The 57,671-nt window shown below is 43.1% G+C and carries 53 protein-coding genes and 4 pseudogenes (2 of these 57 running past the window's edge); 45 read left to right on the plus strand and 12 right to left on the minus strand.

Annotated features, from left to right (window positions below; translation table 11 throughout):
- The 3 genes in view from yidA to PRIP_RS07165 are tightly spaced (at most 10 nt apart) and all read left to right on the plus strand, a layout consistent with a single transcriptional unit that may run on beyond the window.
- A protein-coding gene (yidA, locus tag PRIP_RS07155; protein WP_036100384.1) for a sugar-phosphatase crosses the window boundary here: on the plus strand, window positions 1-516 show its 3' portion. Its footprint begins 297 nt before the window's first position; the window shows 516 of its 813 coding nt (coding positions 298-813); the start codon falls outside the window, past its left edge; its stop codon occupies window positions 514-516.
- Window positions 517-524: 8 nt separating this feature from the next.
- Window positions 525-752, plus strand: coding sequence for a (4Fe-4S)-binding protein (locus PRIP_RS07160; RefSeq protein WP_036100386.1), 228 nt, complete (start codon window positions 525-527; stop codon window positions 750-752).
- 10 nt (window positions 753-762) lie between these two features.
- Window positions 763-1,041 (plus strand): GNAT family N-acetyltransferase, encoded by a 279-nt coding sequence (locus PRIP_RS07165; protein ID WP_311773290.1) that lies wholly within the window; start codon window positions 763-765, stop codon window positions 1,039-1,041.
- A 115-nt stretch (window positions 1,042-1,156) separates the two neighbouring features.
- On the opposite strand, the gene PRIP_RS07170 is transcribed toward PRIP_RS07165, so the two are convergent.
- Genes PRIP_RS07170 through PRIP_RS07195 form a run of 6 tightly spaced genes read right to left on the minus strand, consistent with a single transcriptional unit; the run spans window position 1,157 to window position 5,956 of the window.
- A complete protein-coding gene (locus PRIP_RS07170; RefSeq protein WP_036100387.1) occupies window positions 1,157-1,672 on the minus strand; it encodes a D-lyxose/D-mannose family sugar isomerase in 516 nt (171 codons plus the stop codon).
- 16 nt (window positions 1,673-1,688) lie between these two features.
- Window positions 1,689-2,786 (minus strand): PTS fructose transporter subunit IIC, encoded by a 1,098-nt coding sequence (locus tag PRIP_RS07175; RefSeq protein WP_036100389.1) that lies wholly within the window; start codon window positions 2,784-2,786, stop codon window positions 1,689-1,691.
- Window positions 2,787-2,808: 22 nt separating this feature from the next.
- Complete coding sequence (locus tag PRIP_RS07180; RefSeq protein WP_036100391.1) at window positions 2,809-3,117, minus strand: PTS fructose transporter subunit IIB; 309 nt, start codon at window positions 3,115-3,117, stop codon at window positions 2,809-2,811.
- Between the two features lie 19 nt (window positions 3,118-3,136).
- The gene (locus tag PRIP_RS07185; protein ID WP_036100393.1) at window positions 3,137-3,982 is read right to left on the minus strand and encodes a ketose-bisphosphate aldolase; all 846 of its coding nucleotides are present in this window, start codon (window positions 3,980-3,982) and stop codon (window positions 3,137-3,139) included.
- 36 nt (window positions 3,983-4,018) lie between these two features.
- Window positions 4,019-4,480 (minus strand): PTS sugar transporter subunit IIA, encoded by a 462-nt coding sequence (locus PRIP_RS07190; protein WP_036100395.1) that lies wholly within the window; start codon window positions 4,478-4,480, stop codon window positions 4,019-4,021.
- On the minus strand, window positions 4,481-5,956 hold the full coding sequence (locus PRIP_RS07195) for a BglG family transcription antiterminator (RefSeq protein ID WP_036100397.1): 1,476 nt from the start codon (window positions 5,954-5,956) through the stop codon (window positions 4,481-4,483).
- Window positions 5,957-6,188: 232 nt separating this feature from the next.
- Between PRIP_RS07195 and PRIP_RS07200 the strand changes: the two genes are divergently transcribed.
- Window positions 6,189-7,625 (plus strand): glycoside hydrolase family 1 protein, encoded by a 1,437-nt coding sequence (locus tag PRIP_RS07200; RefSeq protein ID WP_036100399.1) that lies wholly within the window; start codon window positions 6,189-6,191, stop codon window positions 7,623-7,625.
- 112 nt (window positions 7,626-7,737) lie between these two features.
- On the opposite strand, the gene PRIP_RS07205 is transcribed toward PRIP_RS07200, so the two are convergent.
- The gene (locus PRIP_RS07205; RefSeq protein WP_338151586.1) at window positions 7,738-8,196 is read right to left on the minus strand and encodes a VanZ family protein; all 459 of its coding nucleotides are present in this window, start codon (window positions 8,194-8,196) and stop codon (window positions 7,738-7,740) included.
- 537 nt (window positions 8,197-8,733) lie between these two features.
- Between PRIP_RS07205 and PRIP_RS07210 the strand changes: the two genes are divergently transcribed.
- The 3 genes from PRIP_RS07210 to PRIP_RS07220 all read left to right on the plus strand — a co-directional run bounded on the left by PRIP_RS07210 (window position 8,734) and on the right by PRIP_RS07220 (window position 11,838).
- Window positions 8,734-9,807 carry a chitinase gene (locus PRIP_RS07210; RefSeq protein ID WP_036100400.1) on the plus strand — a complete coding sequence of 358 codons (1,074 nt, stop codon included), beginning with the start codon at window positions 8,734-8,736 and terminating at the stop codon, window positions 9,805-9,807.
- A gap of 153 nt (window positions 9,808-9,960) precedes the next feature.
- Window positions 9,961-10,485 (plus strand): HdeD family acid-resistance protein, encoded by a 525-nt coding sequence (locus PRIP_RS07215; RefSeq protein ID WP_036100402.1) that lies wholly within the window; start codon window positions 9,961-9,963, stop codon window positions 10,483-10,485.
- A gap of 138 nt (window positions 10,486-10,623) precedes the next feature.
- On the plus strand, window positions 10,624-11,838 hold the full coding sequence (locus tag PRIP_RS07220; RefSeq protein ID WP_036100403.1) for an amidohydrolase: 1,215 nt from the start codon (window positions 10,624-10,626) through the stop codon (window positions 11,836-11,838).
- A 47-nt stretch (window positions 11,839-11,885) separates the two neighbouring features.
- Here PRIP_RS07220 and PRIP_RS07225 read toward each other — a convergent pair whose 3' ends face one another.
- Window positions 11,886-12,446 (minus strand): LOG family protein, encoded by a 561-nt coding sequence (locus tag PRIP_RS07225; RefSeq protein ID WP_036100405.1) that lies wholly within the window; start codon window positions 12,444-12,446, stop codon window positions 11,886-11,888.
- A gap of 78 nt (window positions 12,447-12,524) precedes the next feature.
- Between PRIP_RS07225 and PRIP_RS07230 the strand changes: the two genes are divergently transcribed.
- The 8 genes from PRIP_RS07230 (at window position 12,525) to PRIP_RS07265 (ending at window position 21,753) form a co-directional block, all read left to right on the plus strand.
- Window positions 12,525-13,316 (plus strand): ChbG/HpnK family deacetylase, encoded by a 792-nt coding sequence (locus PRIP_RS07230; RefSeq protein ID WP_036100406.1) that lies wholly within the window; start codon window positions 12,525-12,527, stop codon window positions 13,314-13,316.
- Between the two features lie 13 nt (window positions 13,317-13,329).
- Entirely contained in the window at window positions 13,330-13,743 is a 414-nt protein-coding gene (gene crcB, locus PRIP_RS07235) for a fluoride efflux transporter CrcB (protein ID WP_036100407.1), read from the plus strand.
- On the plus strand, window positions 13,743-14,108 hold the full coding sequence (gene crcB, locus PRIP_RS07240; RefSeq protein ID WP_036100408.1) for a fluoride efflux transporter CrcB: 366 nt from the start codon (window positions 13,743-13,745) through the stop codon (window positions 14,106-14,108). The genes crcB (PRIP_RS07235) and crcB (PRIP_RS07240) overlap by 1 nt, the downstream gene beginning before the upstream one ends.
- Before the next feature lie 175 nt (window positions 14,109-14,283).
- Window positions 14,284-15,048, plus strand: coding sequence for a hypothetical protein (locus PRIP_RS07245; protein WP_036100409.1), 765 nt, complete (start codon window positions 14,284-14,286; stop codon window positions 15,046-15,048).
- A 439-nt stretch (window positions 15,049-15,487) separates the two neighbouring features.
- A complete protein-coding gene (locus PRIP_RS07250) occupies window positions 15,488-16,327 on the plus strand; it encodes an LCP family protein (protein WP_052008786.1) in 840 nt (279 codons plus the stop codon).
- Between the two features lie 29 nt (window positions 16,328-16,356).
- Window positions 16,357-17,193, plus strand: a complete 837-nt coding sequence (locus PRIP_RS07255) for a polysaccharide deacetylase family protein (protein WP_052008787.1) — start codon at window positions 16,357-16,359, stop codon at window positions 17,191-17,193.
- Between the two features lie 182 nt (window positions 17,194-17,375).
- Window positions 17,376-20,861 (plus strand): pectate lyase-like adhesive domain-containing protein, encoded by a 3,486-nt coding sequence (locus PRIP_RS07260; RefSeq protein WP_036100411.1) that lies wholly within the window; start codon window positions 17,376-17,378, stop codon window positions 20,859-20,861.
- Between the two features lie 94 nt (window positions 20,862-20,955).
- On the plus strand, window positions 20,956-21,753 hold the full coding sequence (locus tag PRIP_RS07265; protein ID WP_420912111.1) for a C39 family peptidase: 798 nt from the start codon (window positions 20,956-20,958) through the stop codon (window positions 21,751-21,753).
- Window positions 21,754-21,808: 55 nt separating this feature from the next.
- Here the strand turns inward: PRIP_RS07265 and PRIP_RS07270 are convergent, their stop codons facing one another.
- The gene (locus PRIP_RS07270; protein WP_036100413.1) at window positions 21,809-22,690 is read right to left on the minus strand and encodes an Ig-like domain-containing protein; all 882 of its coding nucleotides are present in this window, start codon (window positions 22,688-22,690) and stop codon (window positions 21,809-21,811) included.
- A 135-nt stretch (window positions 22,691-22,825) separates the two neighbouring features.
- Window positions 22,826-24,031: an RtcB family protein gene (locus PRIP_RS07275; protein ID WP_036100415.1), complete on the minus strand. Its 1,206-nt coding sequence runs from the start codon at window positions 24,029-24,031 to the stop codon at window positions 22,826-22,828.
- A 101-nt stretch (window positions 24,032-24,132) separates the two neighbouring features.
- On the opposite strand from PRIP_RS07275, the gene PRIP_RS07280 reads away from it, so the two are divergent.
- The 26 genes and pseudogenes from PRIP_RS07280 (at window position 24,133) to cysK (ending at window position 52,792) form a co-directional block, all read left to right on the plus strand.
- Window positions 24,133-25,377: a WYL domain-containing protein gene (locus tag PRIP_RS07280; protein WP_036100417.1), complete on the plus strand. Its 1,245-nt coding sequence runs from the start codon at window positions 24,133-24,135 to the stop codon at window positions 25,375-25,377.
- Window positions 25,364-25,828, plus strand: a complete 465-nt coding sequence (locus PRIP_RS17145; protein ID WP_036100418.1) for a hypothetical protein — start codon at window positions 25,364-25,366, stop codon at window positions 25,826-25,828. The genes PRIP_RS07280 and PRIP_RS17145 overlap by 14 nt, the downstream gene beginning before the upstream one ends.
- Window position 25,829: 1 nt before the next feature.
- A complete protein-coding gene (locus PRIP_RS07290) occupies window positions 25,830-26,303 on the plus strand; it encodes a hypothetical protein (RefSeq protein ID WP_036100420.1) in 474 nt (157 codons plus the stop codon).
- Window positions 26,304-26,343: 40 nt separating this feature from the next.
- Window positions 26,344-27,885, plus strand: a complete 1,542-nt coding sequence (locus PRIP_RS07295) for a phosphohexomutase domain-containing protein (protein ID WP_052008803.1) — start codon at window positions 26,344-26,346, stop codon at window positions 27,883-27,885.
- Between the two features lie 22 nt (window positions 27,886-27,907).
- On the plus strand, window positions 27,908-28,669 hold the full coding sequence (locus PRIP_RS07300) for a tyrosine-protein phosphatase (protein ID WP_036100423.1): 762 nt from the start codon (window positions 27,908-27,910) through the stop codon (window positions 28,667-28,669).
- 229 nt (window positions 28,670-28,898) lie between these two features.
- Complete coding sequence (locus PRIP_RS07305; protein ID WP_036100425.1) at window positions 28,899-29,354, plus strand: ASCH domain-containing protein; 456 nt, start codon at window positions 28,899-28,901, stop codon at window positions 29,352-29,354.
- A 168-nt stretch (window positions 29,355-29,522) separates the two neighbouring features.
- On the plus strand, window positions 29,523-30,083 hold the full coding sequence (gene pth, locus PRIP_RS07310) for an aminoacyl-tRNA hydrolase (RefSeq protein ID WP_036100426.1): 561 nt from the start codon (window positions 29,523-29,525) through the stop codon (window positions 30,081-30,083).
- 64 nt (window positions 30,084-30,147) lie between these two features.
- Window positions 30,148-33,690: a transcription-repair coupling factor gene (gene mfd, locus PRIP_RS07315; RefSeq protein WP_036100427.1), complete on the plus strand. Its 3,543-nt coding sequence runs from the start codon at window positions 30,148-30,150 to the stop codon at window positions 33,688-33,690.
- A 19-nt stretch (window positions 33,691-33,709) separates the two neighbouring features.
- Window positions 33,710-35,282, plus strand: a pseudogene (locus PRIP_RS07320) (putative polysaccharide biosynthesis protein).
- A 75-nt stretch (window positions 35,283-35,357) separates the two neighbouring features.
- Window positions 35,358-35,621, plus strand: coding sequence for an RNA-binding S4 domain-containing protein (locus tag PRIP_RS07325; RefSeq protein WP_277619746.1), 264 nt, complete (start codon window positions 35,358-35,360; stop codon window positions 35,619-35,621).
- Between the two features lie 69 nt (window positions 35,622-35,690).
- The gene (locus PRIP_RS07330; protein WP_036100428.1) at window positions 35,691-36,404 is read left to right on the plus strand and encodes a sirohydrochlorin chelatase; all 714 of its coding nucleotides are present in this window, start codon (window positions 35,691-35,693) and stop codon (window positions 36,402-36,404) included.
- On the plus strand, window positions 36,401-36,838 hold the full coding sequence (locus PRIP_RS07335) for a precorrin-2 dehydrogenase/sirohydrochlorin ferrochelatase family protein (protein WP_036100430.1): 438 nt from the start codon (window positions 36,401-36,403) through the stop codon (window positions 36,836-36,838). Before PRIP_RS07330 ends, PRIP_RS07335 begins: the two co-directional genes overlap by 4 nt.
- 344 nt (window positions 36,839-37,182) lie before the next feature.
- Window positions 37,183-39,584: pseudogene (nirB, locus tag PRIP_RS07340) on the plus strand (nitrite reductase large subunit NirB).
- Window positions 39,585-39,591: 7 nt separating this feature from the next.
- Complete coding sequence (gene nirD / locus PRIP_RS07345) at window positions 39,592-39,900, plus strand: nitrite reductase small subunit NirD (protein ID WP_052008788.1); 309 nt, start codon at window positions 39,592-39,594, stop codon at window positions 39,898-39,900.
- Window positions 39,897-40,928 carry a uroporphyrinogen-III C-methyltransferase gene (cobA, locus tag PRIP_RS07350; RefSeq protein WP_241434107.1) on the plus strand — a complete coding sequence of 344 codons (1,032 nt, stop codon included), beginning with the start codon at window positions 39,897-39,899 and terminating at the stop codon, window positions 40,926-40,928. Before nirD ends, cobA begins: the two co-directional genes overlap by 4 nt.
- Window positions 40,929-40,954: 26 nt before the next feature.
- Window positions 40,955-41,398 carry a GAF domain-containing protein gene (locus PRIP_RS07355; protein ID WP_036100434.1) on the plus strand — a complete coding sequence of 148 codons (444 nt, stop codon included), beginning with the start codon at window positions 40,955-40,957 and terminating at the stop codon, window positions 41,396-41,398.
- A gap of 5 nt (window positions 41,399-41,403) precedes the next feature.
- The gene (locus PRIP_RS07360; RefSeq protein WP_052008789.1) at window positions 41,404-42,441 is read left to right on the plus strand and encodes a sensor histidine kinase; all 1,038 of its coding nucleotides are present in this window, start codon (window positions 41,404-41,406) and stop codon (window positions 42,439-42,441) included.
- A complete protein-coding gene (locus tag PRIP_RS07365) occupies window positions 42,434-43,084 on the plus strand; it encodes a response regulator (RefSeq protein ID WP_036100438.1) in 651 nt (216 codons plus the stop codon). Before PRIP_RS07360 ends, PRIP_RS07365 begins: the two co-directional genes overlap by 8 nt.
- 59 nt (window positions 43,085-43,143) lie before the next feature.
- A pseudogene (locus PRIP_RS07370) lies at window positions 43,144-43,880 on the plus strand (DUF2238 domain-containing protein).
- Window positions 43,881-44,227: 347 nt separating this feature from the next.
- On the plus strand, window positions 44,228-44,623 hold the full coding sequence (locus tag PRIP_RS07375; protein WP_036100440.1) for an FtsB family cell division protein: 396 nt from the start codon (window positions 44,228-44,230) through the stop codon (window positions 44,621-44,623).
- A gap of 91 nt (window positions 44,624-44,714) precedes the next feature.
- Complete coding sequence (locus PRIP_RS07380; protein ID WP_036084987.1) at window positions 44,715-45,155, plus strand: S1 domain-containing RNA-binding protein; 441 nt, start codon at window positions 44,715-44,717, stop codon at window positions 45,153-45,155.
- Window positions 45,156-45,266: 111 nt separating this feature from the next.
- The gene (gene hpt, locus PRIP_RS07385) at window positions 45,267-47,204 is read left to right on the plus strand and encodes a hypoxanthine phosphoribosyltransferase (protein WP_036100441.1); all 1,938 of its coding nucleotides are present in this window, start codon (window positions 45,267-45,269) and stop codon (window positions 47,202-47,204) included.
- Between the two features lie 337 nt (window positions 47,205-47,541).
- Window positions 47,542-49,651: pseudogene (gene ftsH, locus PRIP_RS07390) on the plus strand (ATP-dependent zinc metalloprotease FtsH).
- A 443-nt stretch (window positions 49,652-50,094) separates the two neighbouring features.
- Entirely contained in the window at window positions 50,095-50,859 is a 765-nt protein-coding gene (locus PRIP_RS07400) for a type III pantothenate kinase (RefSeq protein WP_036100444.1), read from the plus strand.
- A 22-nt stretch (window positions 50,860-50,881) separates the two neighbouring features.
- Entirely contained in the window at window positions 50,882-51,766 is an 885-nt protein-coding gene (gene hslO / locus PRIP_RS07405; RefSeq protein WP_036100446.1) for an Hsp33 family molecular chaperone HslO, read from the plus strand.
- A 102-nt stretch (window positions 51,767-51,868) separates the two neighbouring features.
- Window positions 51,869-52,792 (plus strand): cysteine synthase A, encoded by a 924-nt coding sequence (gene cysK / locus PRIP_RS07410; protein ID WP_036100448.1) that lies wholly within the window; start codon window positions 51,869-51,871, stop codon window positions 52,790-52,792.
- 341 nt (window positions 52,793-53,133) lie between these two features.
- Here the strand turns inward: cysK and PRIP_RS07415 are convergent, their stop codons facing one another.
- Both PRIP_RS07415 and PRIP_RS07420 read right to left on the minus strand, forming a co-directional pair.
- The gene (locus PRIP_RS07415; RefSeq protein WP_036100450.1) at window positions 53,134-53,865 is read right to left on the minus strand and encodes an anti-sigma factor; all 732 of its coding nucleotides are present in this window, start codon (window positions 53,863-53,865) and stop codon (window positions 53,134-53,136) included.
- A complete protein-coding gene (locus tag PRIP_RS07420; RefSeq protein ID WP_036100453.1) occupies window positions 53,846-54,424 on the minus strand; it encodes an RNA polymerase sigma factor in 579 nt (192 codons plus the stop codon). Before PRIP_RS07420 ends, PRIP_RS07415 begins: the two co-directional genes overlap by 20 nt.
- 186 nt (window positions 54,425-54,610) lie before the next feature.
- Here PRIP_RS07420 and PRIP_RS07425 point away from each other — a divergent pair, with 186 nt between their 5' ends.
- The 4 genes from PRIP_RS07425 to folP all read left to right on the plus strand — a co-directional run.
- The gene (locus tag PRIP_RS07425; RefSeq protein WP_036100455.1) at window positions 54,611-55,954 is read left to right on the plus strand and encodes a hypothetical protein; all 1,344 of its coding nucleotides are present in this window, start codon (window positions 54,611-54,613) and stop codon (window positions 55,952-55,954) included.
- A gap of 18 nt (window positions 55,955-55,972) precedes the next feature.
- Entirely contained in the window at window positions 55,973-56,503 is a 531-nt protein-coding gene (locus PRIP_RS16235; protein WP_052008790.1) for a class F sortase, read from the plus strand.
- A 43-nt stretch (window positions 56,504-56,546) separates the two neighbouring features.
- Complete coding sequence (locus tag PRIP_RS16240; RefSeq protein WP_052008791.1) at window positions 56,547-56,903, plus strand: hypothetical protein; 357 nt, start codon at window positions 56,547-56,549, stop codon at window positions 56,901-56,903.
- Between the two features lie 586 nt (window positions 56,904-57,489).
- Window positions 57,490-57,671 carry the 5' end (the start) of a dihydropteroate synthase gene (folP, locus tag PRIP_RS07440; RefSeq protein ID WP_036100585.1) on the plus strand. Its footprint extends 604 nt past the window's final position, so only the first 182 of its 786 coding nucleotides appear in the window; the start codon lies at window positions 57,490-57,492; the stop codon falls past the right edge of the window.

Raw genomic sequence — 57,671 nt, forward strand, 5'->3', positions numbered from 1 at the left:
CGTGAAATTGGGTTGCATATGCATTATAATGATGTAAATAATTTGTACACACCGAATCGTGATATTGGTAAATACACAGTTTATGAAGCACATATGACGAATACACCACTATTTTATGTGCCGGTAGAAGAAATTCCGAAAGATGTGATGGCATCGAAAGTCATGTTCATTGATGAAACAGAAATCCTAGAACCAGCCATTGCCAAAATTCCAACTGCTTTTGGTGAAAAATACAATTTAGTTCGTAGCTCACCGTATTTCTTGGAAGTTTTGAATCCAGAGGCTAGTAAAGGTAGCGCTGTGGAACGTTTAGCGAAGAAACTTGGCATTCAACAAAGTGAAGTTATGTGCATCGGAGACCAAGAGAACGATTCAACAATGATTGAATACGCAGGTGTTGGCGTTGCAATGGATAATGCGATTGATAAAATTAAAGATATGTCCGATTTTATCACATTATCCAACAATGAAAGTGGCGTTGCGCATGCTATCAATAAATATGTTTTGGAAGGATAGGTGACAAGATGAGTGATTGGATAGAGAAGGGTTACCGTGAGTATCGGGGTAAGGAAATCAATGTTTATTTTAATACGACTATTTGCGCGCATGCGGCAGAATGTGTAAAAGGTGACCCAGCTGTATTTGATACGAGTCGTAAACCGTGGATAGTTCCAGATAATGCATCACCAGAAAAAGTAAAAGAAGTCATTCATCGCTGTCCAAGTGGCGCACTTAAGTATCAAGTGAAATAGGAGGTTGTTGATGATGGAATTTGTTAAAGGTGAGAATCGTTTTTTCAAAGAAGATGAGAACGGGAAGTTAATTGCAGAAGTAACGTGGGTTCCGAGTGGGGACTCGCTTGTTATTTTAGACCATACATTTGTAGATGAGAGCCTTCGTGGTCAAGGCATCGCGTCTGAACTTGTTGAAAAAGTAGCTGATACAATGCGAGCTGAAGGTAAGAAAATTGTTGCGACTTGTCCATTTGCTAAAGCTGAGTTCGAGCGCAAACCAGAGAAATATGATGATATTAAAGCATAGTATTTCCCGGGAAATAAATATAGAAAAGGCGAAGTAACTTTGTACTTCGCCTTTTTGCTGTAGAGATTCGTGTGTTGCTAGGCGATTTTGCTCTATCTTGAGTTTTGTCCCAATCTCAAGACCTTATGATGTTTGGATCTGTAAAAATATCGCTGGCATCATCACTAGGTGAGGAGAATTCAGAAATAATAGCACCTTCTTCTCCAGCTTGGAACCAGTGTTTTATGTTGGGATCGATGGTGTATTGGGCGCCGGGATGGAGTATGATTTCGTGTTTTGCAGTGTAGAAAGCTTCCTTTCCAGCAGGGATTTTGCTCGAAATACCGACTTCTTTTTCTGGGCCCTCTACATACAGGTATACTTTTCCTTTGCGGCAGCGGAATGTTTCTTGTTTACCAGGCTGACCGTTTCTGTCTGGATGGTGATGTTCTGGGCATGTTTGGCCTGGTAGGAGCACCATTTCTTTGGCACAGTAGCGATTATTATTGATATAGACGATGAGATTTAGGGCTTCGATTTCGATGTTATTTAAGCCGAAATCCGCATAATCAATATTTGCTAATTCATCTTTCGTTAGTGCGATTTGCGAGTCTAGGAAGAATTGTTGCACGCGTTTTTTATAGGTGTTCATGAATTTTTACCTCCGTTTAGCTTATTTTAAGGTCATCCCATGAAATATCGGCTTCTTCTTTTTCCTCGATGACAACTTCTGCATTTGGATCTACGCGTTTTTTCAGGATGAGGATGGAAACAGCGGTTGCGAATGAGCCTATAAGTAATGCGGCGACGAAAGCCCATGGGTGAGTCATTGTTGGGATGGCAAACATTCCGGATGCGGGAATGTGGCTATCGGCGCCCCATAGCATGCTTAAGCCTCCACCGATTGCACCGCCGATACCTGTGGCGATAATGTTGCGCACCAAATCATTTAACACGATTGGGAAGCAACCTTCTGTAATTTGGCAAACGCCCATTGGGAATGCGGTTTTTAATGTCTCAATTTCTTGACGGTTGAAAATGTTTTTCTTCACAATTTTTCCAATGAAAAATGCCATTGTGAGGCCGAACGGTGTTACCATTGAAGCTAGAATTAGCACGGTGATTGGTTCGTAAATACCTTCTGAGAACAGAGCAAAAACGAATGCGAACACGACTTTGTTAATCGCACCGCCATAGTCAATCGAGGATAGAATGCCAATAATTGCCCCATAAATAAAGAGTGAAGAGGTGTTCAGATTGCCTAGATAATCAGTAATCAGGCCAGTAAACCAGTTGATTGGGGTACCGACGATGTAATACATGATTAATCCGGCGATGAAGGAACTTAGAAATGGAATGACAAGTGTTGGCATTAAGCCTTGCATCCAGCTGGGTACTTTAATGTAGATAGTAATGAGGACAACGACGATTCCAGCAATGTAGCCACCTGCAAGCCCGCCTAGAAATCCTGCGCCAATCCCGCTTGCGACCATTCCGACAATGAGGCCTGGCGCGATTCCTGGTTTATCTGCAATAGAGTAGGCAATAGCGGTAGATACAATCATTGGTAGGAGTTGTAAGCCGTAGCCGCCCATCGTGGTCATCGTATCAGCAAATGAAAAACCATCTTTAAAATGCACGATTACAGAGCCACCAGTCATGTTTCCAATAGCTAATAAGAAACCAGATGCTACAACAATGGGTAAAAAGAAAGAAATAGCTGTCATTAAGTGTTTTTTAAATCCTAAGTTTTTCAACACTTCCATCAAAATTACCTCCTATTTTGATTTAAACTTTTAGTTCTTCTAGTTTTTCGACGAGTTTGGTTGGGGATTTGACGACAAGCCCGGTTGGGACTTCAATTACTTTTTTGCCAGTGAAGCGGTCACGGCCACTAATTTTGATATCTGCGGCAATGACTACGACGTCTGCTTCTTGGATTTCCTTGTCGGTAAGTGCGTTTTGGGTTCCTGAGAGGCCTTGTGTTTCGATAATGACTTCATGACCTCTTGAGACACCAGCTTTAATCAGCTTTTCCTTGGCAATATATGTATGCGCAATTCCTGCTGTACAAGCTGCAATTCCAACGATTTTCATAGTGAATGGCTCCTTTCGTCTAATAAAATTTGATTTTATCGTTTGATTGGAAAAGGTGTATTTTTTCGATGGCGACTTTCTTTGTTTCTTCCATGCAAGGCGGGAATAGGACGTTTGGTTCGCGAATTTCATCGTTGCCTTCGTTTAAAATAGCGCGCAGTTTGTTTGCAAATACGATTTTTATATCGCTGGAAATATTGATTTTGTTAATACCCATGGTTACTGCTTTTTTGATTTCGGTATCGGGGTTGCTGGAGCCGCCATGTAGAACGAGCGGGATGTCAACGCGACTTGCGATATCTTCTAAAATGTCTAGGCGCAATTTTGGATCCATGTTTTTTGGATAGATGCCATGTGCTGTTCCGATTGCAACGGCTAGACTATCTACTTCTGTGCGGGTGATGAAATCTTGAGCTACTTCTGGATCGGTGTAAATGATTTCGGATACGCCTCCTTCGACGGTATTCCCTGTGTCGCCGATAGTTCCGAGTTCTGCCTCGACGGAAACACCTACTGGATGAGCTGCTGCGACGACTTTCTGCGTGATGACGATGTTTTCTTCGTATGGTAAGTGGGAGGCATCAATCATCACGGACGTGAAACCTAATTGGATAGCATGGATGACTTGTTCATAACTGGCGCCGTGGTCTAAATGGATGCAGACTGGAACTTTGCTATGGTTCGCTAGGAATTTGACTTGGTCGACAAAACTGTCTGTTAGAAAATTGAGTTCATCTGGGTGAATCGCAATCATTACTGGTGACTGTGTTTCTTCGCATGCTTCCATGACTGCATTTAATAATTGGCCAGAGCCTGCATTAAAGGCTGGTACTGCAAAACCGTGTTTGTTAGCTACTCCGAGAATTTTTTTTTTCCGCTGATTAACATAATAATCTCTCCTTTAAGATTTAGTGATTAATGTATACAAATCATCTATCGTTTGCACCTGTTTAATGCTTGCGATAAACGTTTCGTCCGCTAGTAAAATGGCGATTTTTTGAAGCAGTAAAATATGAGTGGTATTGGCATCGGTATCTCTTACTGCGAATAAAATAACCACCTCCACGCCATCTCCATCTAATGTTTCCCACTCAATTTCGTGTTGTAGTGTGGCGATAGCAACGGTGGTCTCCTTCACGGCTTTAGATTTACCGTGGGGGATTGCAATGCCTTCACCGATACCAGTTTCCCCCTCGGTTTCACGCAAGTAGACATCATCTAAAAACATCTTCTTATTCGTTATAAAACCTTCTTTTTGTAGCCGTTCGCCGAGTTCTTCTAAGATTTCTGCTTTACTTGTTGCTGTTGAGTTAATTTGTAGTAAGTTTTTATGAACAATGGTTTCTAGTTCAAGCATTTCCATTTAATCCATCTCCTTTAGAAAGTAATCAATTGTCTTTATGTCTTTTTCTGTTAATAGTGGTCCGATATTTAAAATAGGTATTTTACCGATCTGTAATGGAACCCGAATAGTTGAAAAAATCAAATCGATGTTTTCTGTGATAAAAGCATGATTTTTTCGGACCTGTCTCTGACTCATTGTGGCAACTATGTTTAGGTCTGGGTAGTGTTTTTCGACGCGAATTTTTAAGAGTTCGGAAGTTCCGACGCCAGTTGAGCAGACAAGTAGCAAGTTTTTACGCTCTTTTTGTTTGATTTTGTATTTTTCGAAGTAAAGTGTAATGTAGCCCATTTCGGAATTGTTGATTTTCTTTTCGAATGCGAGTTCTTTGTTGATTTTGATGGAGGCTGCTTGTACTTTCAAATAGGTTTCTTGATAGGTTGATATGACTTCATCCAGCATGTTGTTTTCGATGCTAATACCTAGGCGTAGGCGACTGAGCATAGGCAGAATATGCTGATTTAGGTCTTCATACAGCGATTTTTGGGAAGGTAGCATGCTAATATCGCTAACCCCGAAAAATTCGACGATATATTTTGTTGTAATTTCCTGCGCCAGCTTTTTGTCGATATGACTGCTTTCTCGTTTTTGAACATTAATGGAATACAGATTTTGAAAAAGAAAATAAGTTTCCAGTTCATTTAATGGTGTCCCAAGATAGGTCGTAACGTTTTTAATGATTTTTTCTGCGACTTCTTTCATTTCTAGGTTGTTGTTCATGATTTGTTTTTCGTCGTGTTCCAGTGGATCTTGACTTTCTAGGTAGTGCACTTTACCGTCTCGGTAGCGCTTAATCAACATGAAAATATGGGTGTACAAGGAGACATCGTACGGATAATTAATGTACTCGTCCATTTTTTCTTCGATAACGGCGATTTGACTGTCAATAAAATGTTTGTCAATAGCGTTGATTTCGATAGTTAATTCACCAAGACTGTTGCTTTTATTTATTTGGAGTAGTAGGCTGTTGATTGCTTTACGAATGGCAATTTCTTTACCGCTGAGCCAAATGAAATCTTGATTGTAATGTAGTTTTAAGTCGAATTGGCTGACAATCTCGCTAAGCTTTTTCATTTGTCGTACTTTGGAACTCTCGCTTAAGTAGTCATGGTTGGACAGATTTTTGCGAACGGCTTTTTTTGGGTGCTTGAAAAGTAGTGACAGTACTTCATCGCATAAACCGTGTTCCTCCTTTAGTGGAATAACCGAATAAATATCTTTATTTAGGAAAAAATCGTTCAGTTTATAGCCTTTTCCGATTTCAGAGTCAACAAGAGATATCTGATAATCTTTCAAGGAAACTTCATTTATTCGCTTAACAATCCGGTAAATCGTTTTGGAGGAAACGTATAATTTCTTAGATAAATATTTCGCGGAAAGAAACTCTTCAAAATTCAAGTGATTGATTAAAAGATTTTCTTTAGAGCTAAATATCAAGTTCCTCACCTCTTGCATATAGTATATAGGAATTGTATTCGCTTACATTATCAATCTCTGTCCATAGATATGGACAATATGTAGCGCCGACAAATCCTTATCATTTATTATAGAAGAACGAACACATGAAAAACCATAGCAGTTAGAAAAAATGCGACTTCTTGCTTTCAATTTAAAAGATTATACTTTAAAATAAAGAGGTAAAGAGTTTACCTAATTGGAGGTTTTAATAATGGAACATAAACAAGATCAAGCTTTTCCGAAAGATTTCTTGTGGGGATCTGCATCAGCGGCCTATCAAATTGAAGGTGCTTGGGATGCGGACGGTAAAGGTCCATCTGTTTGGGATAATTTTGTAAAAATTCCTGGAACGACGTATGAAGGTACGAATGGTGATGTGGCGGTAGATCATTACAATCGTTATAAAGAAGACGTGAAATTGATGGCGGATGCGGGACTGAAAGCATACCGTTTTTCGATTGCTTGGAGTCGTATTTTCCCGACTGGTAAAGGGGAAGTAAACGAGGCGGGGTTACAGTTTTATGATAACTTGATTGATGAGTTATTGAAATATGGCATCGAGCCTCTTGTAACGCTGTATCATTGGGATATTCCACAAGCGTTGATGGACGAGTATGGTGGTTGGGAGTCGCGTAAAGTGATTGAAGACTTCACGAACTATTCCGTGGCCTTGTTCAAGCGTTATGGTGACCGCGTGAAGTATTGGGTTTCCCTAAATGAACAGAACATCTTCGTGTCATTAGGTTATTCGATGGCGCTACACCCACCGAAAGTAACGGATGACAAGCGTATGTATCAAGTAAACCATATTGCGAATTTGGCGAATGCGAGTGTTATCAATGCGTTCCACGAAATCGTAAAAGACGGAAAAATTGGACCAAGTTTTGCGTACACGCCGTTTTATCCAGTGGATACTGATCCGAAAAACGTGCTTGCTGCGGAGAACGCGGAAGATTTGAACAGCCATTTCTGGATGGATATTTATGCATGGGGCGTATACCCTAAAGCAGTTTGGCGCTATTTGGAGGAAAACGACTTGGCACCGACTGTGGAGCCAGGCGACATGGAACTTCTAGCCTCTGCAAAACCAGATTTCATGGGCTTGAACTACTACCAATCAGCAACAGCGGCGCATAACCCATTAGACGGCGTTGGTCAAAGCAACACATTCAACACGACTGGTAAAAAAGGAACTTCTGAAGAAACAGGGATTCCTGGCTTGTATAAAAAAGTGAAAAACCCATATGTGAAAACAACGGATTGGGATTGGACAATCGACCCTGACGGCCTACACATTGCGCTTCGTCGTATTGATAGCCGTTACCAATTACCAATTTTGATTACGGAAAACGGCTTGGGAGCTTTTGATAAATTAGAAGATGGCGAAGTACATGATGCGTACCGGATTGACTATTTGAGCTCACATGTGGGCGCGATTCAAGCAGCAATCAATGATGGCGTAGACATGCTTGGCTACTGTACTTGGTCGTTCACAGATCTATTAAGCTGGTTAAACGGCTACCAAAAACGTTACGGTTTCGTCTATGTAGATCGTGATATTTCGGACGACGCACCAATGACGCGGATTCCGAAAGATAGTTTTTATTGGTATAAGAAAGTGATTGAGACAAACGGGAAAGAGTTATAAAATGAGAAGAGCGTAAGTCCTTTGGTGAGAAAGGTTTACGCTCTTTTGTATGTGAAAAATAACTTAGGGCTTGTACTATTTCAGGAGCGCTCTGTTATCTTTATTCGTTTTTTTATTGTAACCTAAGCTTGAGAGAACCAATAATTGCTCGAGCGTACTTAGATAGTAATGCGCCAATTAGAAATCCAGCGACATTCAGTAATAAGTCATCCACATCAAAAATTTTATTAGGAAACTGTGTGATGAAATCAATGAGCAATTGTAGTGTTTCGATTGAGAGGGAGATAATAATGGGTGTGATGATATTAAACATGAGTGAACGTTGTTTCTTGATATTTAAATAAATCGCGAATGGTAGTAATAAAACGAGATTTCCAAACAATTGTATTACATAAACGGGTACATCTAGGTTTTGCAAGTAAAACAAAATGGACGTTAGGGGGCTTAATTGAAAATATGTAGCATTAGAAACATCTAAGTCATCAAAAAGACGTATCGGCAATAATGTATATTTTACCAACATCATTAGGTATAAAGTAAAAGTTGCCTGAACAAAAAAATCAATAGAAATAACACGTTTTTTTTCTTATCTTGCTGATTATAAATAGTACCACGAGCATAATCATGTAGAGTAAGACTAACGCAACACCGGATGGGTCAATGACTATCATACAAGAATCCACCTTTTTCATTTTAGTTTATAAAATCTGTATGTTAATAGGACAATAAGCCTGCATAAATAATAGTATACATGGAAAATGATGATTTGCAAACAAAGGAATGGCACTGAACGCGTCTGGCTTCTTTTTATTCTGAATTCATATCAAATAAACCAACAATCATGTAGTTTACTGAAAAGCCGAATTTAGAAATACCTCTTTGTCTAAAAAAAGCCCAATTTTATTTTTGTTATAATCTAAACACAATGGATAGTCTTGAAAGCGTTGACAATTGCGGTTAATTATCTGGATTGGTCTATACACATGACATTTTGAACCAATTTTTTTCGAGGTTTTGCATTGTTTTAGCAGGGTATTTGCTTAATGTCAGTAATTTTGGCAAAAGTAGAGCGCTTGGTGAAAGCGTAAACAATGAGGGGGATTTACGAATGGTTGAATGGAAGAACACGAAAAAATGGGTAGCAGGTGGAGTTTTAACGGCAGCGGTGGCACTGGGTGTGTCTTTAACGGGAGGTACACAGGCTCAAGCAGTGGTCGATGATGCGTCAGCAATGCCTAGCATTCAAGGAAAACAAGTTCTAGTTGGTTATTGGCACAGTTGGAAATCCACGGGTAAAGATGGTTACAAACAAGGTACTTCGGCAGATATCGCGCTAAAAGATGTTAATTCGGCTTACAATGTTGTTCCGGTTTCTTTCATGAAGGGTGACGGCGTAAATCGAATCCCAACGTTCAAACCAGTCGGACTTACAGATAGTGAGTTTCGCGCGCAAGTGGCAGCTTTAAATAAACAGGGACGCAGTGTTGTGCTAGCGCTTGGTGGTGCTGATGGTCACGTACAACTGCAAACTGGCGATGAGCAGGCTTTTGCAAACGAAATTATTCGCCAAGTGGAAACGTACGGTTTTGACGGGCTGGATATTGACCTTGAGCAAACGGCGATTACGGCTGGCAACAACCAAACAGTGATTCCTGCAGCTCTAAAAATTGTGAAGAATCACTATGCGGCGGAAGGCAAGAACTTCCTAATCACAATGGCTCCGGAGTTCCCATATTTGAAACCAGGTGCGGCGTATCAAAGCTATATCACGTCACTAACTGGTTACTATGACTATATCGCGCCTCAATTTTATAACCAAGGTGGCGACGGTGTTTGGGTGGACGAAACGAACCAATGGATCGCCCAAAACAATGATGCATTGAAAAAAGAATTCCTGTATTACATGGCGGATTCGCTTATTCACGGTACGCGGGGTTATCTTCAAATTCCTGCGGATAAATTAGTGATTGGCTTGCCATCGAACAATGATGCGGCAGCAACTGGCTATGTCATCAATCCACAAAACGTATACGACGCATTCAATATGCTAAAAACGGCGGGAACTCCGCTTAAAGGCATCATGACATGGTCAGCAAACTGGGATGCAGGTAAAAACAGCGCTGGTGTAAGTTATAATAATGCATTCGCCAACGCATATGGCCCATTCTTAGGAACTAAATAATTGTGCAAAACCAAGTGGTCAGTGGCTACTTGGTTTTTTTATGTAGGCAAAATGTTTTAATTCCTTCTTAAAATTGGATTTATAGGGCTTCTTTAGGGTATAGTAAGGTAGCGAAAGTTTTTGCAAAATTGCTAACGAAGGAGGATGAGAACGATGCGTAAGTTTTATGTGTATTTTATTTTAGTAATGGCGATTGTCATGATTGGGTTAGGACTTTATTTCGTGTTTAATCCAGGTACATCGCTTGCTGCGTTTACGTTTGTCATTGGAATTGTACTATTGTTGAATGGTTTGAATGAAATTATTTCGTATTTCAAGGGACGCAAAGTGTTGAAAATATCAAATTGGATTTTGCTTGACGGAGCGATTTCGTTGATTGCTGGTTTGATTATTTTGATTAACAATAACATCGGTGAGAAATTTATCGTGTTGATTTTTGTTATTTGGGTACTTGCTTCGGCGATTCTAAATATCATGATGGCATTCTCGGTGAAAGGTTCTAAGGGCTGGATTTTCGTATTGATTATCGGTATTATTGGAGCGATTATCGCGATTATTTCCCTATTTAGCTCAGCAATTGTTGCTGTGACAGTTGGCTTAATTCTCGGTGGATTCTTTATTTTCCAAGGGATTGCTTGTTTGCTGTTGTTTAATGGGATTCGCAAGCAGATGAGATAAGATGGCATGGAAATACCCTTTTGCGGTGAACCTTATTTTTTAAGGTTGCTTGTGAAGGGGTATTTTTTAGTTTAGAGTTAGTGGGAAAATCATGCTGAGTATGATAGGCTTTTTGAAAATAGTGTAGGGGTGATTTGGATGGAGTACTGGTTGACTAATGCGCGTTTGGAGACTGGTTTTGCGTGGGATGATGGACGTGTTGTTGGGACGGAGACTGATCTTTTTGATTTATTCGTGCGTGATGGAGAAGTAGCGGAGATACAAAAAGCAGGAACAGTAGATAAAGCAGATTTACCTGTGAAAAATGCGAACGCGTATCTTATTGTGCCATCGTTTGTGGAGAAACATATCCATTTAGATAAAACGAAACTTGGCGCGCCGTGGAGTGCTGTGACGCCAGTGCAATCAATTGTAGAACGGTTTACTTTGGAGACAGACGAGTTAGCGGCTTTGCCTGTTGGGATGGCGGATAGGGCGAGAAAACTGATTGATATGGAGCTTCGGAATGGAGCGACGATGTTTCGGTCGCATATAGATGTGCATCCGCGAGCGGGTTTGAAATATTTGGAGACAATTCAGGAGGTTTTGCAAGGATATAGTGGGAAATTGGAGTCAGAGCTAGTGGCATTTCCGCAACATGGTTTACTACGGTCGGACAGTGTAACGCTTGTGCGAGACGCATTGCGCAGTGGAGCAACTTTGATTGGTGGGGTTGATCCTGGAAATGTGGACGGAGATGTGGAGCGGTCGTTGGAAACAATGTTTGAGCTGGCTGTGGCGGAAAATGCGGGTGTTGATATCCATGTGCACGATAGAGGTGAAGTTGGAAAAGCGACATTTTGGAAATTTTTAGAGCTTGTGAAAGCGTCTCGATTACAGGGACGGGTGGCGGTGAGTCATGCGTTTGCGTTGGGCGATTTTGATGGAGCAGAGAAGGCTGAACTTTTTGGGGAGCTTGCGACGGAGCGTGTTGCTATTGTTACTAGTGTGCCAATTGGTGGGCAGATGCCGCCGATTAATGATTTGGAAGGAGCCGGTGTGACGGTGCATGTTGGTTGCGATAATGTGTATGATTGCTGGTCGCCGTATGGTAATGCTGATTTATTGGAACGAATCGGTAGGCTTGGTGAGATTACGGGGCGCGTGACGGAGGACAGATTGGCGCAAACGCTAGGTTTGATTACGGATGGCGTCACACCGCTGGATAAAAACGGTAATCAAGTTTGGCCAAAGGTGGGCGATGATGCGAATTTTGTTTTAGTGGATGCGAGTTGTACGGCAGAATTGGTTGCTCGACGTTCGACACGAAAAGCTACCATTTTCCACGGTAATGTTGTTGCTGGGGAACTGTAAATAATAAATGCCTCGTAAAGCATAACGCTGCTCTATGAGGCATTTTTTTAATATGTACGTATGACTGGAGGTACATAGTCTGTGATGAACGAATGGATTTCGTCAACAGAGTTAGAAAATAAGATTTTGCTACGGTCTTCTGCGGTTAGAAAGTCATTTTGGACCATGTTGTCGTAGAATTGTTGGATTGGTCTGTAGTAGTCGTTTTCGTTGTAGAAAATGCAAGGATTGTTGTTCTGGCCGAGTCGGGACCATGAGACGACTTCTGTTATTTCTTCAAGAGTTCCGGGGCCGCCGGGCAATGCGATGCAGGCGTTTCCGAGGTCAAGCATTTTTTGTTTGCGCTCATCCATTGTGTCCACGACGATTAGCTCGGTCAAGTGGGGATGGGCTAGTTCGCGTTCTTGTAGAAAGGCCGGGATGATGCCGATTGCCTTGCCACCTGATGCAATAACGGTATCTGCTAAAATACCCATGAGCCCGGAGCTACCGCCGCCGTATACGAGTGTGTTATTGTTTCTAGCAATCCATTCACCAACTGCGATGGTGGCTTGTTCGTAGACGGGATTATTGCCTTTGTTTGCACCACAATATACAATGATATTCATAATGATTCCCCATTTCCTTTATTTTTAAAATTAGTATATCATAATAGGGAAGCGGTGTTTGGAATGGAGGTTGCTAAAATGGGACAAAAAGTAATTGTGAATGCGGACGATTTCGGAATGTCAAAAGGAATCAATTATGGCGTGATGGAGGCGTATTTGAACGGGATTGTTAGTTCGACGTTGTTGATGCCTAATCTGGACGCGGCGGAGCATGCGGTGAACATTTCGCGCGTGGCTTGCCCAGACTTGTTCATCGGACAGCACACAAACTTCTTATTAGGAAAACCTTGTTCCGATGCTGCAAAAATTCCTTCGATGGTGGATGCGGACGGGAATTTTCATCGGTCGGCGTATTATCGGAGTGGGCAAGGGCATTTCGTGTATGATGAGGTGCGACGGGAGACGATTGCTCAGATGGAGAGGTTTCGCGAGTTGTTAGGGTATTATCCTGAGCATATTGATTGCCATGCGGTTGGGGACGAGACGGTGGATCAGGCATTTTATGATATTGCGTTGGAATATGGGATTCATACGACGCTTAAATATAGCGGGGACAAATTTTGGCCGCCATTGCCAGGGTATTTGGAGACGGGATTGTTGCTAGAAGTTAATGGTTTGCCGTTTATTGAGACGGGGACGCATGTGGAGCATTTCTTGCGGGATGATTTTGCGTTGCTTAAGCAGGATACGTCGAAGGTGATTGAGATGCATTTTGATGCTGGCTTTTTGGATCAGTTTGTGTTGGACAATTCTTCGATGACGACGCCGCGTTGTCGTGAGCTTGAGACGTTGTGTGATTCACGGGTTCGGGATTGGTTTGAGGCACACGATTTAGAACGGATTAGTTTTGCTGATTTGAAAAGGAAATGAGGGGACGTCGCGGATGAAACGGTTTTTAATGATTGGAACGGCGGGCGTGCTTGGGGCGCTGTGCCGTTATTTTGTTGGCATGGGAGTTGGTGTTTTTTGGGGTGCTGATTTTCCGTTAGGGACACTGATTGTGAATTTGAGTGGGTGCTTTGTGCTGGCTTATTTGACGACGTATTTGTTTCGGTTGACGATATTAAATACGGACTTGGTCGTGGCGATTGGAACAGGTTTTTTAGGTGCTTATACGACTTTTTCGACGTTTACTTTGGAGGCAGTGCGGTTATTTGAGTCGGGGCATACGATTTCAGCGGTTACATATGTAGGGCTTAGTTTTTTAGTGGGAAATTTGTTGGCTTGGCTAGGATTTAGGCTGGGCGAACGACGGTTTATGCGGAAGCGAGAAGCTGTGAAGGAGGGCGATGTGTGATGTGGCTAGATGTGATTTCCATTGCAATTGGCGCCTTTTTAGGGGCTAACGCGCGATACGCTTTGTCGACTTGGATAAAACGTCGTGTGAAACGGGACTTTCCGATTGCGACTTTAGTTATTAACTTGAGCGGAGCATTCGTTCTGGGCGTTGTCGTACAACTTCGATTAGGAAATGATTGGAATTTACTCGCAACAACTGGATTTTTAGGGGCATTTACGACTTTTTCAACGTTTAAATTGGAAAGTATTCAACTTCACGCAGCAAGAAAGTGGCAGAAAGTTGTGTTGTATCAAGTAGTTACATACTCAGCAGGGCTTGCTCTAGTTGCGCTAGGGATGCTGATAGGTTCAGTCATTATGTGAAGATATTTAGTTCACTGGAGTAAGTTATAAGCGAAATGGTATTCCTTCTTTTACATTATTGTGGTAAGATAAGAATGTAATATTTCATCTAGTATTTCTATCTAAGGAGGTAAACGAAATAACTATTCGTTTTGAAGGAAAACACATAAAAAGAGGCTCGAATACACTTATTGTTGTGTTTCAAGGAGCTTTCACCAGATTTAATGAAGAATACGCAAATAAAATTGTTGCTGGAATGGTAAGTCCAGAGTCTATTCAAGAGACGCATACCTACTATCATTTCCACAAGCTTTCTGAACAATTTACTCAACTGGATTTCTTTTTTATTGAGGATTATTATTCACAACTCTATGGTTGGTATATGTTTGATCATGGGGAATTGATTATACGGAGTTTTAATGATAAACTTTCGCAATTTATTTGTAAACACAATTATGAAGAAGTCATATTTATTGGAAGTTCCAAGGGGGGCGTAGGATCCACACTGTATGGTCTAATAAACCCCTATGTTACAAAGGTTTTCGGAATGGTCCCTGATTTAAGAATATCAACAGCGCCATATGGAGAAAGTGGAAGAAAGCTATTTTTTAATAGTGATGCAAGCTTTGAGAAGAAAGTGAAAGATTTTCCTGGTTTGATTTCCAGCTATCCCGTGACAGTTGAAAATAAAAAGTTCTATTTTTATACAGGAATTAGGGATTATGGTTTTCAGCAGTTAGTAGGATTGAATAAGTATTTGTATAGTAAGTATGACTATGAGTCTCATCTTATTATCATGCCAACACCAGATGCGCATGGCCCTCTTATAAAAGAACATGCGAATTTGATTAATCATATCATTCATGGTGTGATTAATGACATTCCATTGGAAAACGAGCTTTTCTTAGAATTAGGCAGTAATATTTATTTAAGCACTTATCCAGCTATTGGGAAAAAGTAAAAACTTTTAAATCATCAAAGTACACTAGAAGAGATTGAAACAGACAGTAGTTTGACTACCTTTAATGTTTTGGGCTCTTCTTTTATTGTGTCCAAAAATCGTGTTAATTTCTAAAAGAAGCTACCAAGTGGGAATTGAATAAATTTTGAAGGGAAGCTTATCTTGACATTATGTTGAGGTAGGCTTTTTTGTATTTTAAATAACGATTTTTTCATGGTTCATTGACGACTTGGGTCTTTTCTTTAAAAAAAAACTTAACTTGGTTTGGGGGTTTCTTTATGTAGGGCTGTTACTATAAAGTTATATCTCAAAATAGAATGGAAAGAAGTGAAGTGTATGCCACGACTGAAACGAAAAAAAATCAAGGAAACTTAAACCTATTTCAAAAATCCTTATTGTTGTATTCCTAGTGATTCTTGGCTGCATAGTATTCTATTGTGTGCAATATTACCAAGCACTACACTCCGTAAACGCGGACTTTTCATCTGCCAAAGGTGAGAACTTTAAGTCAACGAAAGATCCTAAGTTAGACGATTTCAACGTGCTATTGCTAGGAAGCGATTCGCGTGGTTCAGATCAAGGGCGTTCAGACTCGATTCTTATTTTACATTATGATTCAAAAGCGAAAAAGCCGAAAGTTGTCTCGCTTATGAGGGATTCTTATGTAGATATTCCAAATAGAGGAAAACAAAAATTGAATGCCGCTTACTCATACGGTGGAGTCGAATTGTTACGTGAAACGATTCAGCAGAATTTTGATATAAAGACGGATTATTACCTAGTGACTGACTTTAGTGGTTTTGCAAAAATTATTGATACAGCATTTCCAGATGGTGTTACAATAACGTCGGATAGTGAGATGTCTAAAAATATTGGAATGACGATTCATTCCGGGAAGCAACAAATGGATGGAAAGACATTGCTTGCCTATTCGCGATTTAGATATGATGCGCAAAGTGATTTTGGACGTGTAAAAAGGCAGCAACAAGTCGTACAGAGTGTTATGAAGCAAGGTATTTCGAATATCGGCATTACGGAAATCCCATCATTACTTGGGCTTATAAAAGGGAATATCTCAACGAATATCCCAACTAAATTGCTCGTTAATATGGGACAGGAAATGTACTTTCACCCACCTACGGGCTTGGATTCACTGACAGTTCCAACGAATGGTAGTTATGAAGGAAAGACATATCCTGGTGCTGGCGCTGTTTTGGAAATGGATTTGGATAAAAATCAGGCTGCCATTAAGAAATTTTTGAGTGATGATAAGTCGTGAGATTAAGCAACAAGAATGGAGGTACGAAGATGAAAAGAAATGTAGTAATTATGTTGTCAATTTTGCTAGTTTTAGTGTGCTTAGGCGTTGTTGGGGCTCTTTTCTTTCAGCAACAAAAAGAAAAAGAGGTAGAGCAGGCAAAGGAGCACAGCCTAGTCACGAAAAAGAAACAAGAGGCTGAAAAAGAAGCAAAGATAGAAAAAGAAAAAGAAGCTAAAGCAGAAGCGGAAAGTCCCAAGAAGATAGATAAAAATCAAAAAACAGCCTACCTTACAATTGATGATGGACCGACGGAGTACTTAAAACAAATTATTGAGGCTTTGAAGAAGCTGAATGTGAAAGCGACATTTTTTTTCGTAGGCAATAATGTGAAAGATGAGTACAAGGCTGATATTAAACAAGCGGTGCAGAATGGCGATAGTATTGGATTACACAGTATGTCACATGATGCGAATAAATTATATAAACAAGGACAGTTTATTCCAGAGATGGAGCAGGAATCGAAGCTAATCAGCGATATTGTCGGTAAAAAAGTTGGGCTGATTCGCGCGCCATACGGCAGTACTTATTTAAACAATGATCAGGTACAAAAAGCAAAGGCAGACAAGTTTCGTCTGCTGGATTGGAATATTGATAGTAATGATTGGAAACATAAAGGAAAACCGCAAGACACAGTTGCCTTTGTAAATAAGGAGTTGGATGGTTTTCATAAAATCTCACCAGTTATTTTAGTACATGAAACGAAAGATACATTGGATGCGATTCCGGCTTTAGTGAAGGCGATTCGGGCGAAAGGATTTGTATTGGAGCCTTATTTTGAGGATAATGATTTCCATTTGAATTTTAAGAAAGATCCAGATTTATAAGAGGTATGAAAAGGTGTTATCCCATTTGGGAGGCATCTTTTTTTATGGAATCATTTATTTCAAGTGGCGTGAAATTTTTGATAATATGGCTGATCTGGGTGGTCGGGCATGTATGATAGAGGTATATGAAGAGATGATACGTTAATAAACTTGCCTTTTGATATAGGAGAGGAGTTTTATACATGAAGAAGATGCCATTTGTGATGTTATTAGTCGTGATGATGATAATGATTGGGCCGATAAATAGTGCAGGACTGAATAACTGGTTTGGGACTGGGGTTTCGGCTGGGGCGGGACTGTCGCTTGTTGTAGATAAGCCGAAACAGACGGAAAATCGCCAGTTTAGTTTGAAATTGTTAGACGAGTCGGGGGCGGGGCTTCGTGCATCGGATAATCCGCCTAGTGAGGCAGAGGACTTTGTGGAAATTGTGATTCCTATGGGGATGGTTCTTGATGTTGAGGAAACAAGAATGCGTAATGAAGCGGTGAACGCAGGGACGCTTATGTTTGATGTGGAAACTGGGATTGCGCGTGTGACATGGAATCAGGATGTGGCGGAACGTAGTTTTGATTTAATTTTAGTGGCTGAGAAGGCGAATAATTATGAGTTTGAGGCTGTGCAACATGACGCTGATGGGAATGAGATTAAGTCGAATGTACTTCGTGTGACGGTGGAGCAGGAAACCGCGGAGCCTTCTGAGGTGGAGAAACCGACGGAAGCTGTGACGATACCAGATGCAGCGACAAAAACTGTGGAATTACCGGTAATTCGGGCGAATATCGATGACGCGAGTGTCGCAAATGTAAGTACGTTGACGGAGTTCCACAATGCGATGATGAGTAAGGATATAGCGACAATTAATGTTTTAGCGGATATTAATTATGCGACGTTCTCTACGGCGGATGCAAGTGCGACGAATACGACTGCTTACTATCAAAGGATGCCGGAACGACCGTTGACGGTAAATGGGAATGGGCATACGATTGATTTTAGAAACCAGTCCTACGCGCCATATGACACGTACTCGTTGCCAAAAGTGGTTACATTCAATGATTTGAATACGTATGGAAAAAATTATTATGGCTTTTATACGGATAATTCAGCTGGTGGAACGAATGCGACGAACACGATTGTTTATAATAATGTAAATTACCGTGGGTCTCAAGCGATTCATGCGCCAGCGACAACGACTAAGATTTCTGGAAAGTCTTCTTTTGCGCAGACGAATAGTTATGTGAGTCCTTTTGATGGCGTGAGTTACACAACGCTAGCCAATCAGACGACGTTTGCGGTTGGTGATATGAATATCCTTGAAGGTGCGGACGTGAAAGTGACAAATGAGTCTAGTGGCGCGATGTATATCTTTTCTGGTGGAACAGTAGACATTGCGGAGAATTCGGTTTTGGATATTTATACATCTGGAACGAATGCTACAGTTGCAGATTCTACGCTTTCTGGTATTTTTAGTTATGGGAATATTAATGTTCGAAATGGCGCGACGCTTAAAATGGACAATGCGGTTCCGGCGGCTGGTAGGACGGCAGTTGGTGGGATTTGGATGAACGCTGGACAATTCAACGTTTCCAATAATGCAAAAGTAGATATTAAGGCGCGAGGTGCGATGTATTACGGTAGCCCGTTTTATATTTATGGTGCTGGAGTTCTGAATGTAAGCGATGATGCAGAGTTCAAGTTGGAAGCAACGGATACAGGGACTTCGACGCAAGATATTTTTAGCACAGGAACAGGTACAATTTTGATTGGTAAAAATGGCGTATTCGATGTTAGCTCGGATGGAACGGGGGCAAAAAACTTAGTTTATCTGCGTGGCACGTCGAAATTCCAATTTGCGAATGCGAAACGTGTTGATATTAAATTTAATAATACGAATCCAGCGACGGGAGCACGACTGTTGCGGATGACAGGAAACCTTGATGTCGATGTTCAGTCGATTCAAGCTTGGAACGCGAAAACTTGGACGGATGGTTTAGATGACAATTCTGATTTCACTTGGAATCCAATGTTCAACGTGAAGGTAACTTATAGTGCGGCAAACGTAACTGCTGCTTCGGGTCACTCTGTTTCGGCAGCGATTCGAGACAGTTTTGCAACAAACTTTAGAACGCAAAATTTCAAGCGGGTACTTTTTGAAGGAATTCCAGATGTGGATGTGACGATTGGAAGTTTGAGTGATAAAGTGGCGAACGAGAATAGCCATGTCATTACTGGAAAGGCGAATCCAGGTGCATCGGTGCAACTTTCTGGTGATCCGGCGATTCCGACGGGTACGCTTAACTCGCCAAACGAAGATGACAAAACGACAAAATTCCACGTGATTGCAGACAATGATGGGAATTACCGCTATGAGTTGCCGGCAGGTCAGTTTTTGACGGCGGGCAATACGGTACAAGTGTATGCGTTTTTAAATGGTAGGGATAATATGGATTGGACGGTTGTTCAAGATGAAACAGCTCCTGATGCGCCAGTTTTAGCGGCGATTAAAGATGTGGATGCGACTTTTAGCGGGCAAGCAGAGGCTGGGGCGGAAGTGACGATTTATGATGCAGCGGATGATAGTATTTTTGTAAGTGGTGTGGCGAATGGTGCTGGTGCGTTCAACATCGCGATTCCTGAGGATAAACGTCCACTAATGCCGAACAAAATCTACTATGCCGTGGCAAAAGATGCTGCTGGAAATGTGAGTGTGGCTTCGAATCAAGAAACAGTCGCAGATACAACGGCACCAACGGCAGACCCGATTAGACAATTTATCACATTGGGCGATGATTTTACAACAAACCCGCGTGATTTAGTAGAAAATGTGGCCGATAATGCAGGAAATGGTGATGATAATATCAGTTACGCGCTTACAAATACACCAGACGTTTCTAAAATCGGCTACACGACAGCGACAGTAACATTGACTGATAAAGCAGGTAACAGCGCGGACATCACGATTCCCGTTTTTGTACAAGACGATAGTTCAATCAAAAACGATGACTACTTCTTACACGGAACTAATTTTGCCGTTTTAACAACAGATGTACCTGCAAATCCAGCCGCGCTTAAGGCGATGGTGCTAGATATGGCAAATGTGCAAGCGTACGCTATCGAAACTGGTGCTGATGTGACAAACACGGTAGAAATCATTGGCGCCGAGGCGATTACAGCAACACCTGGAGAGTACAAAGTAACATTGAAAATTGGCGACTTAGAACATGAAATTACGGTGACAGTTCTTGCTGGAACGCTGCAATTCAAGTCAGCAACCCCGGAAATCTCATTCGGAACTGCTAAAATTAGTTCGAAACAACAGTTCTTAACACCAGAAGATGACGTGATGTTAACCGTCGAGGATACGCGGAAAGTGGCAACAAACTGGAAGCTAACAGCACAGATGATGACTCCATTTGCAACGGCGGATGGAAAAGAGCTGAAAGATAGTTTATTTTTAAGACAGTATAACGGTGAAAATACTGTTTTGACACCATTAAACGGCACGGCAACTGAAGTATTTAGTAACGCGAGCGGTTCGCTAGGATTAACGGAAATTAATTTCAATGAGGCGGATGCTTCGGAATTAGTATTAAATGTCCGTCCAGGCGTGGCGCGTGCCAATCAAGAATATGGAACGACAATCAATTGGACACTAGAAGACACACCGTGATTTAGTAAAAAAAGAGACTGATCGGCGACTATTAGTCTCTTTTTTGGGGTATTAAACAAGGTAATATAGTTTAATAATATGGGGGGCTACAATCGTGATAATAAACCGACAGATGCGAGCAAAATGGCTAATTGGCCTAGTGCTCGTATTACTTATTTGTACGATTAGCATAGCCAAAGTTGCGGCGGCAACTACGTACTACACAACCGCGAATCTGACAGTAAGGTCCGGACCTGGAACTAACTACAAAGCTGTTGGGTGGCTAACAAAAGGCGCAAAAGTGAGCAGCGTCGCAAAAACTGGAAAATGGCATCAAATTTCTTTTAAGGGGAAGAAGTCATTTGTGTCTGGCAATTATTTAACAACAAAAGCTGTCACGCCAGCCAAGCCGGTGAAACCGACAGCGAAAGTTTTGCTAAACGTCCCGCTCATCGCACAAAGGCCACAATTACCGACAGGATGCGAGATTGTAGCGGTGACCATGGTTTTGAGATACAAAGGCGCGAAGGTAGATAAAATGAAGTTAGCAAGAGAAATGCCGCGCCATTCTAGCAATCCGAACAAAGGCTATGTTGGAAATCCCTACACGAAGTCGGGATACACCATTTACCCACCAGCCTTAATGAACCTCATGAAAAAATACGCCGGCTCAGCAGTTAATTTAACAGGGGCATCCAATGCAACATTAGAAGCGAAATTGCGCTCAGGCAAACCAATAGCCGCCTGGGGTAAACTTAGCGGATTTAATATACACTGCGTTGTTCTTACAGGATACGATAGCGGAAATTACTACTACAACGACCCGTGGACCAACAAAAAGAATGCAAAAATGAGTAAAACTGCTTTTAATAGGGCGTTTAATGCATTGTCGAGACGAGCATTGAGTTATTAAGAAAGAAAAGAAGCGAGATACAATTTGGATTTCAAAATTGTATCTCGCTTCTCTTCTATTCCCATTTACATTTTGTCAGACCTTGCGATTGTGCTTCGGCAAGTGTTACTTGGGTTTCGCCGTTGGAATTATTCAGACCGCGACAGTTTGGATCAAAATGATATCGTTTTCCAGTCGCTGTGATGTATACCATTTGGCCTTGTTCGTTCGAAGGCTGTTCTTCTTCGGCTTGAGCTGATTTTTTTCGTGCAGCCTCAGCTTCTTGTTTTTTTCTTGCTTCTTCTGCAGCCTGTGCTTGTCTTTCTTGTTCTGCTTTTGCATCAGCGACGCGTTTTTCTTCTGCTTTACGTGCTTCCTCTGCCTTGCGTGCTTCTTCTGCGACACGAGCGGCTTCTTTTTTCTGTTCTTCGGCAACGCGGGCTTGTTCTTTCTTCTCTGCCTCGATGCGTTTAGCTTCGGCGACTTTCTTTTCTTGTTCTATTTTTGCGATGTAAGTCTCGTTGGCTGTATATGTAAGCTCCTTGGACTTATCTTGACCTTCCCAATTAGATGTGAGCACTGCGGTTCCGTCGTTTTGTATATCATTTAACGTGAATGAAAATTCCCCTTGATCGTTCGCAGTCGTTGTTAATGCTACTTGCCCACTTGGAGTTAGCGTTAATTCCGCGTTAGGTTTTGTTTTCCCAGTAATTGTGACGGTCCCATTTTCCGCCGATGTAAATGCCTTTTCTGCCTTGATGTTTAGTTTCGGCGTCTTCTTCTCTTGTTGCGTCGGTGTCTCTTTCGTCAAGTCATCCTCAGAACCGCCACACCCCGCTAAAATAAGCGCAACCATACCGATTGCTAGAAATAATGACATTCCCTTTTTAAAGCTTGATTCTCTTGTAAAAATTGTTAATATACCTACAAAAATTAAAATTGCAGCTAAATACAACATTTTATCATCCTCCCTTTATATGTAAGTATAACGTATCACAAAATAAATGCAATATCTTACAGTTGGAAAATGTAAAAAATATTTCATGTTGTATAAAAACCGAAATTCTTCGTAGCGAGGAATCTCGGTTTTTATTTATCCCTTCACAACGCCGAGTGTTGTTAAGGTTTTGATTGGTTCGACGAGTTCGGTTTGGTTTTGCATGACTTCGTCGATGTTTTTGTATGCGAAACGGCTTTCTTCGGCGACGTCTAGGAGGTTTTTCTTGCCGATCGTGATGTTGTTGGCGCTTAGGTCTTGGAGTACTTCGTCCATTGGGAAGTTCTCTTTTGCGCGGGTTCTGGAGAAATTACGTCCAGCGCCGTGCGAGGAGGAGTGGAAGCTTTCGGGATTGCCAAGTCCGCGAACGAGATAGCTTGTTGCGCCCATTGCTCCTGGAATAATGCCGAGTTCGCCTTTTCTTGCGCGAGTGGCGCCTTTACGATGGATCCAGACGTTTTTGCCGTAGTGGTGTTCTAGGGATGCGTAGTTGTGATGGCAGTTGATGCGGTCGGTGAATTCTGGTGTTCGACCTAGTTTTTTCTGGGTGTGTTTGGTGACGATGGTCATGCTTGCTTCTAGCATTGTTTCGCGGTTTTCGAAGGCGTAGTCGAGTGCTAGGTTCATCCATTTGATGTAAGCGATGCCTTCTGGTGAGTTGGTTGGCAAGAAGGCAAGCGGGTTCTTGTCTGGTGTGTCGCTGTACCATTGTTTGTTCAGGGCGACGGCGATTTTTTGGAAGTTCTGACAGATTTGAGCGCCTAGGTGACGGCTTCCGGAGTGGAGCATGATGCCGATGTAGCCGTTTTCGTCTTTTTGGTATTCGATAAAATGATTGCCGCCGCCGAGTGTGCCGACTTGATAGTAGGCGTTTTCGATGAGTTCGATGCCGTTTGGTAGGAGTTCGTAGTGTTTGTGTTGGGCGATGGCCATGTCTAAAACCTCAGATTGTTGTGGCTCTTTATGACGGGCTTTGCCGACTGGGATGGTGGCTAGTGTTTCGTTGACGATGCTTTTGATGAAGTTCTTGGGAATTTCGCTTTCGTGAATGTCGGTTTGGATGTAACACATGCCGCATCCGATGTCCATGCCAACTGCGTAAGGGACAATGGTGTTTTCTGTGGCAAGAACGCCGCCAATCGGCATACCTGCGCCAAGATGGGTGTCAGGCATGAGTGCTAGCCATTTGAAGACGAACGGTAAGTTGACGATAGCGCGTGCTTGGTCAAGACATCCTGTTTCAATTGCTGATTGGTCTGGTAGCCAGATTTTAATTGGTTTTGCTGTTTCGTTTTTTTTCATAGTAAGTGAACATTGTTTTTTCCTCGTTTCTCGTTTATGGTTTTAGTATAGAGAATGTGCGCCAATTTATCTTATAAAAAAAGGTGCGAACGGAGGGCAACATGGCAAAATCGTTTAATGAGTTGATCAAAAATTTCGCGGTGATTCGGAATTATGTACGGGAATTTTATGTGTATGGGTTTAAGCAACGTGAGGATTTTACGGAGAAAAGTGGGCGTAGTTACGATAATGTGCGTCGGCGGGTGGAGAGTTATTTGCGGGAATACGTGGATGTAGAACAACAGGGGAGCGGCAAGGCGTTGCGATTGTTTATTGATCCGAATGGGATTACGGAAAATCCGATGTTTGCGGTATGGCAGGCGAAGAGTTTTACGAAAAATGATGTGTTTTTGCATTTTGTGTTGATGGATATTTTTCAGATGGGCAAGGCGTATTCGGTGAACCAGGCGTTGGCGCGGATTGATGCGGATTATTTGTCGTGTTTTGCGGATGGATTTTTGATTGAGGCGTTGACGTTACGGAAAAAATTGGCGGAGTATGTGGAGCTTGGTGTGTTGCAGCGGGAGTCGCGCGGGCGGGAGGTTTATTTCTCGCGGGTGGCTGGTGTTGTGTTGTCGGACCGGGCGAAGATGGCGTTGCAGTTCTTTAAGGAGATGGCGCCGCTTGGTGTGTTGGGGCATTATTTGTTGCAGCAGGAGCAGGCGCTTGATTCTGTGTTTAGTTATAAACATTATTTCGTGATGCATGTGTTGGAGGAGCAGGTGTGCTTGGATCTGTTGGAGGCGATTCGTGCGGAGCGGTGGGTGTTGTTGTCGCTTTATGGACGGGAGCGCGCGGTACGGTTTATGCCGGTGAAGTTGTTGGTGAGTGCGCAGTCGGGACGGCGGTATGTGGTCGGGAAATCGAAACGGGGGCAGTTTTTTGCGTTTCATCGGTTGGATCAGATTGAGTTTGTAGAGCTGGATGAGGTTGCAACGGATTTTGAGGTGGATGTGTCGCATTTTGATGAGGTTCGCAAGTTTATGTGGAGTGCGGGATTTGATCGGCGAGTGGTGCATGAGTTGCGCGTGACGCTTTGTATTGATGAGGTGCAGGAGAGTTATATGTTGGAGCGGATTCGGAATGAGGGGCGGCACGGGACGCTGAAACGGGTGACGGCGAATCGGTTTGTGTATGCGATTGCGACGTATGATTTGAACGGGATGAAACCATTTTTACGAACGTTTATTGGACGGATTGAAAAAATTGATGCGCAGGATGATGCTTGGGAACGGCAGTTTTATGAGGAGTTGGCGGATATGTATCGGCTTTATTTTGAGGAGGGGACGATGGTTGGAGATATTTAATGAGATTTACGGGATGTATTACCGTGTGATTCTGGAGATTTTGGCGCAGAAACGGCCAATGTCAAAGGGGGAAATGGCGGAGATTGTACGGGAGCTGGGATTTGATGAGAGTGGTTTGCATTTGTTACCGCAGTTAACGGAGCAGTGGCATTTGTTGGAGGAGCGCGGGGACGGGATGTTTGCGCCGATTTTGAGGCATGATTGGATTCCTGTGCAGGGCGTGCTTGAGAAACGTTGGTTAAAAACGGTTTTGCGGGATGCGCGGATGGGGCTGTTTTTGACGGATGATGAGATTGCTGGTTTGGAGTGGGAGCTGGCGGATTATGAGCCGCTGTTTGATTTGGATGCGATTTGGTGTTTTGATGGGTTTCAGGGCGGGGATATGTATTTGGAGCCGGGGGTATCGGACGCGTTTTGGTGTTATTTTGCGGGCCTTGGAGGAGAAGTGTGAGTTGGCATTGGTGTATCAGGTGCGGGATCAGAAGGCGTTGACGGGGACTTTTTTGCCGGTGCGTTTGGAGTTTTCACAGAAGAATGATAAGTTTCGTTTACTTTGTTTTCGAAAAGTTGATATGCAGCCGTTTACGCTGAATTTGGCGAAAATTTTGGATGTGGAGTTGGGAGACTTGATGGTACGGGAATTGCCGGAGCATGGGATGGAGGCTGTTGTTGTGCGGTGCCATGTGGTGAATCATCGGAATGCAGTGGATCGGGCGCTGATTCATTTTGCGGATTATAAGAAGAAGGCGTTTCGAACGGAGCGGGAAAATGTGTTTGAACTGGAAATTTATTGTCCGCGTGGGGATTTGACAGAACTGGTTATTCAGATTTTGTCGTTTGGACCGATGATGCAAGTGTTGGCGCCAGATAGTGTGGTTGGTGAAATGAAGTGGCGGCTCGGTAAGCAACTCGATTTACAAAATTGATACGAAACAGGAATCGCTATTGGAAGCGTTTTTTGATACAATGGGAAGATATACATATCAAAAATGGAGGAATGAATTTATGACTTTGAAAGATTTGCAAAATGGTTCGGACATTAGAGGTATTGCGATTGAAACGGATAAGTATCAGGTGACATTAACGGATGAGCATGTGGCTGCGATTGCGACTGGTTTTGCGGCATGGTTGCGAGATGTGAAGGGCGCTAGCGACAAAGCGAGGGTGGCAATTGGGCATGATAGTCGGTTGTCGGCGGGACGCATTAAGGATGTTTTGACGGCGAGTTTGACGCGCTCGGGATTGGATGTTGTGGATGTTGGTTTGGCGACGACGCCAGCGATGTTTATGGCAACGCAGTATGATGGGTACAAGTGTGATGCAGCGATTATGATTACGGCGAGTCATTTGCCTTATTTTTATAATGGTTTGAAACTGTTTACGCGTGATGGCGGGGCGGAACATGAGGATATTGATTATATTGTGGAGAATGCAGGGCAGGTTTTTGTTGCGAAAGTGGCGGGAAGTGTGACGGAAAAACCGCTTTTACAGGATTATGCGGCTGATTTGGTCGGCAAAATTCGCGTGGGTATTGATGATGCGACGAATTATGAAAGACCGCTTGCTGGAAGCCATATCGTAGTGGATGCAGGAAATGGCGCTGGTGGCTTTTTTGCGACGGATGTGTTGGCGGAACTTGGCGCGGACATTACGGGAAGCCAATTTTTAGATCCTGATGGGAATTTCCCGAATCATATTCCGAATCCGGATAATAACGAAGCAATGGCGAGCTTGAAAGAGGCTGTTGCGACGAACAAGGCGGATTTGGGTGTTATTTTTGATACGGATGTGGATCGTGCGGCGATTGTAGATAAGGATGGCGAAAGTTTGAATCGGAATCCGCTAATTGCAGTGATTTCGGCGATTGTTTTGGAAGAGCATCCGGGAACGACAATTGTGACAGATTCGACGACTTCTACGCATTTGGAGCATTTTATTGCGAATCTTGGTGGGAAGCAACATCGCTTTAAACGAGGCTATAGAAACGTGATTAATGAAGCGATTCGCCTGAATGAGGCGGGAACGCAAAGCGAGATTGCGATTGAAGTAAGTGGTCATGCGGCTTTGAAGGAGAACTATTTCTTAGACGACGGCGCGTACTTAATTGCGAAAATTTTAATGCGCTATGCAAAACTGCGTAAGGAAGGCAAAGATTTAGCGGACTTAACGCGTGATTTACAAGTACCGGCAGACAATGATGAGATACGCTTGAGTATTTTGGCCGAAAATTTTAAGACATACGGTCTGGCAGTTTTGAAAGACTTTGAAGCTTTTGTTGAAAAGACGGACGGCTTGGCGATAGAACCGGCAAATCAAGAGGGCGTAAGAGTTAACACAGAGGGCTCTTTTGGTAACGGTTGGTTTTTATTGCGTATGAGTTTACATGAACCAGTAATGCCAGTAAACTTAGAGAGTGATGAAATCGGTGGAACTGGGAAAATTAAAGCAGCTTTGCAAGAATTCTTTGCAAACTATGCGGAAATAGATAGTTCTAGTCTACAAAAATAAGCCAGTAGAAGGAATGAAAAGCATGATTGATATACATTGTCATATTTTAAATCAAGTGGATGATGGACCAAAGACGGAGACGGCCAGTCTTGCCATGGCGCAACAAGCAGAGGCAGAAGGATTTACAGACATTATTGCAACGCCCCACCATTTAAAAGGCGATTATTTTAATCTGCGTCCTTCTGTGGTGGAACATGTAGCAGATCTAAATGCAGCGATAAAAGATAACGATATTAATATAACGGTTCATGTTGGTCAGGAAATCAGACTGCACGGTGAAATCATTGAGGGCCTAAAAAACGGCGATTTGGCCTCCCTTGCTGGCAGTCGTTACGCGCTTATTGAGTTTCCAACGCAAAGTATTCCTGTGTTTACAGAGCAATTATTTTACGACTTACAAATGGCAGGCTATGTCCCTGTCATCGCACATCCAGAGCGGAATTTCGAGATTATGGAAAATCCAGAACGCCTCTATGAATTCGTTTCTCATGGCGCTTTGGCACAACTTACGTGGTCAAGTTTGGAAGGGAAATTCGGTAAGAAGTCGAAGAAATCAAGCGAAATTTTGCTAGAAAACCAGTTGGTGCATTTCCTGGCAACAGACGCGCATGACACAACGCGCAGACCATTGCTACACAAGGAAATCGAAGAACGCCTAGTCAAGAAAATCGGAGCAAACCAAGTGCAAGAACTCAAAGACAATGCTATAAAAGTACTTAAAAATGATATTATCGTGGCGGATGATTACACAGTTCCCTCGCAAAAACGGTTTTTCTTGTTTTAAAAATATAACATGAAAAGGTAAGACGATGAAAAGAAGCTTTTTTATGGTCGCATCATGATGTGCCTACAACAAAGATACAAGATGTCAGCGCGGATGATTTTAGGCAGTACGACGCGCTTTGAACAAGCTGTATGAGAAAATAGCACGCATTTCAAAATAACCTAAAAAGATGTTTGACCTGAACTTCATAGGAAAAACATCTTTTTTCGCTAAATTAGGAGGAAAAAACATGACATCAGCAACCGTAAAAAACTTCTGGCAAGCCTACGCCCGAAAAAATAATTTGCCACTAGAGCCAACCCCGCCCGCATGGATGTTCGGCGATGGGACGGAAGAAATGGCCGATAGACTAGGGAATCTTGTCGGTAAGGGGTTAAAAACAGGTACTTGCGCGGCATATTGCATACATGAAATCGAAAACGAGCCAATTCCGAAAGTAAATGACTATGAAATCGTGCTAGATGGCAGGAACGACCCGCTTGTTATCATCAAATATACCAAAGTAGAACTTATCAAAATGAACGAAGTCACCGAAGCATTCGCGAAATCAGAGGGCGAAGGCGATTTAAGCTATGATTATTGGTACAGCGCACACGAGCGGTTTTTCACGTGGGAGTTAGGGCAATATGGCCGTACATTCACGCCAGATTTGTTATTGGTATGTCAAACGTTTGAAGTCGTGTAGACGTATTTATTGTAAAGTCTATTCAATTTTTTAGAATTTAGAAAAATTCCCAGTTTAAAAGCAGTAGTCGCTTTCTTACACGGCGAAATCATGGTATAATCAACAAAACGCATAGTGCGAACAACCATTTCATTGATGAAGTGGTTTAATTCGTTGAGGAGAGTAATTATGAAAATGATAGTTGGCCTCGGTAATCCGGGCAAGAAATACGAACGAACAAGGCATAACGTGGGCTTTATGGTCGTTGATGAGCTTAGCTTTCGTCACCAAACGCCTTGGAAGAAATCGAAATTTAACGGGATGATAAGTAACATCGTCGTGAACGGCGAAAAAGTCTTACTTGTGAAACCATTAACGTTTATGAATTTATCAGGAGAATGCGTGCGCCCGCTAATGGACTATTACGATATTCCAGTAGAAGACGTGCTTATTGTGTATGACGATTTAGATCTGCCGACCGGGAAAATTCGCCTGCGTCAAAAAGGTGGAGCTGGCGGGCATAATGGTATGAAATCGCTTATTCAACATTTGAAAACACAAGAGTTTAACCGCATTCGTGTTGGCGTGGATCGGCCTGTAAATGGTGATGTGATTAACTATGTACTCGGCGATTTTCCGAAAGCGGAACAGCCAGATATTATCGCGGCAATTAAGCAGAGCGCAGATGCTATCGAAGCATGGCCAGGAAAGAGTTTTCAAGATGTTATGAACAATTTTAATGTGAAATAAATAAGCCGTCTTTTTTCGGCGAGAAATTTAGATGGAATATTCAGATAAAAGGAGGCCTTTTAGTGTGAAGGGATTACAGCAACTTATATACGAACAAAAAGAAATTCGCGGCGTATTAAAGGAGCTCGATGAAAAAGGAAAATCACAGTTAGTTACGGGGCTTTCTGGGTCAAGTCGAGCATTATTTGCCAGTGTTGTAGAGGGAGGAACGCAGCGCCCGGTCGTCTTTGTAACACATAATTTATACCATGCGCAGAAATTATATGATGATTTGTCATCTTTATTAGATAGCGACAGACTGTTCTTATACCCGGCGGATGAATTAATTTCATCAGAACTTAGTATCTCAAGCCCGGAATTACGTGGGCAACGTGTGGAGGTACTACAATTTCTGCTGTCTAAAAACCCAGGAATCGTCATTGTTCCAGTTTCAGGGCTTCGCAAAATTTTACCGCCAGTTTCGATTTGGCAAAAGTACAATATTTCGTTGATTCAGGGCACAGAGATTAATCCGAATGAGTTACGCCAACAGCTTTTAACAATGGGTTACACGAAAAGTGATATGGTTAACACGCCGGGAGAATTCAGTATTCGTGGTGGGATTATTGACATTTACCCAATTACGGAGGAACACCCTATCCGGATGGAATTATTTGATACGGAAGTGGATTCGTTACGTTTCTTTGACGTGGACTCGCAACGCTCGATTGAAAATGTGGAGGAGTTTCGACTGTCTCCAGCGACGGAAATTCTACTGGAACCGGCATTTTTCCCTGATTTGGTGAAACGGATTGAAAAACGTTTAGCAGAGACGCTGAAACAAATGGCGAATGATAGTGACAAACAACAATTGGTGGAGAATTTAGAAGGCGATTTGGAATTGCTTCGTGACGGGCAAAAACCAGATATGTTTTTCAAATATATTGGTATGAGTTATCCTGATCCAGCGTCGTTACTGGATTATGTCCCGCAAGATTCGATTCTGCTATTCGATGAGTTTGCGCGTATTCAAGAAACCGATGAGCGTTTAGAAAAAGAAGAAGCGGAGTGGCAAACAGAGACGCTAGAACGTCTGGAAACGGTTCGTGATACGAAGATGAGTCATAATTTCCGCTCGTTGCTAGAAAAAGATACGTTGTCGCGTATTTATTTATCGCTGTTCCAAAAAACGCCGAGCAATGTGCGTATTGCTAAAATGACGAACATTGTTTACAAGCAAATGCAGCAGTTCCACGGGCAAATGAATGTGTTGAAAACAGAGATGGATAGCTGGGCAAAGAATAATTATGCGGTGGTTGTTTTGGCACCGTCACTTGAACGTGCAGAAAAAATGAAGCAGACACTAGCTGATTATGAGATGGAAAGTGTTATTTTGAAAGACGAATCGGAAGTTCCGAAATTTGGACAGACGCAATTTGTGCTGGGAAGTTTCCAGAATGGTTTTGAATTGCCGCTTTCCAAGGTTGTTTTCATTAGTGAAACGGAGCTGTTCAATAAGAAACAACAGAAACCGAAGAAGCGGCAGAAATTGTCGAATGCAGAACGGATTCAGAGTTATTCGGAGCTTAAGGTTGGCGATTATGTTGTCCATGTGAATCACGGGATTGCGCGCTATGTTGGGATGGAGACGCTGGATATTAACGGTGTTCACAAAGATTATTTGCTGCTCGTGTATCAAGGTGAGGACAAGCTCTTTATTCCTGTGGAACAACTCGAATTAGTGCAGAAATATGTTGGCTCAGAAGGCAAGGCACCGAAATTAAACAAGCTCGGTGGCGCTGAATGGAAACGTGTGAAAACGCGGGTTCAAGCTTCTGTGCAAGATATTGCGGATGATTTGATCAAGCTGTATGCAGAGCGTGAGGCAGAGCGCGGTTATGGCTTTAGCCCTGATGGTGAAATGATGCGCGAATTCGAAGACGCGTTTCCGTATCAAGCGACAGAAGACCAAGTTCGTTCTATCATGGAAATCAAAAAAGACATGGAGCGCGAACGTCCAATGGATCGTTTACTTGTTGGGGATGTTGGTTACGGAAAAACCGAAGTTGCGCTACGTGCAGCATTTAAGGCAATGATGGACGGCAAACAAGTCGCATTCCTAGTGCCAACGACGATTTTAGCGCAACAGCATTACGAAACAATGAAAGAACGATTCCAAGGATTCCCAATCGAAGTTGGCTTACTGAGCCGTTTCCGAACGCGAAAACAGCAAAATGAAACAATCAAAGGCTTGAAGTCAGGCCACATTGACATTGTAGTCGGAACGCATCGCCTGCTTTCCAAAGACGTGGAATATCATGATTTGGGCTTCTTGATTATCGACGAAGAACAACGATTCGGCGTCACCCATAAAGAGAAAATCAAACAAATGCGCTCTAAAATTGACGTGTTGACATTGACGGCGACTCCGATTCCGCGGACGCTGCATATGTCGATGCTTGGTGTGCGTGATTTATCAGTTATCGAGACGCCGCCTGCTAACCGTTTCCCTGTGCAAACTTATGTTGTGGAGCAGAATAACGTGCTGGTACGAGAAGCCATTGAACGAGAATTGGCGCGTGACGGACAAGTTTTCTTCTTGCATAATCGTGTGGATTCGATTTTACAAAAAGCAGATGAAATTAAGATGCTTGTTCCGGATGCTCGTGTTGCCGTGGCACATGGTCAAATGACAGAAACGGAGCTGGAATCTGTAATTTTGAGCTTCCTTGAAGGCGAATTTGACGTACTCGTGACGACGACTATTATCGAAACGGGTGTTGATATACCAAACGTAAACACTCTTTTTGTTCAAAACGCAGATCACATGGGACTTTCCCAACTGTACCAATTACGCGGTCGTGTCGGGCGTTGGAACCGGATTGCCTATGCCTACTTCATGTATCAGAAGGATAAAATTTTGCGGGAAGAGGCGGAGAAAAGGTTGCAAGCTATCAAAGAATTCACCGAACTTGGCTCCGGATTTAAAATCGCGATGCGTGATCTTTCCATTCGTGGTGCGGGTAACATCTTAGGGTCGCAACAACATGGCTTTATCGACTCTGTCGGTTTTGACTTGTATTCGCAAATGTTGCAAGAAGCCATCGCCGCGCGTCAACCAAAAGATGAGCATGAAAAAATCGCCCCAGTCGAAATTGATATTACAGTTGATGCTTACATTCCGGAACATTACATCCAAGACGGACGCCAAAAAATCGAAATGTACAAACGGTTCCGAACGGTTTTTGATATGGAAGATTTAGAAGAACTACGCTCTGACATGATGGACCGTTTTGGTGAATACCCAGAGCAATTGGAATATTTATTCTCGATTACCGAGTTAAAAGTGTACGCGATGCGTGTTGGAATCGAGTCTTTAAAACAAGAAGGTACGAAAATCACCATCCTGTTCTCCGAAGAAGGCACGAAAAATATGCGTGGTGACAAGGTCATGCAAGTTATCAGCGAATATGGCCGTGCAATCGGCGTAGGCATGGATGGACAACAACTTAAAATCACAGTAAACGTTGGCAGAAAGCCGCTTCAAGAATGGTTATACGAACTAAAAACCTTAACAGATAAGCTTTCTGAAGCGAAAAAAGAAACTGTTTCAACAGAAGCAGAATAAAGCGAAAGGGTGACGCAAAATGGCTCAAAAGACGATTAAGAACCTCATGCAAGGCGCTGTTTGGCTAACACTTGCGTCACTGCTTTCTAAAATACTAAGTGCGGTTTATCGCATTCCTTTTCAAAATATGGTTGGCGATATCGGATTTTATATTTTTCAACAAGTATATCCGATTTACGGGATTGCGATGACGCTTGCGCTTGTAGGATTTCCCGTTATTGTGTCGCGAATGATCGCAGAAGAAAAAGATGTCACAAAGCGAGAAGCTATTTTTCAATTTTCGTTACAAGTTATGTTTGGTGTTGGGGTTGTTTTCTTCCTGCTAATTTTCTTTGGTGCTGACTTCATCGCTCGCGTTATGGGGGATTACCACCTGACAATATTAATTCGCGTCATCAGTTTCGCCTTTTTGCTCATGCCGTTTTTAGCGAGTTTGCGTGGTTTTTTTCAAGGACATGAGCAAATGATGCCAACCGCAGTATCACAAACGATTGAACAACTCGTGCGCGTAGTTATCATTATCGCGGGAGCAACTGGAGCTGTGGCACTAGGCTGGAACTTATACATGACCGGAGCCGTGGCAATGAGTGGTGCGGTTATCGGCGGACTTGGCGCTTTTGGAACACTACTTTATTTTTATTGGCGTAAAAAACCTGAAAAAATCGTGTTCACGAAAAAATGGGCCAGTTGGGCGTTCACCAAGCAATTCTTGGCGCAAAGCATCGCGGTCTGCACAACAAGCGCGATGCTCATTTTGTTCCAATTACTAGATTCCTTCCAAGTCTACCGTCTCATGCGCTCATCCGGAATTGATGCAACAGCCGCCAAAGAACTAAAAGGGATTTATGATCGTGGGCAACCACTGCTACAACTTGGTTTGGTATTGTGTATGGGTCTCGCGCTCGCCATTGTGCCAATGATTACAGCCGCTAAAGCACGCGGAGAAACAAGAGAATTACGCCGTTCCGTTCTACTAATCATCAAGCTCACCATTTTGCTTTCCGGCGCTGCAACACTTGGTTTAATCGCAATTATGCGTCCAACCAACCAAATGCTTTTCGAAACAGCATCAGGCACAGGCGTTTTGCAAGTATTCATTCTGTCCTTATTTCTAAGCTCACTAATCGTCTCTATGAGTAGCATTCTGCAAGGCTTTGGCAACATGACTGGCCCCGCCGTCGCCGTTTGCAGTGGGCTAATCGTCAAACTAGCAACGAATGCCATCCTAGTTCCGCGTTTCGCCACATACGGCGCATCTTGGTCCACCGTCATTGGCCTCGGCGCGATACTCATCATTTGCTACATCCTGCTAAAACGCCAACTTCCCATTCCATTCATTCGCAAAAACATGATTGGCTGGGCAATGTTAGCCTTTTTAGTAATGATCATCGTTCCTGTCGCATGGGAAACCTTTTGGCCACTCACAAACCGCATCGGCAGCGCAGTTCAGGCCTTATTCGGCGCGCTAATCGGAGGCATTATTTTTTTTCTATTGCCTAATCAAATTCAATTTACTCACCAAACGCGATCTTGTCTTCATGCCATTTGGCTCCAAATTGCTCTGGCTAACAACTAAAATCCGCCGGCGATAGTTGCAATTTCAGCCTAACCGTGCGAAGATAGAATTAAATTTTCCAAAAAAGGATGGATGTATCATGGCAGTATCAATGCGTTTAGATAAATTTTTAAAAGTATCAAGACTCATCAAACGGCGTACCGTTGCCAAAGAAGTCGCTGAAAAAGGGCGCATTTCCGTCAACGGCACAGTAGCCAAACCAGGCACGAACGTCAAAGAAGGCGACGAACTAATCATCAAATTCGGTCAAAAAACCGTCACCGCACGAATTGACCGTCTCGAAGAAAACGCGCGCAAAGAAGTTGCAACCGAAATGTACACAATCTTAAAAGAAGAACGCAAAGAAGAAGAATAAACGAATAATCGAGTTTGGAGCGGGTAACCATTTCAAGCTCTTTTTTCGCATCTAAGAGGAGGAAAACCAATGAAAGCCATCATGTACGTTGCCCACGGAAGCCGCCTACCCGAGAAAAACCGCGAGTTCCGCCATTTTGTAGACCAAATTATGCAAAACCGCCCAGAATCCTGTCAAAAAATCGCTTTCCTAGAAAAAGAAGACGAAACAATGGCCATCGTCGGCGAATCAATCATCGCAGCAGGCGCCAAAGAAATCACCGTCGTACCAATGCTTTTATTCCCAGCGATGCACGCCACCAAAGACATCCCCGACCAAGTCGCGCAACTAAAAAAACAGCATCCCGACGTAGTTTTCCGAATCGCAGACACGTTCGGCGCTGAGCAAGAAGTCGCCGCAGTTGCCGCAGCAAAAATCAAAGCCACCCGTCCCGACCTAGACGCCGCCATCCTTGTCATCGCCCACGGAAGCGCATCCTACGCAGAACCGAGGACCCAAATGCAAACCGTCACGGCCTCGATTGCAACCCAACTACAACTCCCCGTCGCACTCGGCATGCTTCATGGCGAACCGAACTACCGCACCATCGCAACCGAACTCGCCGCCAAATACGAAAACGTCCACTGGATGCCCTATTTCCTTTTTCAAGGCCAGCTCGTCGACAAAATCCGCGCTGGGATTACCGAAATTAGCGGAACACAGTGGCACGAAGCAGATAGCCTAGACCTAGATACCGCAATGATCACTGCCGTCCTCCGCAAAATAACCGAGGTCATAAAATGAACAGCGGCTACCCAGTTTCACTACAACTCACAGGCAAAAACATCACCATAATCGGCGGCGGCAAAATCGCGACCCGCAAAGCACAAGGCCTTCTAAACACTGGCGCAAACATCACCATCGTTGCCCCAACATGCACACCCGAAATCGCGCAAATGCCAATCACCCATATCCAATCCGAGTACAAACCAGAGCACATCCAAGACGCCTTCCTCATTTTCTGTTGCACGGACAACCAAGAAACTAATAAACAAATCACCAAAGACGTGGCCCCGCACCAACTCATAAACGACTGCTCCAACAAGGAAAGGTCCAATTTTTACAACATGGCCACCATCCAGAAATCAGACTACCTACTCGCAATTTCCACAAACGGCAACGACCCAGCCAAAACAAAAGCCATCCGCGAAAAAATCGAACAAAGCACAGAGTTTTAAAAATAACTCCAGCTAAAGAGGGAACACATTATGAAACGTTTTTTGAAATATACCGTATTATTCATCTGGCTAACTGTTTTCATGTACTATTATTACGAAATTTTTCCAAGAACAATCTTATGGTTGATGATAAGCATCCCTTTAGCAGGTATCAGTTGCTTGTTCATCATAAAAATGTTCGAGAAACCTACATCCAATAAGCAAAACCCAGAGACCCAACTCAAGCGGTCTCTTTTTTTCAGTGTTTTCCCCAATACCCAAATCCGTCCAGTCCTCCTATAATGAATTCATCTATTTGTATAGTTGTTTGTTCATATATTCACAAAAACTAGGAGGAGAATACCATGCAAAAACAAAATCTAGTCATGATCGGTAATGGAATGGCAGGCGTGCGCACGATTGAAGAGATTCTCGACCGCAATCCAGATAAATACAACATCACCATCATTGGCGACGAGCCCTATCCGAACTACAACCGCATCATGCTTTCAAATATTCTACAAAACAAAATGACTCAATCCGAAATCATTCTAAACGACGAAACCTGGTATGCAGGCAATCAAATCACACTACATACAAACGAAAAAGCAGTACTCATCGACCGCCAAGCGAAAATCATCACCACAACAAAACGCAATCTTTCCTACGACCGCCTCATTTTGGCGACAGGTTCCAGAGCCTTCATTCTGCCAATTCCAGGCGCAGACCTAGAAGGTGTTCTAGGATTCCGAACAATCGACGACACAGAAAAAATGATCGAAATCTCCCAAAAATACGAACGAGCTACCGTTATTGGCGGTGGTTTACTTGGCTTGGAAGCAGCACGAGGACTTCTTGATCAAGGCATGGATGTGACGGTTGTCCATCTCGCAGACTGGTTGATGGAAACTCAACTTGACGCCAAAGCAGGCGAACTTCTAAAAGCCGACCTAGAAGCGCAGGGCATGAAATTCCTGATGCAAAAAGCAACTTCCAAAATCCTTGGAAAATCACGCGTAACAGGCCTAGCCTTCAAGGACGGCTCGCAGATTGAGACGGATTTAGTTGTGATGGCCATCGGAATTAAGCCGGAAATCGAACTAGCACAACACGCCAATTTACCGACGGGGCGCGGTATCGTAGTCGACGATTTTATGACCACAGCCGACCCAGATATTTTTGCAGTAGGGGAATGCGCGGAGCATAATGGCATCGCATACGGCCTTGTAGCACCGCTTTACGAACAAGGCAAAGTCCTCGCCGACCATCTGTGCGACATCGAAACACCAGGCTATCAAGGTAGCAAAATGTTCACCCAACTCAAAGTATCCGGCTGCGACCTATTCTCAGCAGGCAGCATCAAAGAAAACGCCGAAGTCAAAGGCGTCACCATTTTCAACAGCATCGATAACAAATATAAAAAAATCTTCGTAAAAGACGGCAAACTAGTAGGCGTCGTGCTTTACGGTGACACAACAGAAGGAAATCGCCTCTACAACGTGCTCAAAAAAGAAGAAGCGATCGATGATTTCACGCTCGTTTCCCTCCTTCACAAGGCAGGCGAATCAGAAGCGACCAACATCGCAGAAATGCCAGACGACGAGTCCGTATGTGGCTGTAACGGTGTTTGCAAAGGAGACATCGTAAGCGCCATTACCGAAAAAGGGCTAACAACTATCGGCGAAGTTACTGCGCACACAAAAGCAGGCGGTTCTTGCGGAAAATGTAAACCAATTATCGGCGAAATTCTAGAACACACGCTAGGCGATGACTTCGTAAACGCAGCACCAGCAGGCATTTGCGGATGTACCGACCTATCACGCGACCAACTTATCATCCAAATTCGTGCGAAATCACTGCAAAACGCCAAAGAAGTCCGACACGTACTCGGCTTCCGCAACCCAGAAGGCTGCTCGAAATGCCGTCCAGCACTCAATTACTACCTCAACATGGTTTGGCCGCACGACCACCAAGACGAACCAGAAAGTCGCTACGTCAATGAAAGATTGCATGCAAACATCCAGAATGACGGCACATACTCCGTTATTCCAAGAATGTACGCCGGCAAAACCGATCCGCAACAACTAATCAAAATCGCCAAAGTCGCTGAAAAATACGATATTCCACTTTTAAAACTCACAGGTGGGCAACGAATTGGCTTATATGGCGTCAAAAAAGAAGACTTGCCGAAAATTTGGGAAGAACTCGACATGCGTTCCGGCTTTGCCTACGGAAAAACATTGCGTACCGTCAAATCATGCGTCGGTGCGAAGTTCTGCCGTTTCGGAACCCAAGATTCCCTCGCGCTCGGCGAAGCATTAGAACGGCGCTTCGAATTCGTAGACACACCACATAAATTCAAAATGGGCGTCTCCGCGTGTCCGAGAAGCTGCGTCGAATCCGGCGTCAAAGACTACGGCATCATCGGCGTCGAGAACGGCTTCCAAATCTACATCGGCGGTAACGGTGGAACCGAAATCAAAGAAGCGCAACTTCTGACTACTGTCGCCACCGAACAAGAAGTCCTAGACATTTGCAGCGCCTACGTTCAATATTACCGCGAAACTGGTGTCTACATGGAACGTACCGCACCTTGGCTAGAACGGATGGGCTTTGACCACGTTCGCGATATCATCTTGGACCCAACCGAACAGGCGCAACTAAAAGCATCGCTCGACGAAGCACTCGAAGGTCGCGACGACCCATGGAAACAAGTTTTGCAAGACGAAGAAAAAACAAAAAACTATATCACGTAGAAAGAGTGTGATTTTGCGATGAAAAAAACATATATTGCTGACATGGCAAGCCTAACGCCACTAATCGGGCGCGAAGTCCAATTTAACAATACTGCGATTGCGCTGTTTCGCCTTTCCGATGACAGCATTAAAGCCATCGAAAACCGCTGCCCGCACAAGAACGGCCCACTAGCAGAAGGCACCGTTTCAGGCACGCACGTATTTTGCCCGTTACATGACTATAAAATTTCGCTAACAACAGGAGAAGTCGCCGCTCCTGACGAAGGCTGCGTTCAAACATACGAAACCGTCGTCGAAAACGGCCAAATCTTCTTGGTTACTGAATGATGACAAACGTTTACCTTATCGGCGCTGGTCCAGGCGACCCGGGACTCTTAACTCAAAAAGGCCAGCGTCACTTGCAAACCGCCGATGTCATTATTTACGACCGCCTTGTCAATCCGATTCTGCTTCATCATGCGAAACGCGACGCGACGCTCATCTACTGTGGCAAATTACCGAAACACCACACGATGCGTCAAGAGCAAATTAACGAAACGATCATCGCGTACGCCAAACAAGGAAACAAGGTTGTCCGTCTAAAAGGCGGCGACCCAGCGATATTCGGACGGGTTGGCGAAGAAATGCGCGCGATATCTGAAGCCGAGCTTACGTACGATGTTGTACCAGGCATTACGGCAGCCTCAGCCGCGGCAATCTATGCGGGAATTCCCTTAACGCACCGCGAACATAACGCTCATGTCGCATTTGCAACTGGTCACGGACGAAACGGTCAACTCGCAGAACAAGACTTAAGTCATTTAGCGCTCGGCGGGACACTCGCTTTTTATATGGGCATCGAGAATCTGCCGCGAATCTGCGAAAACATTAGCAAAAACGAGACGCTCACCGAACTTCCTGTCGCGATTATCGAATGGGGAACACTAGGACGCCAACAAGTTTTGACAGGAACGTTACAAAACATCGAGCAACAGCTTGCCAAAACAACGATGGCGAACCCAGCTATTATTTTGCTAGGAGAAATTGTTACTGAACGCCAAGCCACATCTTGGTTTGAAGAAAAGCCGCTATTTGGCAAACGCATCATCATAGCCACTACATTAGCTGCAGATTTCGCTACGATTTATGATTACACCGAACAAGGCGCGCATATCTATGTCGTACCTGAACTCACCAGCCCTGACCAGCGTTACGACGATATAACTACGCGGGTCTTAACTAATCAGCAGTGGGACGGTGTCATTTTTCAAGGCAAAGCCACACCAGACCTTTTTCAAAAAGAAATGTCTCGATTGGGCATAAATGAAACCTTTCACATATTCCCAAATGACCTCGCTCCGTGTTATTCTAAATAAGTAATGAAGAAAGGAATGACACACTAATGACCGAACAAGATATAGCAAGTGAACTTATCGATATTCGTCTCCAACTGGGGCTCGACTTTGTAGGTATTGCAACGGCTATCGCGACTGGAAACCAAAAAGAAATACGTTGGAAATACGTTGCAGGCAATCGAAACAACCGCTACCAAAAAATCGTCCTTCAAGTTGGCAAAGGAATTGCTGGTATTGTGTGGCGTACTGGAAGACCAATCATCGCCGAAGATCTTAAAACGGAGCGCCAAGCACCAATCCAAGAATATCCAATTGCTCTTACTGAAAATTTGGCCAGTATTATCGCTGTTCCGATTCTATCCGAAGGCGCAGTGATTGCTGTGATGCTTGGAGGTAATCGCAAAGTCACCCAACTAAAAGAAGCTCTGATCACTGATTTTCAAGTTATCGCAAACAAAATGGAACCAAGCTTACTAGCCGTAAAGGAATGATGGAAATGGAATTAACCGCAGACTTACTGATGAAGGCCTACAACCAAATGAGCGACGCAGTTTTTTTACTACATAATAAAAGTGAAATTATTGCTTCAAATCCCGCGGCCGTCAAACTTTTAGAACGATATGATTTGAATGTAAGCGAGTTCTGCAATGGTTGCAGTGGCTACATGTCGGCCTCGGAAGAACGCACCTGCCTAGGCTGTTCTTTGCGTGAGCGGACGGACAAGGAAGCGTTTCAACTATATCTACAAGCAAAAGATGGCGAACATATTCCATTTAGCGCCAGCTACACAGCTATTGACGACGCCAAACAAATCAGTGTCTTATTACTACGAAACCTTACTCAGCAACAATACACCGAACAAATTCTAAAACTAAAAACAATGACTGAGTACATCATCAATGCTCAAGAGAGCGAACGCAAACGTCTGTCTCGTGAACTACATGACGGCTTGGCGCAAGGTCTTTACAGCACACTCATTGAGCTTCGCAAAATCAAATACATGACAAAGCAAGAAGATTATGACGCCAGCATTTCTGAGATGGACTCCATGCTAGCAACAATTCTTGAAGACGTGCGCAATATGGCAGTCGAATTACGCCCATCATCCCTCGATGATCTCGGAATTTTTGCGGCCTTAAAAGCGTATTTCAAGCGCTATGAACAGCTTTTTGGAGTACATGTGGTTTTTGTTTCTGAATTATACGGTACACGTTTTTCGGCAAGTGTTGAGACAATGCTTTACCGTGTTACTCAAGAAGCACTAACCAATGCTGCCAAGTACGCAGACGTGGACGAGATTGAAGTCTATCTTTTCAAAACAAAACAAAGCATTGTTCTCGAAATCAATGATCAAGGCTTAGGTTTTTCACCAGACCATTTCACAGCGCAAGGAAGTGGCTTGGGCCTACTGAACATGAAAGAACGAGTGGAACTTTTACACGGCGACTTCGAATTACGATCCGCACCACACCAAGGAACCAAAGTGCTCGTTCGCATTCCAATTGAACACAAAGGGGAGAAACAACATGATTAAGGTACTCGTAGTAGACGATCACGCGGTTGTCCGAAGCGGCTTGTCCTTTATGATTAATTCACAAGAAGATATGACGGTCGTTGGCGATGCAGCAGACGGCCTTGAAGCATATCTGGAAACCGAGCGCCACCAGCCAGACGTCATTTTAATGGATCTGAGCATGCCTCCAGGCGAAAACGGCCTCGTTACAACAAAAAGAATCAAAGATAACTTTCCAGAAACAAAAGTGCTCATTTTAACGATGCACGACGATGAAGAATATCTATTTCGTGCACTAAAACTAGGCGCATCTGGCTATATCTTGAAAAATGCCAAGGACGACGAGCTACTCGATGCTATACGAGCCCTTCATCAAGGCGAAATGTATATCTATCCCAAAGTCACCACTGCACTTGTTCGCCAGTTCCTGCAGCAAAACACGAGCGGTGAAGTAAGTGATTCCTATGTCCAACTCTCCAATCGCGAACAAGAGGTATTGCCACTTATCGCCCTTGGCTACGGCAACAAAGAGATTGCCACCAAACTATGTATCTCCGTCAAGACTGTTGAAACACACAAAGCTAATATCATGAACAAACTCGATTTAGAATCCCGAGCCGACATCGTGAAATATGCTATCAAGAAAAACCTCATCGATTTATAAATTGTTTCAGATAAAACTTCCTTTTTGCATTGAAAATCTCTATAATGGGTAAATAACATATGAATTGTAAAAAAAGGGAGTGTACAACATTTATGAAAAAATGGAATTGGACAAAAATTATCGCCATCTTTATTTTTGTGTCATTATTAGTGTCATTATTATTCTCAATCTATAACTTGCTAACAACACCGGCGACAGGAACGCCAGAAGGAGACCCAACACGTAGCGACTATGCCTTAATGGTCAGCCAGTGTGTGCTAGGCTCGTAGCAATGTTTCTACCTTCTATCGTGGGTCGCCGCTTTAAATTTGAAATTCCGGGAAATATGTATCTGATTTTTATCATTTTCTTGTATTGCGCGATTTACCTTGGCGAGGTTCGCAGTTTCTACTATTTGATACCAAACTGGGATACAGTTTTGCATACATTTAGTGGTGCAATGCTTGGAGCACTTGGTTTCTCGGTCGTGCAATTCCTAAATGAAGACGAGCATGTAACGATGAATTTAAGTCCAGCATTTGTTGCCCTATTCGCTCTTTGCTTCGCCGTAACACTAGGTGTAGTCTGGGAATTCTACGAGTTCACCGCGGACAATTGGTTTGGCATGAATATGCAAAAAACAATGCTTGAAGACGGGACAAAACTCGCTGGAAGCGCAGCAGTTTCCGATACAATGGAAGATTTATTTGTCGATTTCCTAGGAGCACTAACATTCTCCATCATTGGCTATTTGAACCTAAAACGTAAAAAAGGTTGGATGGAGAAATTTGAATTCAAAAAAACAGTGAATAAATAATAATACGGAAAATGCTTGTATTGGAAAAAATTCATGCAAGCATTTTTTGATAGTAAAACAGAGCGATTTTGTATACAAATCTAGTGATATATTACACGAGCCAACCGATTTTTTAAGGGTAATAAAAGCAGTTGAATCATAAAAAAATGAAAATGGCAACTAAATAGTTCAAAAACAAATCAAAAAACTTTGCAAAATCATAGGATAGCGATGGACAAAAACCTGAAATATTGGTATGATTTTAAGTGAGAACCCATTTTCAAATTGGCGTTTTTAATAGGTATGAAAGCTAACCAACAAAATGAGGCTGGCGAAGGTTTTAGTACGAAAGAAATGAGGGGTGACGTGTGAAGAAAGAACAACGTAATGTCGCGAGAATCAATAATCGCTATGTACAGAACGAAACTGTCATGAAGAAACAACGCTCACGCAGAAGAGTTGCCTTGTTTCGGAGACTACTAATAATTGCAGTAGCTATCGTTATTGTTACGGGTGGTTTAGTGTACGTATACTCGCAACAAGTGAGTTTACTTCATGCCAAAGAGAATGAGAAAGTTGAATTAAACAAGAAATCACTTGCCGTAGCGAAAGAACAGAAAGAACTAAAGAGCACGATTAACAAATTACATGATGATGACTACATCGCAAAGCTGGCTAGGAGTGAGTATTTCCTTTCTGAGAAGGGGGAAATCATTTTCAATATTCCAGACGATAACGAGAAGAAGAAAGAGTCGTCCAATTAATTTGCGAAATGCAGGTTCGTGTAATTGACACTCTTTTTATATGAGCTATAATTAACGATAGAGTGAAATTTTAAGGAGGAAGCATTGTTTTATGTCGATTGAAGTAGGCAACAAGTTACAAGGGAAGATTTCTGGGATTACGAATTTTGGGGCGTTTGTTGAATTAGAGGGTGGCAAGACTGGTCTTGTGCATATTAGTGAGGTTGCTGATAACTACGTAAAAGACATCAATGATATTTTAACAGTTGGCGATGAAGTTACTGTAAAAGTCATGAATGTTGGCGATGATGGCAAGATTGGTTTGTCTATTCGTAAAGCTGTAGATCAACCAGCACGTCCAGAAAGACCTGAGAGAAGTTACAATAACGGACCTCGCAAACCTAAATACAATAAAAAAGCTGCGGAACCAGTACGTCCAGAGAATTTTGAAGATAAAATGTCTAAATTCTTAAAAGATAGCGAAGACCGTTTATCTACACTGAAACGTCAAACGGAGTCTAAACGTGGCGGCCGTGGCGCGAAACGTAGCTAATCATAAATAGCGAATAATAAGGAGCTGTTCAAAGTCAACTAAAGTCTGATTTACTTGGCTTAGGTACAACTCCTTTTTTTGCCTGATTTAATGAATGAAAGAGGGAAGCACATGAATACTCGGGAAAAGGTATTGGCGTTTATTAAGAAGCACCAACTTATTCATGAAAAAGATCAGCTACTCGTCGGTGTTTCGGGCGGGGCCGATTCCATGGCGCTTCTTCATTTTTTAATCCAAACTGCGATAGTTCCGAGGCACGCGATGACAGTGGCGCACATCAATCATGGCTTGCGTGCAGAATCAGTGGACGAAGAGCAGCTTGTTGCCGATGTTTGCGATACATATGGAATTCGCTTCGAAACAACGCAATTAGACATCAGGCATCTAGCAGAACAAGAGAAAGCCGGAATTGAGGAAACTGCGCGCAAGTACCGCTACACCTTCTTCCGAGGATTAATGCGCAAATACCATTGTCAAAAACTTGTTTTAGCGCATCATGCCGATGACCAAATGGAGACAATCCTCATGCGTTTAGTGCGGGGTAGTTCGGATTTAGGGTGGCTCGGGATGCAAGCCAAGCGCGATTTTGCACATGGAAAGCTGGTTCGTCCTTTTTTACCAATTACAAAAGAGGAAGTTGTTGCGTTTTGTGATACAGAAGAAGTGCCGTATTTAGAAGACGCCAGCAATCAAGAAGATAGCTACACGCGAAACCGATACCGCAAGGCCTTATTGCCCTTTATGAAACAGGAAAATGGGAGTGTCCATGAGCAATTTTTACGATTTTCCGAAGAAACGACGGCGGATTTTCAGTTTTTGAATCAATTGTCAGAGCAAGCCATGTTAAGAATGGTGACCTATGGTGAGAAGGAAGTGAAATTGTCACTCACAGAGTGGAAGAAACTAGCCCAACCTTTACAACGCCGCACAATTCATTTACTATTGAAATATCTGTTTAAAGACAATGTCTCACTTATATCAGCAGGACATATCGACCAAATTATGCGCCTAAATAAAGAAACTAATCCATCTGGAATACTTCATTTGCCAAATGGACTTACTGTGCGACGTGCTTACGAAGAATTGGCGTTTTTAACAGAGACAATTAGCAAAGCGCAAGAATTTTATCATCAGTTATATGATGGTGACCGCGTCACATTGCTAGACGGAGCTGAGATTCGTTTGAAGACAAAGAGTTCCGTTGTTCAAACAGCAGGGCTTAATGGTGTTATCGTGAATCAAGCAGATATCCAGCTACCACTAATTATTAGAGGGCGGATGAACGGTGATCGCATGAAAACAACAGGAGGGACACGCAAGCTCAAATCGATTTTCATCGATGCCAAAATTCCCAAACATGAGCGTGATACATGGCCGATTGTGACGGACTATTCAGGTGAAATTTTATGGATTCCAGGTGTTCAAGCTTCTACGTATCAAGTCAAACCAAGTCGTGAAACAAAGCAATATATTATAAGATATCATCGTAATTTAGGAGGAAACAAAAACATGCACAACGAAATTCAAAAAGTGTTGATTAGCGAAGAAGAAATTCAGGATAAAATTGCCGAGTTAGGCAAAGAACTGACGGCGGAGTACGAAGGGCGTTTTCCATTGGTCATTGGTGTTCTTAAAGGTGCGACACCGTTCATGACTGATTTGTTAAAGCGCGTCGACACGCACTTAGAAATGGATTTCATGGACGTATCGAGTTATGGTAACGGCACTGTCTCTACAGGAGAAGTGAAAATTATTAAAGATTTAAACACATCTGTAGAAGGACGCGACGTATTAATTATTGAAGATATCATTGATAGCGGACGCACATTGAGCTATTTAGTTGACCTACTGAAATACCGCAAAGCCAAATCCGTAAAACTTGTAACACTGCTTGATAAACCAGAAGGACGCAACGTAGAAATTGACGCAGATTATGTCGGTTTTGTTGTGCCAAATGAATTCGTTGTTGGCTATGGCCTTGACTTCGCAGAGCGTTATCGCAATCTGCCTTACATCGGCGTGCTGAAGCCAGAAATCTATGCGGACTAATTTAGTTCACAAATTGAAATAAGTTTGTTAACATATAGAAAACAGTAGCTAATGTAGTAAGGACGCGCTAATTTTTTCCTGCCGCAAAAAAACCTCACCCGCAACATGCAAATCATTGGGAAATTGCCGTTCGGTATGCTATCATTAGTCTTAGTTTTTAGCTCAATATGCCTATTTGAGGAATTATAATAAACCATGCTTTTATTTAATAGAAAGTCTTCGTAAGGGGAACAAAAGCCGGATTCGTTTTTGCACAAAGAAAGGGAGCAGCAAGTTACGCCCGATTTTTAAGATGTGAAGAAACTAGTCTAAGCTCTTACGTGGGAGGAGGTAAGGAATGAACCGCTTTTTTAGAAATGCCATATTTTACGTTATCATTTTCCTGGTGATTATAGGGATTGTGGCCACATTCAACAACAATAGTGAAACATCGAAAGAAATTAGTTACGATGAGTTCATCTCGAAAATGGGTGATGATCAAGTCAAGTCATTCTCCATTCAGCCAGATCGTAGTGTTTACGTCATCGACGGAGAATTAAAAGACGCAGTAAAAACAGATAGCAAAGTCGGCAAAGACCAAACAACAACGAAATTCACGACTTATGCGATTAACAGTGATCAATTGCTAACACAAATGGACAAGTTAGCAGATGACCACGATGTGAAAATGACAGTCGTTCCTGCCAAACAAAACAGTGGTTGGATTACGTTCTTCACTTCCATCATTCCATTCGTTATTATTTTCATCTTGTTCTTCTTCTTGATGAGCCAAGCACAAGGTGGCGGCGGTGGCGGTCGAGTTATGAACTTTGGTAAAAGTAAAGCCAAACTTTATAACGACGACAAGAAGAAAGTCCGCTTCACTGATGTAGCCGGAGCAGACGAAGAGAAACAAGAATTAGTGGAAGTCGTGGAATTCTTAAAAGATCCGCGCAAATTTGCTGAACTTGGCGCACGTATTCCGAAAGGGGTCTTACTTGTAGGTCCTCCAGGGACAGGTAAAACATTACTTGCTCGTGCAGTAGCTGGTGAAGCAGGCGTACCGTTCTTCTCTATCAGTGGTTCGGACTTCGTAGAAATGTTTGTCGGTGTCGGTGCAAGCCGTGTTCGTGACCTTTTTGAAAATGCGAAGAAAAACGCACCGTGTATTATCTTTATCGATGAAATTGACGCAGTTGGTCGTCAACGTGGCGCAGGAATGGGCGGCGGACATGACGAACGCGAACAAACATTGAACCAATTGCTAGTAGAAATGGATGGTTTCGGCGGTAACGAAGGAATCATCATTATTGCAGCGACTAACCGTGCTGACGTACTTGACCCAGCGTTACTACGTCCAGGCCGTTTTGACCGTCAGATTATGGTGGACCGCCCAGATGTTAAAGGACGTGAAGCTGTACTACAAGTTCACGCACGTAACAAACCACTTGCGAAGAGTGTAGACTTAAAAGCAATCGCACAACGTACGCCAGGATTCTCTGGTGCCGATTTAGAGAACTTGTTGAATGAAGCCGCACTCGTTGCAGCACGTTCCGACAAGAAAGAAATTGATATGAAAGACCTAGACGAAGCAAGCGATCGCGTTATCGCTGGCCCGGCTAAAGAAAAACCGAGTTATTTCTGTTAAAGAACGCCGTACCGTTGCGTATCATGAAAGTGGTCACGTAATCGTCGGAATGGTACTTGATGAAGCAGAAGTAGTCCATAAAGTAACAATCGTACCACGGGGACAAGCAGGCGGCTATGCCGTTATGCTACCAAAAGAAGATCGTTTCTTGATGACGAAAGCTGAATTGATGGACCGTATCACTGGTTTATTAGGTGGACGTGTAGCAGAAGAAATCGAATTTGGTGAAGTAACAACAGGAGCAAGTAATGACTTCGAACGTGCGACACAAATTGCGCGCCGGATGGTAACCGAATGGGGTATGAGTGATAAAATTGGTCCACTTCAATTTGCATCTGGTAATGACCAAGTCTTTATGGGCCGCGATTTTGGCAATGGCAAGAATTATTCTGATAAGATTGCCTACGAAATCGATACGGAAGTGCAAAGCTTAATCCGATATTGTTACGACCGCGCGAAGAATATTATTTTAGAGCACAGAGCGCAACATACATTGATTGCTGAAACGCTTCTGGAGGTTGAAACACTAGATGCACGCCAAATCCGATCATTGTATGAAGATGGTGTAATGCCATCTGAAATGGACGCTGATCAACAAATGTCTGAATTCCCATCAGAGAAAGATGAAATAGCACCAAAGTCTTTTGAAGAAGAGAAGAAGGAAATGGTTGAAGAAGCGAAGAATGATAAGATTTGGGATTATGCGAATAAAGAAGAAAAAGCAGAGAAGGAAGCAGAATCAGAAGCGCCGAAAGAAGTTGTGACTGAAGAAGCTCCAGATGCTGAAAAAACACCGAATGATGATAAAAAAGGTGAATAAGTAAGATTTTTGAGCCAGTACATGTTTGTTGTGTGCTGGTTTTTTGTTGTGGTTCTTATGAAGCGTACTTAGCTGAGTTAGAACCTCAATATGCAGTTGAATGAAATGAGACTGCGTTCCATTTGTGCGTGTTCGGAAACTTTACACCCTCCGAAAAAGTCAAAAGAAGACTTTTCCTGCGGCTGCTCCAGTTTCTTTCAGGGTTAGACGGGCTCTTTCAGCTTTTCAGTGGATCCAACTTCAACGGCTAGCTCTTCGAAAACTTCACGCCCTCCATAAAAAGCAAGAGAGGCTTTTTACTGCGGCCGCTCCAGTTTTTTTCAGAGCTGGACGAGCCGTTTCAGCTTTTCATCTTATTGGTCAAAATAAGACAAATTACTCGGCTTTTCACAAAATACGTGTTATGATACTCTAGAAAAATCGCAAAAAGGATGGTGGCGAAGTTGATTTTAGTGGTCGATGTCGGCAATACGAATATTACTATCGGTGTTTATGAAGATAAGAAATTACTGAAGCACTGGCGCATGGCAACGGATCGTCACCGAACGTCAGATGAGCTTGGCATGATGGTTTTAGATTTTTTTCAATATGGTGGGATTTCATCAAAGGCAATCGAGGGAATTATCATTTCTTCTGTTGTTCCACCGATTATGCACTCACTTGAAGCCATGTGCTTTAAATACTTTGAAATTGAGCCGCTAATCGTTGGTCCTGGTATTAAAACGGGGCTAAACCTCCAAGTCGAGAATCCGCGTGAAGTCGGGGCGGACCGAATTGTGAATGCTGTTGCTGTCATTGAAGAATACGGTGCGCCAGCTATCATTGTTGATTTTGGAACGGCGACGACATTTTGCTATATTGACGAAAAATCGCGTTATCATGGTGGGGCAATTGCGCCGGGTATCATGATTTCAACGGAGGCGCTATACAATCGTGCGGCTAAATTGCCACGCGTGGACGTTACAGAAGCCCCGAAAGTCATCGGCAAAAGTACTGTCAACTCGATGCAATCAGGTATTTATTATGGTTTTATCGGCCAATATGAAGGCATTGTCAAGGTAATGAAGCAAGAGACATCCACAGAACCAATCGTTGTTGCAACAGGAGGTCTTGCCAGATTAATCAGTGGCAAATCAGAAATAACAGATAAAGTAGACCCATTTTTAACATTAAAAGGTTTACGCATTTTATTTGAACGCAATCAATAACCAATAAAGGAGTTAATCACGAATGAGCGATTATTTAGTAAAAGGCTTAGCGTATGGCGGACTGGTTCGTGTTTACGCTGCAATAACAACTGAAACGATAGGCGAAGCGCAACGTCGCCACGACACATGGTCCATTTCATCAGCCGCATTAGGAAGATCCATGACAGCAACACTTTTCCTAGGCGCAATGCAAAAAGAGGACCAAAAGGTGACCGTCAAAATTGAAGCAAATGGTCCAATCGGTCCAATTATCACGGATAGCAATACACAAGGGCAAGTCCGTGGTTACGTAACGAATCCACACGTCCATTTCAGCGAACTAAACGAATTTGGCAAACTAGACGTCCGTCGCGGTGTTGGAACAGAGGGAACGCTATCTGTCGTCAAAGATATCGGTTTCCGTACTAATTTCACAGGGCAAGTTCCCATCGTATCCGGAGAAGTCGGCGAAGATTTCACGTATTACCTTGCGAAGTCAGAACAAATCAATTCATCACTCGGAGTAGGCGTACTCGTAAACCCAGACGATACAATCGAAGCAGCCGGCGGTTTCATGTTGCAGCTACTACCAGGCGCAGACGACGCAATCATCGATGAAATCGAGAAAAACCTAAAAGACTGCCCGACGATTTCCCGACTTATCGACGCGGGTGAAACACCAGAACAAATTTTGGCGAGACTTGCAGGCGGCGAAGACAATCTTCAAATCCTCGAAAAGATGCCAGTCGCTTTCGAATGTAACTGTTCCAAAGAACGATTCGGCAACGCGATTATCTCACTAGGCAAAGAAGAAATCCGCCAAATGATTGAAGAAGACCACGGCGCAGAGGCTGAATGCCACTTCTGCCGCAACAAATATCACTTCGAAGAATCCGAACTAGAGAAATTTTACGAAGAAGCAAATTGATTTTTAAAAGGCGGTTCAGTGTTTGAATCGTCTTTTATATTTGACAAAGTAGGTCGGAATTGATTAAAGTGAAAGAAATAGTATTGAAGGAGTGTTGAGAAAATGACAATTGCAAACTCAATTACAGACTTAATCGGCAAAACACCAATCGTGAAATTAAATAGACTTCCAGAGAGCGGAAGCGCAGACGTTTATGTAAAATTAGAATTCCAAAATCCCGGTGGTAGCGTGAAAGACCGTATTGCAAATGCGATGATTGAAGACGCCGAACAATCTGGAGCCCTGAAATCAGGTGACACAATTATCGAACCGACAAGTGGGAATACAGGAATTGGCCTTGCGATGGTTGCCGCAGCCAAAGGATACCGTGCCATTTTTGTGATGCCGGAAACGATGAGCTTGGAACGCCGCAAGTTACTTCAAGCATATGGTGCAGAATTAGTCCTAACTCCAGGCCCTGACGGTATGAAAGGTGCAATCGCCAAAGCCGAAGAACTTGCAAAAGAACATGGCTATTTTGTCCCACAGCAATTCCATAACCCATCCAATCCAGCAGTCCACGAACGCACAACAGGCCCGGAAATCGTCGAAGCATTCGGCAAAGATGGCCTCGATGCTTTCATAGCAGGCGTTGGAACAGGCGGAACCGTATCAGGCGCAGGGCACGTACTTAAGAAGAACTATCCTGACATCAAAATTTATGCCTTAGAACCAACCGAATCTGCAGTACTCTCAGGAAGTGCACCATCACCTCATAAAATTCAAGGAATTGGTGCAGGCTTTATTCCAGACACATTGGACACGAAAGTATACGATGACATTATCCAAGTTTCCAGTGAAGATGCTCTTGAAACAGCGCGCGAAGTAGCGAAAAAAGAAGGGATTCTAGTCGGAATTTCTTCAGGAGCAACAATCTACGCCGCGTTAAATCTTGCCAAAGAACTTGGTGCAGGTAAAAAGGTATTAGCTATCGTGGCAAGTAACGGTGAACGTTATTTAAGCACAGCATTATACAATTTCGAGTAATCTCATGAATTTTTAACGCTCGCCACAGCGTAATTTCGCGAATAGTGGTTATTATAGTACTTGTAAGACCACAATAATAAGTCGATTTCCATTACTTCCTCGTGATGGAAAGAAGAAACCAACGTGCCACCAACGCGTTGGTTTTTTTAGTCTTTCAGCGCGCCGATAAACGCCCAGTTGTTGGAACTGTTCGACGTGCAACGAGTTACAGCTCCAATATAAGCGTGAATGAAGTGAGGGGTTAATCCTTTCCTAGGACCGGGGCATTTGTCGACGCGCTGAAGTTTGGAGGCACGGATTGGTTTTTACAATAAAAAAAAGCGCCGCGGCGCCTTTCTTATTTATAAACTTGTGCTTAAAATAATGGGTCCTTTTGGTGTTTGGCTGTCATTATCGGGCTCGATTGTTATAGCTACTGTATCAAACTTTGTATCCGTTGGGATAGAGTGAATTACACCGCCGTGACCATCGTCGTTTGCTATGAAAGTCCCTGCTCGCGTTGGTTTGCCATCAAATAACAGCCAAACCTGATAGCACTCAGCTCCGTTCAATCGGCTTAAATTTTGCGCTTGAATAACTAGCGTGTTTTGCGATCCTTTTTGAATTAACGAAGCCGTAGCAGTGGCCGTCACATTGTCAGATGCTTGCAAAGCCTTCGATGTTTTCGTGATGTCTGTATCTTCCGTTGCCTGTTTCGTATCTTGGTCGCGCGTCGCAATCACGTAGAAATTGCCCGCCAGAGAAATGATTAGTGCAGCGACTAAACTCGGAATAACCCAGCGTCGTTTTCGTTTAGGCACTATATTCACGATTTCCTCCACGCTATTGTGTGGCGCCGCCGTCTCTTGCTCCTGCGCAAACACATTGCCTAGCACCCGTTCCTTCATGTTCTCAGGAGGAGTTACGGATTCAGACAAGTAAGGCAAATCAGCCATCAAAGCTTCAAGCTCCTGCACTTCCGCCTTAAGTTCCGGCGACCGTTCCATCGCCGCTTCAAACTCCAACCGCGCTTCCTTACTTAAATCATTGTTGATATAATCCAAAATTTGTGCACTATAATCGCGCTCGCTCATCTAAATCCCTCCTCTCTCCATTGCTGTCTAGTGCAGTTCGCAAATGTTGCAAAGCCAGTCTTAGCCTTCCCTTCACCGTTCCAAGCGGTATGCCGAAATGATCTGCAATTTTCTGCTGAGAATAGCCGTTAAAATAAAACAAGTGAATCATTTCCTGCTGATTTTCCTTTAAATGTCCGATAGCTTGCTTCAAAATCTCTTTTTTCTCCTTCCATTCCAATATTTCATCTGGCGTAGGTTCGCCATCCTCAAGTTTTTCTCGTTCTTCCTGCAATTCATAAGGAACTTCTTTTTGCTTGCGCATGAGATCGATGCTGAGATTTCGCGTCACTGTTAATAACCATGATGCGAATTTGCCCTTTGCAGAATCATACAAACCATGTTTTACCCACAACTTCATAAAAACCTCTTGCACAACTTCCTCAGCCAGCTCCTTATTCCCCGTCATTCGGTACGCAAAAGAAAACACTAATTTATGATATTGATTATAGAGTTTCTCAAGCGCCAACTTGTCACCCTGCCCAATACGATTATAAAGGTCAGTGTCATTTTCAGGCATATTCATCCTCCCTTTCCCCAAGGTAAGTATAGAATAGCATATTACCGAGGAAAAAGTCCTTCTATAGAAACTAACGAATAGAAACCTGTTTTGGATCAGAAAATATAATTTTTTTTAAAAAAAGTGATCCATTCTTAATTTTGTCTCGTAAGCTATATGTAAAACAAATCAAAAGGAGTGGGAAAAATGAAAATGAAAAAATGGTTAACACCAGTATTAGGTTTGGCATTGATAGTTTCACCGGTAACAGGGGCATATGCGGCGGAAACAGCGCCAACAGTTAAAACGCCTGCATCTGATTTGCGGGCAACATTCGATTACTTATTATCAGAACACTATGCATTAGCTGTGGACACGATGATAAAAACATACGACGGCAACAAAGCAGCACCAGAAGCAGCAAAAGCGCTAGACCAAAATGCGAAAGATATGGAACCAGCTATCGCATCTATATATGGTGAAGAAGGCGGAAAACAATTCGAAGCTATCTTTGCACCACATAACGCTGCGACTGATGACTATGCCCAAGCTGTAAAAGACGGGGACAAAGCAGCACAAGACGCAGCGACAAAAGAAGTAGATAAATTTGTCAACGATATGGCGGCCTTCCTTTCCACTGCTACAGGCGGTAAACTACCAGAAGCAGGCGCAAAACAAGCACTTGCCGAACATGAAGCGGATGTCCAACAAGTATTTGACAAATACGTAGCAAAAGATTACGAAGGCGCTTATAAAACATATTTAGCGGGTTTTGAACAAATTTTTGGTGCCGGTAAAGCAATTTCAGGAGCTATCGTAGCACAAAATCCAGATAAATTTGAAAATACAAAACCGGATACAGCTGCTGCCGACTTACGTTCTGCACTAACGATGCTTGGAAGCGAGCATTTCGCTTTAGCCACACTAAGTATGGAAAAAGGCTATGACGGCGACCCAGACTACGACTATGTTAACTGGGCACAAGACCAAAATACAGCAGCATTCAAAGCAGCGTTCACTTCAATCTATGGTGCCGACGCAGGCAATCAGTTCGAAAAACTCTGGACTACGAATCATATCAACGCTCAAGCGGACTTAGCGGCAGCAACTGCAGCCAAAAACACAGACAACGAACAAAAAGATACAACACGTCTTACCAATACATTCGCTAATGATTTCGGTAATTTCCTAGCAACGGCCACAGACGGTAACCTTCCAGCTAAAGATGCCATCGCAGCGGTAACGCAACATGAAACAACAGTAACAGACACATTCAATAAATACGTTTCTGGCGACTATGCTGGGTCATACGCTTCTTATCGCGAGGGCTACAAACTAATGTCAGGAATCGGCGAGAACTTAGGTGGAGCAATAGTTACCCAATTCCCTGATAAATTTAGTGACAAAATGCCAACAAGCATGCCAAACACAGGAATGGGCGGTGGCGAACAAACGAATCACAGCCTTGCTCTTTGGATTGGACTTAGCGCCATCATTCTCGCAGGAGCAGGATTCATCATTTTCCGTCAACAAAAGCAACAACACCGTTAAAAAAATGAGGTGAAATCGATGAAAATTTTTCTAACAAGTATCACTGCAATCGTTGCAATCATCATTTTGGCATTCGCGATTCACCCTTTTGCAACCGAAGACGAGCCAAAGATACAAGTCAAACACGACGAACAACCCGCAAAAGGCAAAATCGTAAGCCAAATCTCCGAATTCCCAATTTACGCGAAACAACAACGAGAAATCGATGCCATCCGAACCGAGAAGCAAAAAGAACAGACAGGCATCACCCCAGTTCGGATTGAAATACCCGCAATTCAAGTCGACACAGCAGTGATACAAGTTGGAAAAACAGCAGACGGCCAGATGGAAGTGCCGAACAACACCATCCAAACAGGTTGGTACAAGCCGGGCTACAAGCCGGGAAGTCAAGGGAAAGCAGTCATCGCGGGTCATGTCGACAGTAAGAAAGGTCCTGGCGTATTTTTCTATCTAAAGGAATTACAAGCTGGAGATAAAATTTTTCTAACAGATAAGACGGGTAGGAAATTGACGTTTTCCGTTCAGAGTAAAAAAAAGTTATCCTGCTGAGAAAGCACCGATTGACAAGATTTTCGGCTCATCGAGGGATCGCTTGCTCAATCTGATTACCTGTACCGGCACATTTGATTACGAGCGGCGAACACACCCGAATCGGCTAGTAGTAACGGCTAAACTAACAAACGACAGCACAGTGAAAAAAGACGTACCTAAAGCACCAACAAATGTAAAGCGCGTAGGTGATAATATTACATGGTATGCCAATCGTGCGGCGGATGTTATTGGGTATCGGGTTTATCGGATAAATGGAGATAAGAGAGTTAAGGTTGTTAGTGTAGCCGCGACTGAGAGGAAGAGTGCTGTTGCTAAGAAGAAGGCTGGGGAGAAGTTTGCAGTTGTGACGGTGAATAGTGATGGGATGGAGTCGGAGCCTCGATATGTGGTGGAATGAAGTGAGTGTGTAATTCATTTCTGGGTATTGTGATGGGGAACGATGTTTGTATCTACAGAGTGTGGCGTCACATTTAGAACCTCAATATGCATATGAACGAAGTGAGTGTGTAATCCAATTCGGGGTATGGCGATGGGAAACAATGTTTGTATTTGCAGAGCTTGGCGTCGTGTTGGGCGCCTCCGGATCCAGCTTCACACGCCAGCCCTTCGGAAACTTCACACCCTCCGAAAAAGTCAAAAGAGGACTTTTCCTGCGGCCGCTCCAGTTTCTGTCAGGGCTAACGGGCGTGTTCAGCTTTTCATTTTCTAATCAAATTCTAACAAAAAACTCAGTAGAATCTTGTTTTGGTGGTTTATTATATAAACATAAGCTAACAACAAGCAAAACTAAGTTTCATTTTTTCCCTTTTTAAAATGAAAACTTAACACTCCCTTTTTGACCAGCGCGGTTACTCCCTTTTCCGCGCTGGTTTTTTGTTGTGCTTGAAAGCATAGCTGACCGAAAAAAATACAATTCATGATATACTGATTTTAAAAAGGGGTGGACTTGATTGAGGAAAACTTGGTTGAAGGAACATCCAACAATGGTGATGGGGATTTTAAATATCACTCCGGACTCATTCTCGGATGGTGGAAACTACATAACGCAAGAGCAAATTAAAGCAAAAGCGATTGAAATGGCGAATGATGGCGCGGCGATTATTGATATTGGTGGTGAATCAACGCGTCCTGGTTATCGTGAAATTCCAATCGATGAGGAAATCGA

Source organism: Paenilisteria riparia FSL S10-1204 (assembly GCF_000525995.1).
Classification (GTDB): domain Bacteria; phylum Bacillota; class Bacilli; order Lactobacillales; family Listeriaceae; genus Listeria_A; species Listeria_A riparia.

Excerpts from the sequence above, each read along its gene's own strand:
- PRIP_RS07160 (WP_036100386.1), top strand. The coding sequence starts at position 525 with ATGAGTGATTGGATAGAGAAGGGTTACCGTGAGTATCGGGGTAAGGAA.
- PRIP_RS07165 (WP_311773290.1), top strand. The coding sequence starts at position 763 with ATGATGGAATTTGTTAAAGGTGAGAATCGTTTTTTCAAAGAAGATGAG.
- PRIP_RS07170 (WP_036100387.1), bottom strand. The coding sequence starts at position 1,672 with ATGAACACCTATAAAAAACGCGTGCAACAATTCTTCCTAGACTCGCAA.
- PRIP_RS07175 (WP_036100389.1), bottom strand. The coding sequence starts at position 2,786 with ATGGAAGTGTTGAAAAACTTAGGATTTAAAAAACACTTAATGACAGCT.
- PRIP_RS07180 (WP_036100391.1), bottom strand. The coding sequence starts at position 3,117 with ATGAAAATCGTTGGAATTGCAGCTTGTACAGCAGGAATTGCGCATACA.
- PRIP_RS07190 (WP_036100395.1), bottom strand. The coding sequence starts at position 4,480 with ATGGAAATGCTTGAACTAGAAACCATTGTTCATAAAAACTTACTACAA.
- PRIP_RS07200 (WP_036100399.1), top strand. The coding sequence starts at position 6,189 with ATGGAACATAAACAAGATCAAGCTTTTCCGAAAGATTTCTTGTGGGGA.
- PRIP_RS07210 (WP_036100400.1), top strand. The coding sequence starts at position 8,734 with ATGGTTGAATGGAAGAACACGAAAAAATGGGTAGCAGGTGGAGTTTTA.
- PRIP_RS07215 (WP_036100402.1), top strand. The coding sequence starts at position 9,961 with ATGCGTAAGTTTTATGTGTATTTTATTTTAGTAATGGCGATTGTCATG.
- PRIP_RS07220 (WP_036100403.1), top strand. The coding sequence starts at position 10,624 with ATGGAGTACTGGTTGACTAATGCGCGTTTGGAGACTGGTTTTGCGTGG.
- PRIP_RS07225 (WP_036100405.1), bottom strand. The coding sequence starts at position 12,446 with ATGAATATCATTGTATATTGTGGTGCAAACAAAGGCAATAATCCCGTC.
- PRIP_RS07230 (WP_036100406.1), top strand. The coding sequence starts at position 12,525 with ATGGGACAAAAAGTAATTGTGAATGCGGACGATTTCGGAATGTCAAAA.
- crcB (WP_036100407.1), top strand. The coding sequence starts at position 13,330 with ATGAAACGGTTTTTAATGATTGGAACGGCGGGCGTGCTTGGGGCGCTG.
- crcB (WP_036100408.1), top strand. The coding sequence starts at position 13,743 with ATGTGGCTAGATGTGATTTCCATTGCAATTGGCGCCTTTTTAGGGGCT.
- PRIP_RS07255 (WP_052008787.1), top strand. The coding sequence starts at position 16,357 with ATGAAAAGAAATGTAGTAATTATGTTGTCAATTTTGCTAGTTTTAGTG.
- PRIP_RS07260 (WP_036100411.1), top strand. The coding sequence starts at position 17,376 with ATGAAGAAGATGCCATTTGTGATGTTATTAGTCGTGATGATGATAATG.
- PRIP_RS07270 (WP_036100413.1), bottom strand. The coding sequence starts at position 22,690 with ATGTTGTATTTAGCTGCAATTTTAATTTTTGTAGGTATATTAACAATT.
- PRIP_RS07275 (WP_036100415.1), bottom strand. The coding sequence starts at position 24,031 with ATGAAAAAAAACGAAACAGCAAAACCAATTAAAATCTGGCTACCAGAC.
- PRIP_RS07280 (WP_036100417.1), top strand. The coding sequence starts at position 24,133 with ATGGCAAAATCGTTTAATGAGTTGATCAAAAATTTCGCGGTGATTCGG.
- PRIP_RS07295 (WP_052008803.1), top strand. The coding sequence starts at position 26,344 with ATGGGAAGATATACATATCAAAAATGGAGGAATGAATTTATGACTTTG.
- PRIP_RS07300 (WP_036100423.1), top strand. The coding sequence starts at position 27,908 with ATGATTGATATACATTGTCATATTTTAAATCAAGTGGATGATGGACCA.
- PRIP_RS07305 (WP_036100425.1), top strand. The coding sequence starts at position 28,899 with ATGACATCAGCAACCGTAAAAAACTTCTGGCAAGCCTACGCCCGAAAA.
- pth (WP_036100426.1), top strand. The coding sequence starts at position 29,523 with ATGAAAATGATAGTTGGCCTCGGTAATCCGGGCAAGAAATACGAACGA.
- PRIP_RS07325 (WP_277619746.1), top strand. The coding sequence starts at position 35,358 with ATGCGTTTAGATAAATTTTTAAAAGTATCAAGACTCATCAAACGGCGT.
- PRIP_RS07330 (WP_036100428.1), top strand. The coding sequence starts at position 35,691 with ATGAAAGCCATCATGTACGTTGCCCACGGAAGCCGCCTACCCGAGAAA.
- PRIP_RS07335 (WP_036100430.1), top strand. The coding sequence starts at position 36,401 with ATGAACAGCGGCTACCCAGTTTCACTACAACTCACAGGCAAAAACATC.
- nirD (WP_052008788.1), top strand. The coding sequence starts at position 39,592 with ATGAAAAAAACATATATTGCTGACATGGCAAGCCTAACGCCACTAATC.
- cobA (WP_241434107.1), top strand. The coding sequence starts at position 39,897 with ATGATGACAAACGTTTACCTTATCGGCGCTGGTCCAGGCGACCCGGGA.
- PRIP_RS07355 (WP_036100434.1), top strand. The coding sequence starts at position 40,955 with ATGACCGAACAAGATATAGCAAGTGAACTTATCGATATTCGTCTCCAA.
- PRIP_RS07360 (WP_052008789.1), top strand. The coding sequence starts at position 41,404 with ATGGAATTAACCGCAGACTTACTGATGAAGGCCTACAACCAAATGAGC.
- PRIP_RS07365 (WP_036100438.1), top strand. The coding sequence starts at position 42,434 with ATGATTAAGGTACTCGTAGTAGACGATCACGCGGTTGTCCGAAGCGGC.
- PRIP_RS07380 (WP_036084987.1), top strand. The coding sequence starts at position 44,715 with ATGTCGATTGAAGTAGGCAACAAGTTACAAGGGAAGATTTCTGGGATT.
- hpt (WP_036100441.1), top strand. The coding sequence starts at position 45,267 with ATGAATACTCGGGAAAAGGTATTGGCGTTTATTAAGAAGCACCAACTT.
- hslO (WP_036100446.1), top strand. The coding sequence starts at position 50,882 with ATGAGCGATTATTTAGTAAAAGGCTTAGCGTATGGCGGACTGGTTCGT.
- cysK (WP_036100448.1), top strand. The coding sequence starts at position 51,869 with ATGACAATTGCAAACTCAATTACAGACTTAATCGGCAAAACACCAATC.
- PRIP_RS07415 (WP_036100450.1), bottom strand. The coding sequence starts at position 53,865 with ATGAGCGAGCGCGATTATAGTGCACAAATTTTGGATTATATCAACAAT.
- PRIP_RS07420 (WP_036100453.1), bottom strand. The coding sequence starts at position 54,424 with ATGCCTGAAAATGACACTGACCTTTATAATCGTATTGGGCAGGGTGAC.
- PRIP_RS07425 (WP_036100455.1), top strand. The coding sequence starts at position 54,611 with ATGAAAATGAAAAAATGGTTAACACCAGTATTAGGTTTGGCATTGATA.
- PRIP_RS16235 (WP_052008790.1), top strand. The coding sequence starts at position 55,973 with ATGAAAATTTTTCTAACAAGTATCACTGCAATCGTTGCAATCATCATT.